At 56.7% G+C, this 57,671-nt stretch carries 50 protein-coding genes, 2 tRNA genes and 1 other RNA gene (2 of these 53 only partly in view); 29 read left to right on the top strand and 24 right to left on the bottom strand.

The window, feature by feature from the left end; genetic code table 11:
- The 3 genes in view from phoU to AB1724_04645 are tightly spaced (at most 24 nt apart) and all read left to right on the top strand, a layout consistent with a single transcriptional unit that may run on beyond the window.
- Nucleotides 1–139 carry the end of a phosphate signaling complex protein PhoU gene (gene phoU, locus AB1724_04635; protein ID MEW6077075.1) on the top strand. Its footprint begins 545 nt before the window's first position, so the window shows 139 of its 684 coding nt (coding positions 546–684); its start codon lies beyond the left edge, outside the window; its stop codon occupies nucleotides 137–139.
- A gap of 24 nt (nucleotides 140–163) precedes the next feature.
- Nucleotides 164–859, top strand: a complete 696-nt coding sequence (locus AB1724_04640; GenBank protein ID MEW6077076.1) for a response regulator — start codon at nucleotides 164–166, stop codon at nucleotides 857–859.
- 19 nt (nucleotides 860–878) lie between these two features.
- On the top strand, nucleotides 879–2,669 hold the full coding sequence (locus AB1724_04645) for an ATP-binding protein (protein ID MEW6077077.1): 1,791 nt from the start codon (nucleotides 879–881) through the stop codon (nucleotides 2,667–2,669).
- A gap of 100 nt (nucleotides 2,670–2,769) precedes the next feature.
- Here AB1724_04645 and AB1724_04650 read toward each other — a convergent pair whose 3' ends face one another.
- Nucleotides 2,770–3,867, bottom strand: coding sequence for a GGDEF domain-containing protein (locus AB1724_04650; GenBank protein ID MEW6077078.1), 1,098 nt, complete (start codon nucleotides 3,865–3,867; stop codon nucleotides 2,770–2,772).
- A 500-nt stretch (nucleotides 3,868–4,367) separates the two neighbouring features.
- Between AB1724_04650 and AB1724_04655 the strand changes: the two genes are divergently transcribed.
- The 4 genes from AB1724_04655 to dnaG all read left to right on the top strand — a co-directional run bounded on the left by AB1724_04655 (nucleotide 4,368) and on the right by dnaG (nucleotide 7,658).
- Nucleotides 4,368–4,443 (top strand) — tRNA-Ala (locus AB1724_04655).
- A 22-nt stretch (nucleotides 4,444–4,465) separates the two neighbouring features.
- A complete protein-coding gene (hisB, locus tag AB1724_04660; protein ID MEW6077079.1) occupies nucleotides 4,466–5,053 on the top strand; it encodes an imidazoleglycerol-phosphate dehydratase HisB in 588 nt (195 codons plus the stop codon).
- A gap of 20 nt (nucleotides 5,054–5,073) precedes the next feature.
- Complete coding sequence (gene hisA, locus AB1724_04665) at nucleotides 5,074–5,808, top strand: 1-(5-phosphoribosyl)-5-[(5-phosphoribosylamino)methylideneamino]imidazole-4-carboxamide isomerase (GenBank protein MEW6077080.1); 735 nt, start codon at nucleotides 5,074–5,076, stop codon at nucleotides 5,806–5,808.
- Between the two features lie 17 nt (nucleotides 5,809–5,825).
- Nucleotides 5,826–7,658: a DNA primase gene (gene dnaG, locus AB1724_04670; GenBank protein ID MEW6077081.1), complete on the top strand. Its 1,833-nt coding sequence runs from the start codon at nucleotides 5,826–5,828 to the stop codon at nucleotides 7,656–7,658.
- Here the strand turns inward: dnaG and AB1724_04675 are convergent.
- Nucleotides 7,584–8,006 carry a hypothetical protein gene (locus AB1724_04675; GenBank protein MEW6077082.1) on the bottom strand — a complete coding sequence of 141 codons (423 nt, stop codon included), beginning with the start codon at nucleotides 8,004–8,006 and terminating at the stop codon, nucleotides 7,584–7,586. The two genes, dnaG and AB1724_04675, sit on opposite strands and share 75 nt — an antisense overlap.
- Here AB1724_04675 and rpoD point away from each other — a divergent pair.
- The 10 genes from rpoD to lnt all read left to right on the top strand — a co-directional run bounded on the left by rpoD (nucleotide 7,993) and on the right by lnt (nucleotide 20,418).
- Nucleotides 7,993–9,777 carry an RNA polymerase sigma factor RpoD gene (rpoD, locus tag AB1724_04680; protein ID MEW6077083.1) on the top strand — a complete coding sequence of 595 codons (1,785 nt, stop codon included), beginning with the start codon at nucleotides 7,993–7,995 and terminating at the stop codon, nucleotides 9,775–9,777. The genes AB1724_04675 and rpoD overlap by 14 nt on opposite strands.
- 100 nt (nucleotides 9,778–9,877) lie before the next feature.
- Nucleotides 9,878–9,950, top strand: a tRNA-Ile gene (locus AB1724_04685).
- A gap of 159 nt (nucleotides 9,951–10,109) precedes the next feature.
- Entirely contained in the window at nucleotides 10,110–11,231 is a 1,122-nt protein-coding gene (locus AB1724_04690; GenBank protein ID MEW6077084.1) for a Nif3-like dinuclear metal center hexameric protein, read from the top strand.
- A 25-nt stretch (nucleotides 11,232–11,256) separates the two neighbouring features.
- Nucleotides 11,257–11,988 carry a C4-type zinc ribbon domain-containing protein gene (locus AB1724_04695; GenBank protein MEW6077085.1) on the top strand — a complete coding sequence of 244 codons (732 nt, stop codon included), beginning with the start codon at nucleotides 11,257–11,259 and terminating at the stop codon, nucleotides 11,986–11,988.
- Nucleotides 11,989–11,995: 7 nt separating this feature from the next.
- Nucleotides 11,996–12,392, top strand: an RNA gene (gene rnpB / locus AB1724_04700) — RNase P RNA component class A.
- 31 nt (nucleotides 12,393–12,423) lie between these two features.
- Nucleotides 12,424–13,740 (top strand): HPr family phosphocarrier protein, encoded by a 1,317-nt coding sequence (locus AB1724_04705; GenBank protein ID MEW6077086.1) that lies wholly within the window; start codon nucleotides 12,424–12,426, stop codon nucleotides 13,738–13,740.
- Nucleotides 13,741–13,763: 23 nt separating this feature from the next.
- Nucleotides 13,764–14,462, top strand: coding sequence for a 2-C-methyl-D-erythritol 4-phosphate cytidylyltransferase (gene ispD / locus AB1724_04710; protein MEW6077087.1), 699 nt, complete (start codon nucleotides 13,764–13,766; stop codon nucleotides 14,460–14,462).
- Nucleotides 14,459–17,077, top strand: coding sequence for a PEP/pyruvate-binding domain-containing protein (locus AB1724_04715; GenBank protein MEW6077088.1), 2,619 nt, complete (start codon nucleotides 14,459–14,461; stop codon nucleotides 17,075–17,077). The genes ispD and AB1724_04715 overlap by 4 nt, the downstream gene beginning before the upstream one ends.
- Nucleotides 17,078–17,225: 148 nt before the next feature.
- Nucleotides 17,226–18,884 carry an AMP-binding protein gene (locus AB1724_04720; GenBank protein MEW6077089.1) on the top strand — a complete coding sequence of 553 codons (1,659 nt, stop codon included), beginning with the start codon at nucleotides 17,226–17,228 and terminating at the stop codon, nucleotides 18,882–18,884.
- Nucleotides 18,885–18,915: 31 nt separating this feature from the next.
- Nucleotides 18,916–20,418 (top strand): apolipoprotein N-acyltransferase, encoded by a 1,503-nt coding sequence (gene lnt / locus AB1724_04725; protein MEW6077090.1) that lies wholly within the window; start codon nucleotides 18,916–18,918, stop codon nucleotides 20,416–20,418.
- Here the strand turns inward: lnt and AB1724_04730 are convergent.
- Together AB1724_04730 and AB1724_04735 are read right to left on the bottom strand one after the other, a co-directional pair.
- The gene (locus tag AB1724_04730) at nucleotides 20,395–21,510 is read right to left on the bottom strand and encodes a lipase secretion chaperone (protein ID MEW6077091.1); all 1,116 of its coding nucleotides are present in this window, start codon (nucleotides 21,508–21,510) and stop codon (nucleotides 20,395–20,397) included. The two genes, lnt and AB1724_04730, sit on opposite strands and share 24 nt — an antisense overlap.
- Before the next feature lie 72 nt (nucleotides 21,511–21,582).
- Nucleotides 21,583–22,482 carry an alpha/beta fold hydrolase gene (locus AB1724_04735; protein MEW6077092.1) on the bottom strand — a complete coding sequence of 300 codons (900 nt, stop codon included), beginning with the start codon at nucleotides 22,480–22,482 and terminating at the stop codon, nucleotides 21,583–21,585.
- A gap of 213 nt (nucleotides 22,483–22,695) precedes the next feature.
- Here AB1724_04735 and AB1724_04740 point away from each other — a divergent pair, with 213 nt between their 5' ends.
- Entirely contained in the window at nucleotides 22,696–24,741 is a 2,046-nt protein-coding gene (locus AB1724_04740; protein MEW6077093.1) for a sigma-54 dependent transcriptional regulator, read from the top strand.
- A 72-nt stretch (nucleotides 24,742–24,813) separates the two neighbouring features.
- Here the strand turns inward: AB1724_04740 and AB1724_04745 are convergent, their stop codons facing one another.
- From AB1724_04745 to AB1724_04775, 7 genes are all read right to left on the bottom strand, one after another.
- Nucleotides 24,814–25,815 (bottom strand): energy-coupling factor ABC transporter ATP-binding protein, encoded by a 1,002-nt coding sequence (locus tag AB1724_04745; protein MEW6077094.1) that lies wholly within the window; start codon nucleotides 25,813–25,815, stop codon nucleotides 24,814–24,816.
- A gap of 10 nt (nucleotides 25,816–25,825) precedes the next feature.
- Nucleotides 25,826–26,512, bottom strand: a complete 687-nt coding sequence (locus tag AB1724_04750; GenBank protein ID MEW6077095.1) for an ABC transporter permease — start codon at nucleotides 26,510–26,512, stop codon at nucleotides 25,826–25,828.
- A 29-nt stretch (nucleotides 26,513–26,541) separates the two neighbouring features.
- Nucleotides 26,542–27,375, bottom strand: a complete 834-nt coding sequence (locus tag AB1724_04755) for a substrate-binding domain-containing protein (GenBank protein MEW6077096.1) — start codon at nucleotides 27,373–27,375, stop codon at nucleotides 26,542–26,544.
- Nucleotides 27,376–27,599: 224 nt separating this feature from the next.
- On the bottom strand, nucleotides 27,600–29,327 hold the full coding sequence (locus AB1724_04760; protein MEW6077097.1) for a GEGP motif-containing diheme protein: 1,728 nt from the start codon (nucleotides 29,325–29,327) through the stop codon (nucleotides 27,600–27,602).
- A gap of 21 nt (nucleotides 29,328–29,348) precedes the next feature.
- Nucleotides 29,349–30,653 carry a porin gene (locus tag AB1724_04765; GenBank protein MEW6077098.1) on the bottom strand — a complete coding sequence of 435 codons (1,305 nt, stop codon included), beginning with the start codon at nucleotides 30,651–30,653 and terminating at the stop codon, nucleotides 29,349–29,351.
- Between the two features lie 390 nt (nucleotides 30,654–31,043).
- Nucleotides 31,044–31,952: a helix-turn-helix transcriptional regulator gene (locus AB1724_04770; GenBank protein MEW6077099.1), complete on the bottom strand. Its 909-nt coding sequence runs from the start codon at nucleotides 31,950–31,952 to the stop codon at nucleotides 31,044–31,046.
- A 30-nt stretch (nucleotides 31,953–31,982) separates the two neighbouring features.
- Nucleotides 31,983–32,744: a lysophospholipid acyltransferase family protein gene (locus AB1724_04775; GenBank protein ID MEW6077100.1), complete on the bottom strand. Its 762-nt coding sequence runs from the start codon at nucleotides 32,742–32,744 to the stop codon at nucleotides 31,983–31,985.
- Nucleotides 32,745–32,960: 216 nt separating this feature from the next.
- Here AB1724_04775 and coaBC point away from each other — a divergent pair, with 216 nt between their 5' ends.
- From coaBC to AB1724_04790, 3 genes are all read left to right on the top strand, one after another.
- Complete coding sequence (gene coaBC, locus AB1724_04780; GenBank protein ID MEW6077101.1) at nucleotides 32,961–34,184, top strand: bifunctional phosphopantothenoylcysteine decarboxylase/phosphopantothenate--cysteine ligase CoaBC; 1,224 nt, start codon at nucleotides 32,961–32,963, stop codon at nucleotides 34,182–34,184.
- A 62-nt stretch (nucleotides 34,185–34,246) separates the two neighbouring features.
- Complete coding sequence (locus AB1724_04785) at nucleotides 34,247–35,044, top strand: undecaprenyl-diphosphate phosphatase (protein ID MEW6077102.1); 798 nt, start codon at nucleotides 34,247–34,249, stop codon at nucleotides 35,042–35,044.
- A gap of 186 nt (nucleotides 35,045–35,230) precedes the next feature.
- Nucleotides 35,231–35,581, top strand: coding sequence for a hypothetical protein (locus AB1724_04790; GenBank protein ID MEW6077103.1), 351 nt, complete (start codon nucleotides 35,231–35,233; stop codon nucleotides 35,579–35,581).
- Between the two features lie 6 nt (nucleotides 35,582–35,587).
- Here the strand turns inward: AB1724_04790 and AB1724_04795 are convergent, their stop codons facing one another.
- The 3 genes from AB1724_04795 to larE are packed head-to-tail and all read right to left on the bottom strand — an operon-like array spanning nucleotide 35,588 to nucleotide 38,635.
- On the bottom strand, nucleotides 35,588–36,058 hold the full coding sequence (locus AB1724_04795; protein MEW6077104.1) for a nucleoside deaminase: 471 nt from the start codon (nucleotides 36,056–36,058) through the stop codon (nucleotides 35,588–35,590).
- Between the two features lie 15 nt (nucleotides 36,059–36,073).
- Complete coding sequence (locus AB1724_04800) at nucleotides 36,074–37,774, bottom strand: glutamine--tRNA ligase/YqeY domain fusion protein (GenBank protein ID MEW6077105.1); 1,701 nt, start codon at nucleotides 37,772–37,774, stop codon at nucleotides 36,074–36,076.
- 12 nt (nucleotides 37,775–37,786) lie between these two features.
- Complete coding sequence (gene larE / locus AB1724_04805; GenBank protein ID MEW6077106.1) at nucleotides 37,787–38,635, bottom strand: ATP-dependent sacrificial sulfur transferase LarE; 849 nt, start codon at nucleotides 38,633–38,635, stop codon at nucleotides 37,787–37,789.
- A gap of 97 nt (nucleotides 38,636–38,732) precedes the next feature.
- Between larE and AB1724_04810 the strand changes: the two genes are divergently transcribed.
- Complete coding sequence (locus tag AB1724_04810) at nucleotides 38,733–40,217, top strand: hypothetical protein (GenBank protein MEW6077107.1); 1,485 nt, start codon at nucleotides 38,733–38,735, stop codon at nucleotides 40,215–40,217.
- Nucleotides 40,218–40,327: 110 nt separating this feature from the next.
- Nucleotides 40,328–40,936: a GTPase domain-containing protein gene (locus tag AB1724_04815; protein ID MEW6077108.1), complete on the top strand. Its 609-nt coding sequence runs from the start codon at nucleotides 40,328–40,330 to the stop codon at nucleotides 40,934–40,936.
- A 179-nt stretch (nucleotides 40,937–41,115) separates the two neighbouring features.
- Here AB1724_04815 and AB1724_04820 read toward each other — a convergent pair whose 3' ends face one another.
- Nucleotides 41,116–42,486, bottom strand: coding sequence for a sigma 54-interacting transcriptional regulator (locus AB1724_04820; protein ID MEW6077109.1), 1,371 nt, complete (start codon nucleotides 42,484–42,486; stop codon nucleotides 41,116–41,118).
- Nucleotides 42,487–42,685: 199 nt separating this feature from the next.
- On the opposite strand from AB1724_04820, the gene AB1724_04825 reads away from it, so the two are divergent.
- The 5 genes from AB1724_04825 to AB1724_04845 all read left to right on the top strand — a co-directional run bounded on the left by AB1724_04825 (nucleotide 42,686) and on the right by AB1724_04845 (nucleotide 47,484).
- The gene (locus tag AB1724_04825; GenBank protein ID MEW6077110.1) at nucleotides 42,686–44,491 is read left to right on the top strand and encodes a DUF3373 family protein; all 1,806 of its coding nucleotides are present in this window, start codon (nucleotides 42,686–42,688) and stop codon (nucleotides 44,489–44,491) included.
- 7 nt (nucleotides 44,492–44,498) lie between these two features.
- Entirely contained in the window at nucleotides 44,499–44,750 is a 252-nt protein-coding gene (locus tag AB1724_04830) for a sulfurtransferase TusA family protein (protein ID MEW6077111.1), read from the top strand.
- Nucleotides 44,751–44,783: 33 nt separating this feature from the next.
- Nucleotides 44,784–45,128, top strand: coding sequence for a cytochrome c (locus AB1724_04835; GenBank protein MEW6077112.1), 345 nt, complete (start codon nucleotides 44,784–44,786; stop codon nucleotides 45,126–45,128).
- Between the two features lie 71 nt (nucleotides 45,129–45,199).
- Nucleotides 45,200–46,840: a tetrathionate reductase family octaheme c-type cytochrome gene (locus AB1724_04840; protein MEW6077113.1), complete on the top strand. Its 1,641-nt coding sequence runs from the start codon at nucleotides 45,200–45,202 to the stop codon at nucleotides 46,838–46,840.
- Nucleotides 46,837–47,484: a cytochrome b/b6 domain-containing protein gene (locus AB1724_04845; GenBank protein ID MEW6077114.1), complete on the top strand. Its 648-nt coding sequence runs from the start codon at nucleotides 46,837–46,839 to the stop codon at nucleotides 47,482–47,484. The genes AB1724_04840 and AB1724_04845 overlap by 4 nt, the downstream gene beginning before the upstream one ends.
- Before the next feature lie 71 nt (nucleotides 47,485–47,555).
- Here AB1724_04845 and AB1724_04850 read toward each other — a convergent pair whose 3' ends face one another.
- From AB1724_04850 to AB1724_04885, 8 genes are all read right to left on the bottom strand, one after another.
- Nucleotides 47,556–48,083 carry a hypothetical protein gene (locus tag AB1724_04850; GenBank protein ID MEW6077115.1) on the bottom strand — a complete coding sequence of 176 codons (528 nt, stop codon included), beginning with the start codon at nucleotides 48,081–48,083 and terminating at the stop codon, nucleotides 47,556–47,558.
- 26 nt (nucleotides 48,084–48,109) lie between these two features.
- Complete coding sequence (gene rdgC, locus AB1724_04855) at nucleotides 48,110–48,721, bottom strand: recombination-associated protein RdgC (protein ID MEW6077116.1); 612 nt, start codon at nucleotides 48,719–48,721, stop codon at nucleotides 48,110–48,112.
- A gap of 21 nt (nucleotides 48,722–48,742) precedes the next feature.
- Complete coding sequence (locus AB1724_04860) at nucleotides 48,743–49,375, bottom strand: MBL fold metallo-hydrolase (protein ID MEW6077117.1); 633 nt, start codon at nucleotides 49,373–49,375, stop codon at nucleotides 48,743–48,745.
- 71 nt (nucleotides 49,376–49,446) lie between these two features.
- Complete coding sequence (locus AB1724_04865) at nucleotides 49,447–50,217, bottom strand: ABC transporter ATP-binding protein (protein ID MEW6077118.1); 771 nt, start codon at nucleotides 50,215–50,217, stop codon at nucleotides 49,447–49,449.
- A 268-nt stretch (nucleotides 50,218–50,485) separates the two neighbouring features.
- A complete protein-coding gene (locus AB1724_04870) occupies nucleotides 50,486–51,841 on the bottom strand; it encodes a replication-associated recombination protein A (protein ID MEW6077119.1) in 1,356 nt (451 codons plus the stop codon).
- 155 nt (nucleotides 51,842–51,996) lie between these two features.
- Nucleotides 51,997–53,373, bottom strand: a complete 1,377-nt coding sequence (gene der / locus AB1724_04875; GenBank protein MEW6077120.1) for a ribosome biogenesis GTPase Der — start codon at nucleotides 53,371–53,373, stop codon at nucleotides 51,997–51,999.
- 254 nt (nucleotides 53,374–53,627) lie between these two features.
- On the bottom strand, nucleotides 53,628–54,884 hold the full coding sequence (locus AB1724_04880) for a diaminopimelate decarboxylase (protein ID MEW6077121.1): 1,257 nt from the start codon (nucleotides 54,882–54,884) through the stop codon (nucleotides 53,628–53,630).
- Nucleotides 54,885–54,960: 76 nt separating this feature from the next.
- On the bottom strand, nucleotides 54,961–55,650 hold the full coding sequence (locus AB1724_04885) for a lysophospholipid acyltransferase family protein (protein ID MEW6077122.1): 690 nt from the start codon (nucleotides 55,648–55,650) through the stop codon (nucleotides 54,961–54,963).
- Between the two features lie 252 nt (nucleotides 55,651–55,902).
- Between AB1724_04885 and AB1724_04890 the strand changes: the two genes are divergently transcribed.
- On the top strand, nucleotides 55,903–57,372 hold the full coding sequence (locus AB1724_04890; protein MEW6077123.1) for a CoA-binding protein: 1,470 nt from the start codon (nucleotides 55,903–55,905) through the stop codon (nucleotides 57,370–57,372).
- 99 nt (nucleotides 57,373–57,471) lie between these two features.
- Here the strand turns inward: AB1724_04890 and AB1724_04895 are convergent, their stop codons facing one another.
- A protein-coding gene (locus AB1724_04895; GenBank protein MEW6077124.1) for an aspartate kinase crosses the window boundary here: on the bottom strand, nucleotides 57,472–57,671 show its end. 1,024 nt of this gene lie beyond the right edge of the window; only the last 200 of its 1,224 coding nucleotides appear in the window; its start codon lies off the right edge, out of view; the stop codon is at nucleotides 57,472–57,474.

The raw sequence follows: 57,671 nt of genomic DNA on the forward strand, positions 1-57,671 counted from the left end.
TTTTTTTCTCATTTCCCGGCACCTGGAACGCGTGGCCGATCATGCCACCAATATCGCCGAGGAAGTCATTTACATGGTGGAAGGGGAAAACGTCCGGCATGTGTATAAGAGAAAGTTCGACCGTACCATAACGGAATAAACCGTTCGGAAAAGAGAGTTGCCTATGGCCAGAGAACGCATTCTGATCGTGGATGATGAGGAGGATATCCTCGAGCTGGTTCGGGTCAGTCTGGAGAAGGAAGGGTACCCGACCATCTGCGCCGAGTCCGGCGAAAAGGCCCTGTCAATGGCCCGGGCCGAACTGCCGGACATTATCGTGCTGGATCTGATGATGCCGGGGATCGACGGTCTGGAGGTAACCCGGCGGATCAAGGCGGACCCGGCCACGAAGAGCATTTTTATCGTCATGCTGTCGGCCAAGGGTGAAGAGGCGGACATTATTACCGGCCTGGAACTGGGAGCGGATGATTATGTGACCAAGCCGTTCAGTCCTAAAATCCTGATCGCCCGCATCCGGTCCGTGCTGCGGCGGAAAATCCGGGAGACGACCCTGGCCGATGAGACCGGCGCGGTGCATGTTCATGGGATCACCATTATTCCGCACAAGCATATGGTGGAAACAACCCGCGGAAAAATAATGCTGACGCCGACGGAATTCAACGTGCTTCATCTTCTTGCCCGGCATCCCGGTTGGGTGTTTACCCGCTGGCAGATCGTGGATAAGGTGCGGGGTGAGGATTACGCGGTGACGGACAGAAGCGTTGACGTTCAGATCGCCGGGTTGCGGAAGAAACTGGGCGTTTTCGGGGAGTGCATTGAAACGGTTCGTGGTGTCGGTTATCGGTTCAAGGAAGAATGAGGATGCCTCCGGGCAGATCATGAGAAAACGGAAGAAACTGTTTACCCAGATATTTCCCGCCCATTTCCTGATCGCGGTGATTTCCCTGCTGGCGGCCGTATGGTTCGTATTCAGTTCTCTGAATGCGTTCATTGTGCGGCAGACAAAAGATCATCTGATCGCCCAGGCGCGTCTGTTCAGTCAGCAGATCGCGACCGGCGAAGACTTTGAGGATCCGATAAAAAACCGGGATCTTGATTGGTTCTGCAAGAAGGCCGGAAGGGCGTCTCACGCCCGATTTACGGTAATACTGCCGGGCGGGCGGGTGATCGGCGATTCCGAAGAGGATCCGCTGCTCATGGAAAATCACAGAGACCGGCCTGAAATCGCGACCGCCGTCAAGGCCGGGCAGGGAAGCGCCATCCGTTACAGCCGTACCCTGAAGAAAAACATGATGTATGTGGCGATCGCTGTTCCCGAGAAAGAGACGGTGCTGGTGACCGTGCGTGCGGCCGTTCCCCTGACCTCGGTGTTTCAGGCCCTGGCTGAAGTCAAGGGCAATATCGTTCACTTCTGCCTGTTGATTATCCTGCTGGTCGCCCTGATCAGTCTGATCATGTCGAAAAAAATTACCCGGCCGGTTCAGGAAATGAAGGAAGGCGCCCGGCGTTTTGCCGCCGGCCATCTGGACCGGAAGTTGATTCTGCCCGACTCGGAAGAACTGGCCGGGCTGGCGGAAGACATGAACCGGATGTCCGAACAGCTGGATGAACGAATCAAGACCATTAAGCGGCAGAAGAACGAGCTGGAGGCCGTCTTCGCCAGCATGATGGAGGCGGTGATCGCGGTTGACGCAAATGACCGGATCCTGCGGACAAACCAGGCGGCAGAGGTGCTTCTGGGAACGGCGGGTGCCCTGTTGCAGGGGAAATACCTGCATGAAGTCATCCGGAACCATGATTTCATCCGGTTCGCGGGTAAGGCGGCCGCCGTTGAAAAGGCTGAAGCCGACCTTGCCTTTGAAATGAAGGCGGAAGACGCCCGGGTCGTGAACGTCAGGAGCGCGGCCCTGATTGATGAAACCGGCAGGAGAATCGGCACCCTTCTGGTGTTAAACGATGTCACCCGGGTACGCTATCTGGAAGATATAAGAAAAGAGTTCGCGGCCAATGTTTCACATGAAATCCGGACGCCCCTGACTTCCATCCAGGGGTTTGCCGAGTCCCTGCTGGCCGATCCGGCCATGGCCGGACATCAGGACAGAAAACGGCACCTGGAAATCATCGTCAGGAACGCGCGCCGGCTGGCGGCCATCATTGAAGATGTGTTGCGGTTGTCCCATATTGAAAACGGCGACAGGCAGAAGGATTTCAATTTTGAGCCGGCCAGGATCTCAAGGGTCATTGATTCGGCGGTAAATGTCTGCCGGCCGGAAGCCGAGCAAAAACAAATCCGGATCGTTTCGGATTGCGACCCCGCGCTGACCGCGGTAATGGATTTTTCACTGGTGGAGCAGGCGTTCATCAACCTGCTGGAGAATGCCGTGAAATACAGTCCGGAAAAGAGCGAGGTCAGGGTGGAGGCCGTTGACAAAGACAATACCATCGTCATTCGGTTTGTTGATAATGGCATCGGCATACCGGCCGTTCATATCCCCCGCTTGTTTGAAAGGTTTTACCGGGTGGACAAAACCAGAAGCAGAAAGCTGGGAGGAACCGGACTGGGACTGGCCATCGTCAAGCATATCCTTCAGATTCACGGCTGGAAAATGGATGTCAAGAGTGCGCCCGGGAAAGGGAGCGAGTTTTCCGTGATCATTCCCGAAGCCTGACGAAAGGGCACGTCCGCCCCCTAAAACGTTAACGCCTTTTTCCCTGTAAAGCCTTCGGCTACTTGATCACGATAAAACTTTAACACCTTAAACCCTGGCCTTACAAATATTCGACCCTGTCCTTACCCGATTTTTTGGCCTGATACATGGCGGTGTCCGCCCGGGTCAGCAGGTCGTCGATGGACTCGTTCAGACGGTAAATGGTCATGCCGATGGATACCGTCAGGCGGATGGCGGGGTTGATATCGGCGAAGGTCAGCCGCCGGGTGATGGACTGCATCCGCAGGGCGCAGTCTGTGCCGTTGTCCACGCAGCGGGTACCGGTAAACAAAACGATAAATTCTTCTCCGCCGTAGCGGGCGACATAGTCTTCCTTGCGGATATCTTTTCTGATAGCCTGGGCGAATTCCTTCAGCACAATGTCGCCGGCCAGATGGCCATAGGTGTCGTTGATCTGCTTAAAGTCATCCAGGTCCAGCAGGCAGACGGCGAAATTGACCCCGGTGCGGTCGGCCAGGGCTTTTTCCCGCTCCAGAATGGACACCAGATGGCGCCGGTTGTAGACGCCGGTTAATTCATCGTGAATGGCCAGGTGCTCGATTTTTTTCAGGGCGTTCTGCAGCTCCGTGTTTGTCCGCACCACTTTTCTTCTTAATCGCTGAATATAATGGCCGATCAGGGAGAACCACAGCAGCGCCACCAGCAGCAGGGAGGTGCGGATAACTTCCAGAAAAGGATCGATTTCGCCGGGATGGTGATGATGGAGAAGACAAACAGCTGAAGCATATGTGGCACCGGCCACTGCCACCAGAATGAAGAACTGGGGCAGGGAGAGGCGGAAGATGCCGAAGACAAAAATGACCACATAGAGGGCGATAATGCTGCCCCTGATGGGGCCTTCGGAAAAGTAGACGGTTACGCCTACCCAGAAACAGGCGATGACCATCTGCGCAATGGTCATGCTGGGATCTTTGAATCGCTTGTTGAATCCCGTCCGCAGAAAGACATAAAAAATAAACAGGCTCAAAAACATCAACCCGCAGGACAAAGCCAGCCCCGCAGGACTTGTCCGGGACAGCCCCAGTGCTGAACTGGCCGCGATAATGATCATCCAGACCACGTAGCCGGTCGCCGCCAGGAAGAACCGGCGGATTCTTAACGCCTGTTTGGGATCGTTTGTCGGAATCAGTTTCAACATATACGTAAAAGCTGGTTTTTCCAATGATCGGGAGCAAATATGCCTGAAGCGATAAATGCTATCCTCCCCTCCTAAAAAGAAGAATATTATCAATTTTTTTTCAGTATTCAAGTCTCAAATGCCCTTTCCAGCCCTTCCCGTAACTTTTTTGAGATCCAACCGGGAAGAAATCCATTGGGCGCAATTTTACCCGAACCGTCGCCTCTGGCGCTGTTTTACATAAAAAGGTTTACTCGAAGGGGCAACTACATATTGTGGCTGAAACTTATTGATATACAATATAAAGAAAATTATATATTTTTTTTAAAAATCTTGGCCTGTATTCCGGGGAGGGTTTTCCCTTTTAACTTTTTGATTTGGTGCTGTTTTGTGATCACCGGTAAACCTGGCCGGATTTTGTTTTGCAATCGTTTGTATTTATTAAAAAAAATTTTTAATTTGAATATATTTGACACTTGACATCCGGAGAGGATGCTGGTACAAAAGCAAAATTTTACACTGGGGATGTAGCTCAGCTGGGAGAGCGCGGCGTTCGCAACGCCGAGGTCAGGGGTTCGATCCCCCTCATCTCCACCAAATTTATTCCGGGGTGATGACCATGGAACGATCTGGCGCCGCGTCACGAAATACGCAAGAAACGCAGGTGGATATCAGGATTGTTCTGGACGGCACCGGTCAACGGGACATTTCCACCGGAATTCCTTTTTTCGATCATATGCTGACGCTGTTCGCGGCTCACGGGTTTTTCGATTTGGTCATAAAAGCCAGGGGCGATATCGAGGTCGATTTTCATCATACCGTGGAGGATGTCGGACTGGTTCTGGGTGAAGCCGTGAAGAAAGCGCTGGGCGACAGGAGCGGTATCCGGCGTTACGGTTATGCGGTTACGCCCATGGACGAGAGCCTTTCGTCGGTCGCCGTTGACCTTTCCAATCGCCCCTATCTGGTATTTAACGCCCCTTCGCCGGCCTTTGCGGAGACCGGTTTTGGCCTTTCTCTGACCAAGGAGTTTTTCCGGGCCCTGGCCACCAATGGCGGCATGACGCTTCACATCAATGTGCTGTATGGCGATAACGAGCATCATGTCATTGAATCCATATTCAAAGCCGTGGCCAGAGCGCTGGATGCCGCGGCCGGACGGGATGATAGAATTTCAGGGCCGCTGTCCACCAAAGGCTGTATTTGAGAAAGGCGTTTTCGCGCTTCATGATTGTCATACCGGCAGTTGATATAAAAGACGGCAGGTGCGTTCGGTTGCTGCAGGGCCGGATGGACGCCGAGACCGTATTTTCCGACGATCCCTCGGAAATGGCCCGGAAATGGGCGGACCAGGGCGCTGAGTTGATCCACGTGGTGGATCTGGACGGGGCGGTAAAAAAAGGGCCCCGGAATGTCGCCGCCATTGAAAGAATCGTCACCAGCGTGGCGGTTCCGATTCAGGTGGGCGGCGGTATTCGCGACCTTGACACCGTCAGAATGTATCTGGATTCGGGGGCGGCTAAAGTCGTCATCGGCTCCGGCGCCGTCAATCATCCGGAGATGGTGCGGGCCGCCTGCCGGGAGTTTCCGGAACGGATCGTGCTGGGGATTGACGCCAGGAACGGCCTGGTGGCCATCGAAGGCTGGACGGAAACAACCGGTGTGTCCGCCATAGACCTGGCCAGGCAGTTTGAAGGCGCAGGGCTGTCGGCCATCAATTTCACGGACATCGCCCGGGACGGTATGAGGACGGGCCCAAATATTCCGGCCATCAGCAGTTTTGCCCGGGCGGTGGCTGTGCCCGTGGTCGCATCGGGGGGCGTTTCCGCCCTTGACGATATCAAGGCGCTGGCGGATATTCCTCATCCCGGCGTCATGGGCGTGATCATCGGCAGGGCCTTGTATGAGGGTGATGTGAGTCTTCCCGGGGCCATTGCCGTTGCCGCGAAAAAGAGGCCGTAACGGCAAGGGAGAAGGCGTTGTCCGGTTATATCCCTGAAGACAAAATCGCGGAAATCCGCAATACCGCGGATATTGTCGATGTCGTGTCCGAAGCGGTCATCCTGAAGAAAGCCGGTAAAAACTACCTGGGCCTCTGTCCGTTTCATCAGGAAAAAACCCCCTCTTTCACGGTCAGCCCCGACAAGCAGATGTTTCACTGTTTCGGATGTCATGAAGGCGGAAACGTTTTTACCTTTCTGATGAAGCATCAGGGCGTCTCGTTTCCCGAAGCCGTCCGGATGCTTGCCCGACGTTACGGAATCGCCCTTCCCCGGGAAGAGATGTCGCCTCAGCAGGAGAGGGCCGACTCGGAAAGGCAGCGAATGCTGTCCGTTAACGCCCTGGCGGCTGAGTTTTTTCAGGCATGCCTGGCCGGGGAAGAGAAGGGCAAATCCGCCCGGGCGTATTTGGCCAAACGCGGCCTGACCCGGGAAGCAGTGGAGATGTTCAGGCTGGGGTATGCGCCGGCCGGATGGGACAACCTGATGAATCATCTGGAGAGAAAGCACATATCCCCTCGGGTCGCGGAGCAGGCCGGACTGGTCGTTAAAAAACAGTCGGGCGGATACTACGACCGTTTTCGTGACCGGATCATGTTCCCGATTACCGATGTGGCCGGTAGAATTATCGCCTTCGGCGGCCGGGTCATGGATGATTCTCTGCCCAAATACCTGAATTCTCCTGAAACGGCCCTTTACAACAAACGGCGTGTGTTGTATGGCCTGGAGTCGGCCAGGCGAAAGTGCCGGGAGACGGGCGTCGTCTATATCACCGAAGGATACATGGATTTTCTGGCGGTCTACCGGCACGGGATTGAAAATGTCGTGGCCACGCTGGGAACCGCGATGACGGTTGAACATGTGCGTCTTTTGAAAGGGTACGTGACCAAAGCCGTCATGGTTTTTGACTCGGATGAGGCCGGCATCAAGGCTGCACGGCGGGGCATTGATCTGTTTACCGAGGAAAAATCGATCAAGCCGTTTATCCTTTCCCTTCCGGAAGGACACGACCCGGATTCCTATCTGATGAAACACGGCGCCGACTCTTTTCTGCGTCTTGCCGCCGATGCACAGGAGGCCATGTTGTACGTAATCAACGAGGCCGTTCGGAAACACGGGCTGTCCGTGGATGGCAAGCTCCGGGTTATATCGGAAATGGAACCGGTCCTGGCCGGTATCGATGATGATCTGGCCAGGTCCCTCTATGTCAAGGAGCTGGCGGAGCGAATCGGCATTGAGGAACGGGCGCTGCTGGACAGAATCAACAAAGCCGCGGTCGCGTTAAAGGCCGCTCCCGCCGGTGGTGATGCCGGGCAGCCGGTCGGCGATGACGGACCGCCGCCACCGAATACCCGTCAGGATTTCGGCTCAAGAAGATATCGACTGGAACGGCAGGTGGTGGGGATGATGTTGCATGCGCCTTTTCTGCTGCCGGAAATCGAACAGATGGATATATTGAATTTTTTCGAAAATGTTACGCTGGCGGCGCTGGGCAAAATCATCCTGCGTCAGCGTCACGATATTGAACAGGGCGGGGTCGACATTACGGCCCTGGTCGAAAACGAGGAACAGCGGCGGGAGGTGACTTCCCTGCTGGTGGGGGATGAATTGGGGTTCGGCGAGTGGAAAGAGGATGACTGTCGTAAATTGCTGCAGCAGTTCATGTCGATATGTCGCCGCCAGGATGGGGGACTGAACGCGCGCATTAAATCCGTCGCCGATAATCAGGATGATCAGCTACTGGAGAAATTGTTGCAGGTAAAACGCAAACAGCTGCAACTGATAAAGGACAGGATCCAAATTATTGAATGAGGGGAGAAGCTTTATGGCGCGAATATCTTCTGGGAAAAAGGTGGCATCTTCATCGAAAAAGCAGAGACCGGCCGCAAAGGATAAAACCCTGAAAAAATCCGTTTCGGGGCGAAAAGCCGCACCCGACAGGAGAACGGCGCCAGCCAGAAAAACCGCACCGCCGAAACCAGCCGCGCGTAAATCCGCGTCGGTACAGAAATCTGCGCCAGCCCGGAAGCTTGAGCCAGTTCGGAGGTCCGCGTCGACACGAACGCCTGCGCCAGCTCGGAAACCCGTGCCACAAAAGACTGACGCCCGAAAACCCATTGCTGTGAAGGCTCCGGTTAAGAAAAAGATGGTCGCGACCAAGGCGGGCAGCCCGAAGCTCTCCAGCGAAGACGTTGTGGTGGAAAAACCGTCGGTAAAACAGAAGTTGAGCAGGATTATTGCCAAAGGGAAAAAGCAGGGAGTATTGACTTACGAGGAGGTTGAGAGGGAGATGGCGGACAAGGAGATCGCTGAGGATCAAATCGAAGAAGGAATGGCTTGCCTGGAAGAGGAAGAGATCCTTGTCGTTAAAGACGTTGATCAGGAAAATCATAAGAAGGCGTCTCTGAAAAGCGGCGCCGAGAAGCGGGCGGTCGCGGCCTATGGAGGGGTCGGCGATACGGTGAAAATGTATCTCCGGGAAATGGGGATGGTGACGCTTTTAAGCCGGGAAGGCGAGGTGGAAATCGCCAAAAAAATCGAAGCCGGCGAGCAGGAAGCGTTAAAAGGCATGCTGGAGACCGCCATTGGGGTCGAAAGCATCATTGCCCTGGGTGATAACATCGAGTCCGGCAATTTACGGCCGAAGTTTGTTTTAAAAGACGTGGATGAAGGAGACGTCAGCGAAGACGAGGAGCGGCGTGTCGAGGGATTTCTTGAGGCTATCCGTGTGATCAAACAGTTGGATGCGGAGAATTACACCCAGCGAGAGGAACTGCTGGCGCCGAATTTATCGGAGGCGGAGCGAAAGCGGGTCCGGGAAAACGTGGCGCGCCGGAGCGCCAGAATATTTGAGCTTCTCATGGGTTGGCGGATTGAAAATGAGGTGATGGTAAATATCGAAAAGCGAATCATGGCTGAACTGGACTGGTTTGACCAGCAGAACAAAGCAATTGAATCCTGTGCCGGAGAGGCCGGGATGAATGCCGCGGCCGTCACCGTACGATCCAACCTGAAGAGCCGGAGCGGTTTTGTCAATTGGGTCGGAGTCCGTTCCAAACTGACCAGAAAGGATATGGGAGAGGTTTACAACCGGCTTAAGGAGCTTGACGAGCAGATCGATATTCGCGAAAGAGCCCTGATGGCCGACAGTCGTTCGTTAAAGCGGGTGATGGTCAAAGTGGCGGAAGGGTATTCCCGCGCCAAGGACGCCAAAGGGGAACTGGTCCAGGCCAACCTGCGCCTGGTGGTCAGCATCGCCAAGAAGTATACCAACCGTGGACTGCAGTTCCTGGACCTGATCCAGGAGGGGAATATCGGCCTGATGAAGGCGGTGGATAAGTTTGAATACCGGCGGGGATATAAATTCAGTACCTATGCCACCTGGTGGATCCGACAGGCGATAACCCGGGCCATTGCGGACCAGGCCCGGACCATCCGGATACCGGTGCACATGATCGAAACGATCAATAAGTTGATCCGGACTTCCCGCTATCTGGTGCAGGAGCGGGGGTATGAGCCGTCACCCGAGGAGATCGCGGAAAAGATGGAGGTCTCTCTGGAAAAGGTCCGGCGGGTGTTGAAGATTGCCCGGGAGCCGATTTCTCTGGAGACGCCCATCGGCGAGGAGGAGGATAGCCACCTGGGCGACTTCATCGAAGACAAGAAATTCATGATTCCGTCGGAAGCGGCCGTCAACCTGAACCTGTCCCAGCAGACCCGTAAAGTCCTGGCGACATTGACGCCGCGGGAAGAAAAGGTGCTGCGGATGCGCTTTGGTATTGGCGAAAAGGCGGACCACACCCTGGAGGAGGTCGGCAAGGATTTCGCGGTAACCCGCGAAAGGATCCGGCAGATAGAGGCGAAAGCCTTGAGAAAATTGCGGCATCCCACCCGCAGCAAAAAGCTGAAGCATTTTATGGAAGAGGGCTAACCCGTAAATTCCATGATTTTTTCGGCAACATATTATTGACAAATATGGCCCGATCAACCACAATCCTGATTTGTGAATTGATCGGAAAATCGCAGCCTTCGGGCCCATAGCTCAGCTGGAAGAGCCACCGGCTCATAACCGGTCGGTCCCTGGTTCGAACCCAGGTGGGCCCACTTTTTAAGGGCAGAGAGCCGGATATGGCGATCAGGAACAGGCAAGACCGTTATGAGTCGAAGGAGTAAAAAACCCGCCCGGTCAACGGGTGGAATATCGTTTCCCAGGGGCGTGGTGTCTTTGACATCATGCCCTTTTTATTTGTGGAGAGATTTGCCATGACTGTGACCGTCGCTGACATGGCCGGGCTCATGAACCGGCTGGCTCCGCCGGAACTGGCGGAGTCATGGGATAACTGCGGCCTTCAGGCGGGCAGTTACGGCTGGAGCGCTGATCTTGTCTGGGTTTCCCTGGACCCCTCCTACGAGGTTATTGCCGCCGCCTGCGCCGCCGGGGTCAACCTGCTGATTACCCATCATCCACTGCTGCTGTCGGGAATCAAAAATATTGACTTTGAGAGCATGCCCGGCCGCGCCATCCGCTTGGCCGCTGAACACCGGTTGTCCATATTCAGCGCCCATACCAGCCTGGACAGCGCCGACGGCGGCCTGAACGACGTCTGCGCCGAAAGGCTGGAGTTGACCGAAACCCGGGTGCTGGCCTCGCCTCGTCAACCGGACTACCGGAAACTGGCGGTGTTTGTTCCGGAAACCCATGAGACTGTCGTTCTGCGGGCGCTTGAGGACACCCCGGCCGGCGTTTATGGAGCGTACTCCTGTTGCTCCTTCACGGTTCGGGGCACGGGCCGGTTCAAGCCCTCCGCCGGCGCCTCTCCTTTTATCGGAACCGCCGGCGAAGTGGCCACGGCCGATGAGGTCAGGATTGAAACCATCGTGGCCGCGGACGATCTGCAAGGCGTCATCGAACGGATTCGATCCGTTCATCCTTACGAGACCATGGCCTATGATGTCTTCCCCCTGGCCGGATCAGTGGGAAAGGCCCGGGGAATGGGTCGGGTCGGCCGGATGAAAACCCCCATGCCGCTGGCCGCCTTTGCCGATTTTGTCAAAGAGCGGTTTGGCGCCGATCATGTGAGGATGGCGGGTGATCCTGATCTGACCGTCGCCAGTGTGGCGGTCTGTTCCGGCAGCGGGTCAAGCCTCATGGGTGATTTTTTCGCTTCCGGGGCCGATGCCTTTGTGAGCGGAGAGTTTAAACATCATAACGGGCTGGCGGCACGGGAGGCGGGCCGGGGCCTGGTGGACGCCGGACATTTTGAAACTGAACGGCTGGTGGTGGGCCTGCTGGTCCGCCGACTTCGGGAACTGGCGGCCGAGGCAGGTCTGACGCCAGCTATTCAGGGGGTTGAGCAGGAAAAGAGCCCGTTTTTACGGGTATAATTAATATGGACGGGAGACCAGGTTTATGCGGGAAGTTACCAGGGAAGAGATGGACGTGCTGATCCGTTTGCAGGCCAATGAAGATGACAAGACGAAAGTCCAGGCGGTGTTAAACAGGCTACCGGAGCAGATCGCGCTGCTGGACCAGCAGATGGCGGAAGAGGAAAAGCGGATAAAAGATCGCGAACTATCATGGAACGAACAGAAAAAGCGATACCGGGACAGCGAGGCCGAAGTCAAGACCCGGCAGGAGAGCATCCGCAAAAGCGACCAGAAACTGATGTCGATCAAAAGCAACAAGGAATATCAGGCGGTGTTGACGGAAATTGAGGATCTCAAACGCCAGATTGCCAAACTGGAAGACGGCATGCTGAAGATTCTGTTTGATCTGGAGGAAGAGGAAAAAACCCTGGCCCGGGACCGCAAGGACTGGGAGGCTGAAAAATCACGGTTTGCGGAAGAGCGGCGGGATCTGGAATCACAGCAGCAGGAAGAGGAAAATCGGCTGGCCGCTCTGGCCGATGAATGGCGCCGGATAGCCGAAAGCGCTCCCCGGCCCCTGCTTAACCATTACCTGGAGGTGCGCGGCCGGATTCCCGGCGGCAAGGCGGTGGCCGTGGTCAGGGAGTATGTCTGTCAGGGGTGTTTCATGAATATTCCCGCCCAGATGTATAATGAACTGCATACCACAAATATATTGAGATTTTGTCCGTTTTGTAACAGGATCATTTACGTCAACAACAGGAAAGAAGAGTAAATACGGTCGGAGCGGCCCAGGCGGTCGCTGCAACTAAAAACGGTTGTGGAGGAAAGTCCGAACACCGCAGGGCAGGATGCTTCATAACGTGAAGTCACGGCGACGTGAAGGAAAGTGCCACAGAAAATATACCGCCCGGCGATCGCGGCCTTCATGGTCGCGGATGCCGGGTAAGGGTGAAAAGGTGCGGTAAGAGCGCACCAGATCTCCGGGTGACCGGGGATGCTTGGTAAACCCCATCCGGTGCAAGGCCAAATAGGGAAGCGTTTGAGGGCGGCCCGTCCAAGCTTCCGGGTAGGTCGCATGAGGCGCCGGGTGACCGGTGTCCCCAGATGAATGACCGCCGCCCCGCCCGGGGAAACCCGGTCGGGGAACAGAATTCGGCTTACGGGCCGCTCCGGCCTTATTTTCCAGGAAAAATAAAGGTAGAGAACAGTGAGCGCAACCTATTGCGAAATCGGTTTTTCCCAAAAGCTGCGGCAATACTCGGATGACTACCTTCAGTGCTGCCAATTTCTGGCCAGATGTGAGTCGCCGGAGTCGCTCTTCACCAAGAAACTGTATTCCAAGCTGATGGCATCGTCTCACCTGGTCGAAGATTTTCTTGATTTTCACGGCGCCAAAAACAACCGCAACTGGTATCTGTTCCGGGAGCTGTCCGCGGCCGTGCGGCACTTGAGCATGGCCGGCTATATCCAGGAGCATATTTCAAACCGCCTTATCTTTTATGATCTTAACCACAAAGCCGTTTTCGAAAAAGAGGGTGAGGATACCCGTCATTTCCTGAGCCGCACCCTGATCTCCCTGGCCCCGGCTATTCTGGCCGAAGCGGCGCGATTGAACCTGCCCCTGCCGGAAAAGGAATTCTCCAGCGAGGATTTTCCCAGCGCGGTCACCTGTGAAATGCTTGAATTCGATATCGACGATGAACGGCCCCGGCAGGAACAGCAGAAGAAGAATATCGTCAAGGTGACCAGCGATTTTCTCAACATCGCCAAACAGTTTGAAGAGTACGGCATCTACGAGAAGTGCGACCCGGATGAGATCCGGACACTGGTTCCGGAGAAGGTCAACGAGGTGCTGATCCGGCGGTTTGAAATGCTGGTCCACAACCTGCAGTCTTCCTTTGACACCTATATCATCTACGGCGGTCTGCGCTACGGCGATCGCAAGCTGAAGGAACTGCGCAGTTACTTTTCGGTCGTCTATCATCTCTTCGATTTTATCGGCAAGCTGCTTCATTTTTATGAGCGTCATTTTTTTGTTCCCCGGGAAGGAGAGAAAAGCGTTTATAAAAATGTTCAAAATGCCCTGTTTTCGCTGATCGACGCCGAGGCGCTGCTGGATAAAATCGTTAATTATGGCCTTTTTTATTCCTACCAGTTTCTGTCCGACGGCAAACGCCTGGCATTGAAAATCCTCAATGAGAACATTGAGCGGGGCCATATCGAGGTGGGGATTCCGGTAGAGCTGGGCTTTCACAGCCGCCCCAGCCTGCTGGTGGCAAAAATTGTCCAGTATTACGGCGGCGAGGTCAACCTGAAGGTCGGCAACGACACTTTTGACGCCAGCAGCGTGCTGGACATCCAGTGGGCCGGCGGGAAGATCAGCCGGGAGAAAGCCAAAGCCGTCGTTTTTGAAGGGGATGTCCGGGCCTTAAAAGACATTCAGATTCTGGCCGACGTCAACTACGGCGAGGATTCCATGGGCAAGGGCATCCCTTTGCCCCGGGAGCTGGATTATCTCAAATAGTCGCGCGCGCGTAAGGAGACCGAATGGTATCGGCCCTGATTGTCGCCGCCGGAAAAGGCGAACGCCTGCCCGGTGCGCTGGCCAAACAATATCTCCCCCTGTCCGGCCGGCCGGTGCTGTGCCGCACCTTGGAAGTGTTTGCCGCGTGCGCCATCATCGACGATATTTTCCTGGTTGTGCCTCAAAAGGATTTCGTTTACTGCCGGGAGACTATTCTGCCGCAGGTGGCCAGGGACGTTACGCTGGTGGCCGGAGGCGATCGGCGTCAGGACTCGGTTTTTAACGGTTTGCGGGCCATGAGTCCGGACCGGGAGCGAGTGGTGGTGATCCACGACGGGGTTCGCCCTTTTGTCACCTGCCGGCTGATTCAATCCTGCCTCGACGGTATCCGGGATGCGGACGGTTGTATCGCCGCCGTCCCGGCCAGCGACACCCTTAAGGCGGTGGACAAAGACGGCCGGATTACCGGCACCATCGACCGCGCCGCCGTGTGGCTGGCCCAGACCCCCCAGGCCTTTCGTTATGGCGTGCTGCTTGAGGCCCATCAGCAGGCGGCGGCCGGAGGCTGGCGGGTAACCGATGACGCCGCCCTGCTGGAACGACTGGGCCGAATCGTGCGGGTCGTTTCAGGATCGGCCGCCAATATCAAAATCACCACTCCCGCTGACCTTCGCCTGGCCGGGGCCATGACCGGGCGAATGGGTATGGAGCCGACGGCATGATCCATTATACCCGCGTCAGCACCGGCTGGGAGAGCCTGGACGCCATTATCGACCATCTGCGGACGGGCGATAACGTGGTCTGGCAGGTGGACAGCCTGGACGACTATCAGCGGGTGGTCACCCCCTTTGTCAACGAAGCCCTGGCCCGCGGGGATCGGCTTGTCTATCTGCGGTTCGGCCGGCACACGGCGCTGCTGGAAGACCGATCCGGCCTGACGATTTACCGTCTGCAGACGGAAAACAGTTTTGAATCTTTTTCCGCCCAGGTGCATACCATCATCACCCGGGAAGGCCGGGATGTCTGTTATGTCTTCGACTCCCTGTCCGATCTGCTGCACATGTGGGCCACGGACCGGATGATCAGCGACTTCTTTTTCATTACCTGCCCGTACCTGTTTCAACTCAACACCATCGCCTATTTCGCCCTGCTGCGTAACAGCCACTCCTACAAGGCCATCGCCCGTATCCGGGAAACCACCCAGGTACTGATCGACATTTATAATTACAAGGGCCGCATCTGCGTCCATCCCATCAAAGTGCAGCATCGCTATTCGCCGACCATGTTTTTCCCCCACATCAAGGAAAAAGAGACGCTGGTGCCGGTCATCAACAGCGTCGAAGCCACCCAGCTTTTTTCTCATCTGTCCCAGTCCAGCATGACCGGCGCCCACCGCCACCTGGATTACTGGGACCGTCTCTTCATGGAGGCCCGTGCCCTGCTGACGTCCGAAGCCGGATCCGAAGAGCGACAGGATATGGTGCAGCAATTGAGCCGCCTGATGATGACCCGAAACAAGCGGCTGCTGGCCATGATCCGGCAATATTTTTCCCTGGAGGATCTGCTGCAGATCAAGGAGCGCCTCATCGGCACCGGTTTTATCGGCGGCAAGTCGGTGGGCATGCTGCTGGCCCGCAGGATCCTGTCCCGGGACGACGCTTTCGATTGGCAGCACACTTTGGAACAGCATGATTCCTTTTATATCGGTTCGGATGTATTTTACTCCTTTATCGTTCAGAACGGCTGGTGGCAGACCTTCATGGCCCACAAGACCCGGGAGGGATATTTTGTCAGGGGCCGGGAGTTGAAGGAAAAGATTCCAGCAGGGACGTTTCCCGAGGAAGTCGTGGAACGGTTGACCCTGATGCTGGAATATTTCGGTCAGTCTCCCATTATTGTGCGCTCCAGCAGCCTTCTGGAGGACGCTTTCGGCAGCGCCTTTGCCGGCAAGTACGACAGTTTTTTCTGCGTCAACCAGGGATCGCCGGAAAGACGGTATGAAGAGTTTGAACGGGCCGTGCTGCGCATCTTCGCCAGCACCATGAGTGAAGACGCCCTGACGTATCGTCGTCAGCGGGGTCTGGACCAGGCCGACGAGCAAATGGCGCTGCTGGTGCAGCGGGTGTCGGGGGCCTATCACAAATCCTATTTTTTCCCCGAACTGGCCGGGGTGGGCCTGTCACACAATCCTTTTGTCTGGAAGAAGGGAATGGATCCCGAAGCGGGTATGGCGCGGCTGGTGTTTGGTCTGGGCACCCGGGCCGTGAACCGGGTGGAAAACGACTATCCCCGAATCGTGGCCATGGATGATCCGCTGGTCAAGCCCCTGACCGGCATGGAGGACATCCGCCGCTTTTCCCAGCATTTTGTCGACCTGTTGAATCTGGAGGCCAACCAGATCGAAACAATGCCCCTGGCCGAACTGCTGAAAAGGGAAGTGCCGCAACGCATAGACCTGATCGCCATCCGGGACACCGAAGCGGCCCGGCTGATGCGGGAACTGGGACGGCCGGAAGAAGACCAGCTGGTGCTGACCTTTGATCCGTTTCTGTCCCGGACCGCCTTTGTCGACATGATGAAACGGCTGCTTTCCCGGCTGGAAACGGTTTACGACAATCCCGTGGATGTGGAGTTTACCGTTAACTTCGATCAGAACGAAGTCATGCAGATCAATCTGCTTCAATGCCGGCCATTCCAGACCCTGGGCGATCATCCCGGCAATCCGGCGCCGCCGGCCGCGGACGTCGACAACACCATCATCCGCGTGGCCGGCAATTTCATGGGCGGCACTATCCGGCGGCCTGTCTCCCGGATTATCCTGGTAGATCCCCAGCCGTACGCCGAGCTTTCCATGTCGGAAAAATACAGCGTCGCGCGGCTGATCGGCAAACTCAACAGACTGATTGAAGGCCGGGACCGGCAACCCACCCTGCTGATGGGACCCGGACGCTGGGGGACCCATTCCCCGGCCATGGGCGTACCGGTCAGCTTTTCCGAAATAAACCAGGTGACGGCCATCGCCGAGATCAGCTACCAGAGCGGCAGCCTGATCCCGGATCTTTCCTTCGGCACCCATTTCTTTCATGATCTCATCGAAACCGGTATTTTTTATCTGGCCATTTATCCCGAAGACCCGGATGTGATTTTCAATCTGGAGTGGATATACGCTTTGCCCAACCGGCTTCCGGCCCTGGTGCCGGACAGCATACGACTGGCTCATGTGGTCAGCGTGGTCGACACGGCCCTGGCCGGACTGACCCTTCAGTCCGATATGGCCACCCGCACGGTTTCCTGTTATCTGGCGCCGCCGTCCGGGCGCCCACCCCGGCAACCGTGAAAAATCCGGGGGATCACCGTAACCGGGGCCCCTGCAAAAACGATTGACAGGCGACGGCAAGAAACCATAAACAATACTAACAGTAACAATTTGTTATATTTCCGGATCCGGGGTGTCTTGTCATCCTAATTGACGGAGGAGACCTGAAATGGAAAAAATATGGTTGTCCAGTTACGCGCCAGGAGTGCCTGCCGAGATCGATCTTTCCGAGTACGCATCCATTCCCCACATCATGGAAACCGCCTATGACCGTTTCGCGGACAAGCCGGCCTTCCACCAGATGGGCAAGACCATCACCTACCGGGAACTGCGGCAACTATCCCGGCAGTTTGGCAGCTACCTGCAGAACGAGCTCAACCTTCAGCCCGGGGCGCGGGTGGCCCTGATGATGCCCAACGTTCTCCAGTACCCGGTGTCGCTTTTCGGCATCCTGTCGGCGGGGATGGTGGTGGTCAACGTCAATCCCCTCTACACGGCCCGGGAGCTCCAGCACCAGCTTAACGACGCGAGTGCGGAGACCATCGTCATCTTCGCCAATTCCGCCCATGTCCTGGAAGAGGTCGTGGCCCGGACGCCCGTCAGAAACATTATCATCACGGGCATTGGCGACATGCTCGGCTTTCCCAAGTCGCTGCTGGTCAACACGGTTATCAAGCACGTCAAAAAGATGGTTCCCGCTTACGACCTGCCCCGGGCGGTGCCTTTTATGCAGGCCCTTTCCCGGGGGAATGCCGCGAACTTCCGGCCGGCCGACGTCAAACAGGAGGACATCGCCTTCCTGCAATACACCGGCGGCACCACCGGCGTTTCCAAGGGCGCCGTGCTGACGCATCGCAACATCGTGGCCAATGTCCTCCAGGCCCGGGCCTGGATCCGGAAGCAGATCACCGAAGGCAGCGAGATCATGATCACGCCGCTGCCGCTTTACCACATATTTTCGCTGACGGCCAATTGCCTGGTCTTCTCCTCCATCGGCGCCCTGAACGTGCTGATCACCAACCCTCGGGATTTTCCCCATTTCGTCAAGGAGCTGAAGAAGTGGAAGTTCACCGCCATGACCGGCGTCAACACACTTTTCAATGCCCTGCTGAACACCGAGGGGTTTAACACGGTGGACTTTTCCCACCTCAAAACCTCCCTGGGCGGCGGTATGGCGGTGCAGGAACCGGTGGCCCGGCGCTGGAAGGAGGTCACCGGCGTGACTCTGGTGGAAGCCTACGGCCTGACCGAAACCTCGCCGGCGGCCTGCATGAATCCGATCCATATCAAGGAATACAGCGGTTACATCGGCCTGCCCATCTCCTCCACCCTTGTTTCCATCCGCGATGACGAGGACAGGGAGGTGCCGTTAAATGAGGTTGGCGAAATCTGCATCCAGGGCCCTCAGGTTACAAAGGGCTATTATAACCGACCGGAGGAAACGGCCAGGGTCTTCACCGCCGACGGTTTTTTCAAGACCGGTGACATGGGGTATATGACCGAACAGGGTTACGTCAAGCTGGTGGACCGCAAGAAAGACATGGTCAACGTGTCGGGCTTCAACGTCTATCCCAACGAGATCGAGGAAGTCGTCATGACCCATCCCAAGGTGATGGAAGCCGCGGTCATCGGCGTGCCCGACGATAAGAGCGGTGAGGCGGTCAAGCTCTTTGTGGTCAAAAAAGATTCTTCCCTGACCGTGGACGAGATCAAGGATTTCTGCAAAAAGAACCTGACGGGCTACAAAGTGCCCAAGCATTACGAGTTCAGGGATATCCTGCCTAAAACCAACGTGGGCAAGATCCTGCGCAAGGACCTGCGGGGATAGCAGGCCAATTTCGAAGGAGATGTAGCCGCCGATGGCTCTGGCGCCTCTGTCCGCCATACTCTTTACGGTCGCTTTTTCCATCAATTCGTTGTGGTGGATTTCGTTTGTGGCCCTTTTCCCGTTGTTGTTGTCCCTTGAAAGGGCAACGACATGGAAAGCGCTTGTCGGACGGATAACCCTGTTCTCGATCGTTTTTTCTTCCGGCATGGGTTACTGGGTGTTCAACGCCCTGACGGGACATTATCGGCTGCCCGTGGCTACGGCGGCTCTGTTCTTCTGCCTGGCTCTGATGTTGCCGGTCTGGCTGATTCACCTGACATTTGCCCTCTTTTACCGGTTTTTACACAACCGGAGTCTGGTTTTTTATGCCCTGGTGGTGCCCGGTCTGTGGGTGCTGGGCGATTACGTCAAAAGCACGATTCCGCTGCTGGTCCCCTGGGGCGACCTGGGTTATGCCCTGGTGAACTGGCCGGCCTATTTCCAAATGGTCGATCTGGGCGGGGTTTACCTGGTTTCTTTTTTTGGGGTGATGTTCAACGCTCTGCTGATCCCCCTGGCCGCAACCGGCCGCTCTGGTCAACGGCAATCAGAGAGCAGGCCTAAAACAGCGTCATTGCTGCTGGCCCTGGTAATAGCTGTGCCCTGGGGCTACGGATCAGCCCGGCGTTATCTGATGACTGCCGCGCCTTCCGTCGGAAAGTCAACGCCTGTCGTCATTGTTCAGGGCAATTTTTCACCTGAAGACCGCTGGGGGGGCCTGGGGTTTTACCAGCAACTGAAAACCTATATCGAACTCAGCGGCGTGTCGGCGGACCCGGGAAGGGCTGGCGTCATTGTCTGGCCGGAAACCGTACTCAATCGTCCGGAAAGTCTGACCGAACCGTTCTTCGCGGATCTGGCCCGGATGCTGGGTGAAAATAATTTACTGATCGCCGGCGGGCTGAAACATGACCGGCAGCAACAGGGCGTTTTCAATTCCGTTTATGTGATCGACGGAGGCCGCCCCCTGCAACGATATGACAAGCATATTCTCCTGCCGTACTCGGAAAGGGCGCCGCTGATCGGCCCTTTTTTTCGTTTTTATAACGCTCCGGAGCGGTTTGTGCCGGGCACGACACCGGCCTGTCTGATGACGTCCCTCGGCCGGGTGGGGATATCCGTCTGTTTTGAGATCCTCTACCCGGGCTATGTCCGACGGTCCGTGAAGCAGGGTGCCGCGTTTCTGGTCAATGTATCCAACGACTCCTGGTTCGGCGATTCGGCCATGCCCCGCTGTCATCTGCGGGCGGCCCGGGCCCGGGCCGTGGAGACCGGCCGCTGGCTGCTGCGGGCTTCCAACAGCGGCATTTCCGCCGTGATCGCGCCGGATGGAAGCCTGATGGCCAGCAGTGATCTGTTTCGCGCCCAGCGGATTTCCGGATCATTTTCGCGTTTAACGGGGACAACGGTTTATACGCGGTGGGGGGACTGGCTTTTCTTTTTCCTGCTGGTGGTGCTGGCGGCCTCACTTTTACGGGCCGGAATCCGGCGTTAATCCGGCCTTTTTGAGCTGCTCCTGCCTGGCGGTTTCAATCGCTTCCCTTCTTTTCATGGCCTCGGCCTGATCGCCGAGCATCTGCTGCCGCAGTTGGTCGATCTGCTCCTCCCTGGCTTCTTCAGAAAGCGAGGTGTCCTCTGAAATTTTCTTTTCCGCCGAGAAATAGGCCTGCTCCTGCTGCTGCCGTTCCGCCGCCTGCCGTTCCACGTCTTTTATTCGCTCGACGGCATCCGGCTGCAGATACTGATTGCGGATGTCGTCAATGGCGGCCTGGCGCTCGGCTTCTCCGGTAATCTCAGCCAAGTCTTTCTGGTGCATGGCCAGGGCGGCCTGGTATTTTTCATAGGGGTCCGATCCCTGGGATACCGCCTCAGAATCCGCGGAGTCGCCCCACATATCCTGCGTCAGCCGGTCCAGCTGGGTCTGTTTGTCCGCGGCATACAGGGTGCCGTCGTTGACAATGGCGGCTCGCCGGATACTGTATTCCTTTTCCTTGACCTGCTCGCCGAACAGCTTGTCCGCCAGTTCCCGGCCCAGAGACCCCCGTCGAAACTCCTGAACCTTTCTTAACAGTTCCAGGCCGTTTTCGGCCGTGGTGACCGGCCCGAAGCGTGCCGTCAAATCGGCCACGGCTATTTCGCAATCCAGATACCGCTGATATGTGGCGTAGAGCCGGCCGGCCTCTTCAGGAGGAAACTGGGAGAAAATTTTCTCTTTGACCTGAGCCAGATGATCTTCGCGGGAAGTTGCCTGGCGAAACTCATGACCCAGCCAGGTAAAATAGTGCAGGGTGGTTCCCGAGCTGACAATAATTTGAGAAAAAAGGTCCTTAATGACGGACCCCTCTCCCGGTGGCCCTTCGTCCGGTATTCCCCCTTTGTCATCACCCGGCAGGGTCTGTTCATGGGTCTTTATGGCCGTGATCTGTTCTTTTGATGCCGCAATCTGCTCGATTGCCGGGCCGGTGGCGCGGTCAAAAATATAGGCTGTGTCTTCCGGCGCAGGCTGCCGCGTGTACAAGCCAATCAACAGGCCCAGTAACAGCAGGCCGACAAAAGCGAAAATGATTCTTCCATTAATGCCCTTCATCGTTTCTTCCCAAAAAAAACAGGGGCCGCCCTTCGGCTGCCCCTGTCTGTCTCCTGATTTATTCAAACCGGTTTAATAGCCGCGGGCTTTCAAGTCCTTTACAATATCCACGAAAAACTGCGGCGCGTCAAATCCCGGCGTTACCCCGAACAACTGACCGACAATGTTGAGGTGATCGCAGCCGGTGCTGTACCAGGCGGCCTCCTGCACTCCGCGGAAATTGCCCCATTTGGCGCTTTCCACGCTGACCAGCCCGTCATTGGCCCCTTCTTCGACCAGCATGACCAGCCAGGTCGGATTCAGAATGACGCTGGGACAGGCTGTTTTGGCCTTGGCGGCCCAGCTCTGGTAGTAAATGCCGGGCATGTTGGGCGTGTTGGGGTTAAAGGTGTTGATCATGTAATCCGGGCAGATATCAAGGGCGTTCTGCAGGGAATCGGGGCTGGTGTCCCCGAAAATAAAAGCGTAAACAAAATCGATGACATCACCGCCGGCGGCCAGCAGCCAGTCAGGCAATTCATACATGATCAGGGAAGCGATGGAACTGCCCCGGTGAGGGCCGGCCAGGCTGGTGTAGCTGGCCACATAGGGCGCCAGGCCGAGGTTGGAGATGGCATAGCGGGTATAGATGGTCCCGTGGGAATGGCCGATGATATTGACTTTTTTGGCGCCGGTCGCGGCCATGATTTGCATGACCTGCTGCTTGAAACTAGCGGCTTTGTTGGCGGTGCTGTCCATGGCGTTGACCGTGGTACAGTAAACGCTGGCGCCTTGCTTTTGCAGTGCCGGCACAATACCCCACCAGTAATCCACGATACCCAGAACCTTCGTCGAAGCGCCCATGCCGTGTGCCAGTATAACGGGATAGCGGGTGTTGCAGGTGTAGGTGTTGCTTCCCCCGGCCAGGGCCATGCTTGTCAGGCTGATGCTTACCATGAGTCCAACGGCTAAAATAACAGCTAATTTTTTCATTCCTTGCTCCCTCTTTTTTATTGGTTTCCCCTTTAGCGAGCGTCTTTCTTGGCTATTGATTGAGCAACAACCGTGCCGTTATTTTCATTAAACATATTCAGTATGTTGCAAAACACATGGTTTCCTGTTCGCCGGATATGACGTTTTCGGTTGTCATATATGACAAAATTAACTATTATTGTCATATACGGCAACTTTTCTGGGGGTACAGCCATGACTGTTGAACTGGATTCCTTGGTCCGTCGCGTACATCAGCAAATTCTTGAAGCAACACCCTACACGGCACTTGAAGATGCTTATCATTATATAAAGCATACTTTTCCGATAGACCGGATTTATGTGGTCCAGTTTGACCCGGACCGTCACCTGATGCGGGTTCTGGCCCAGGCTTCCGAAACCGGGGCTGAAAAAACCAATTTCGTGTTTGAAGCCATGCCCGATCTGGTTATGGATCCCTTTAAGCAGGGGGTTGTACCGGAAACATACATCATCAATGACCCCTCAACGGATGTGGTTGGTAACCATATCTATAAAAGAGGCAAAGCCGCCAACTGGTCATCCTTGAACCTGAATTTCGCGGGAAAGCCCCCTGATTGCGGCACCATTTTTTTCGCTGCCGATGGTACTAACAGAATTACCGAAGAACACACCCGTCTGATTACCGATCTGAAAGGATCGCTCCAGCTGATTTTTGAAAGCATTGTTAAAGACCACCAACAGACCGACATTCTGCCATCGTTAAAAGAGCCGATAGAAAACACCGATGAAATATTCCGTCAGGTTACCCGGCGGTTATGCGGCAATCTTGACCTGCAGGCCGGCGTATCCCATTGCCTGCAATACTTAAGCAGATTCATGCCGGGGCAGACAATGATTGTTTACCACTGGGAAGAGGGGCTTAAGTCCTTCCGGGTTCTGGCGGAAAGTTACGGATTTATCGCCGACAGAATTGAGTCGATCATGCCCTGGGGGCAGGAAAAATTACTGGCCGAGGATATTTTAAGATTAGGGAAAACCAGGCTCATCAATCAACCGGGACTCGATCCCACCATGGAGGCTTACGTTAATCACTTCGGAACCGACTGGTCGGTCCTGGTCATGCTCCTCCTTGATAAGGATATGCCGATCGGCGTGGCCAGCCTGGGTACGGAGGGGCGCAACGTGCTGACCGAGGATCACCTGCGGCTCTTTTCCCAGCTGCATGATCCCTTTTTTATCGCCTTTTCAAACCACATGAAGCACCGGGAAATCATCCGGCTCAACAAACTCCTGGAAGAAGAAAAACAGTTTCTTCAAAAGGAACTGCATCATCCCGTGACCGGCGATATTGTCGGCGGCAACTTCGGTTTAAAGGGGGTGATGGAAATGTCCCATCTGGTCGCCGGCCAGGACAGCCCGGTACTGCTTCTGGGGGAAACCGGCGTGGGCAAGGAGTTGATCGCCAATTTTATTCATCAGCACTCGGCCCGCAAGGACGGCCCGTTTATCCGGGTCAACAGCGGTGCCATTCCGGAAACACTTATTGACAGCGAGCTGTTTGGTCATGAGAAAGGGGCCTTTACCGGCGCCGTCAGCCAGAAGATCGGTCGTTTTGAACGCGCCCACGGTGGAACTATTTTTTTAGATGAAATCGCCGAGCTGCCCCTCCGGGACCAGGTGCGTCTGCTGCGGGTGCTGCAGAATAAAATCATCGAGCGCGTCGGCGGTACCGAATCGATCTCCGTTGATATCCGGGTCATCGCCGCCACCAACCGGAACCTGGAAGAGATGGTGGCCGAAGGCAAGTTCCGGGAGGATCTCTGGTTCCGTCTCAATGTCTTTCCCATCAAGATCCCTCCCCTGCGCGCCAGGAGAAGCGATATCCCCGCCCTGGTGGACCATTTTATTGAACAAAAGTCCCGGGAGCTCAAATACCGTAAGCGACCCACCCTGGCGCCGGACGCCATCGTCCGCCTGAAAAATTATTCCTGGCCGGGCAATGTCCGCGAACTGGAAAACGTGGTGGAGCGGGAACTTATTTTAAGTAAAGGCGGTCCGCTTCTATTTCAAACCATTACCCAGGAGCCAACCGAAGAGACCCTGCCGGACAGGCACCCGGCCGATCGGGAAGTGCTGTCACTGGACGAGGCCATGAGCCGCCACATCAAACACGTTCTGGATCTGACCAAAGGCCGCATCCACGGCCCGAATGGCGCCGCGGCCATGCTCCAAATCAATCCCAGTACCTTGCGAAACCGGATGAAGAAGCTGGGGATATAATCCTTTTTTTGCCGCGTCATGAAAAACAGGGATGCCGTTCCCTTATTGAAAATTATGTGAGGACGCGAATCATCAGATCCACATGATCGGTGTCATGTCGTAATAAACGGTCAGTTCCTTGCCCGGATAGAGGCCGTGGGCGGCGATCTCTTCAGACGTCAGCCGGATGTTCAGCACCAGGTTGCCGGCAGCCAGGGTCAGCAGGATTTTCCCGGAATTTTTTTCCATGATCAGGCGGGTGATGAGGGTTCTGATGGGGAAGGTGTCCGGCGGCGGCTCTCCGGATAGAAGCGCCCGACACTCGACCACCGCCGAGGAGCGATTCGAAGGCGGCCGGCTCACCCGCACCGTTTGACCGTCGGACAGGGCTTTTTCCCAAAAAACCCCGCCCGGGGAACGCCACGGACCGGGAATGACGTTCCGGTCTCCGGCGGGCCAGACCCGGCCCTGATGAATCTGAAAGACCTGATCGCAGATTTCATACAGCCAGTGCAGGTCATGGCCGGCCACCACCACCGTCGTGCCCCAGTCGTCTACCGCCCGCCGGGCCGCCTCGCTGATCAGGCGGGCGCTCTCGGCGTCGACATTGGCCGTGGGTTCGTCCAGGAGCAGGACCTGCGGCCTGACAGCCAGGCGCGCGGCCATGGCGACCCGCTGGCACTCCCCGCCGGAGAGCGCTTCCGGTCGCCGGCGGCGAAAGCCATCGGCAGGCAGCCCCACCAGGGCCAGCGCCTCCTCAACCCGCCTGTCCAACCCCTCCTTCAGGCCCCGCAGGCGCAAACCGTAAGCGACATTCTCGAAAACCGTGCGGTTGAGCAGAAACGGGGTCTGGGGCAGAAAAGTGGTGACCAGGCGCCGTCCGGCAGACGGGGAATCGCCCCGAAACCGGACTTGTCCGCCATCCGGTTGAATAATAAAAGCCAGAATTTTGAGCAGGGTTGTTTTGCCGCTGCCGTTGGGACCGATCAGGCCCGTGATCATGCCGCCGGGAATCCGCAGCTCCGTTATCTCCAGGACCGGCTTCCGGTCATAGCCGTAAACGACATCCGTCAGGCGATAAATTACGTCAGGCATTTTTTGATCTTTAGCGCCTCTTCAAAAACATCACGCCCAGGTTGACCGTCAGCGCGATCAGCAGCAGCACCAGCCCCAGGGCGATGCCCATGGCAAAAAGTCCCTTGTTGGTCTCCAGGGCGATGGCCGTGGTGATGGTGCGGGTATGCCACTTGATGTTGCCGCCGACCATCATGGAGATCCCTACCTCGGTCATGACCTTGCCGGCGGCCACCAGGGCCGCCGTGACCAGGCCATGGCGTGTTTCCCAGAGGCTGGTCAGCAATATCTGCCGGCGGTCGGCGCCCAGGGACGTCAGGGTCAGGCGCAGATTTCTGTCCGCCTCTTCCGTGGCGGTGGCGGTCAGGGCCATGACCACCGGCAGGGCCAGAAGGGTCTGACCGATGGCGATGCCCGGCAGGGTGAACAGCAGCCCCATTTCACCCAGAGGGCCCCGGGAGGAGATCAGGGCATAGACCAGCAGACCGATGAAGACCGTAGGTAAAAACAGCATCGTGTCCAGAAACAGTCGGACCTGCCGCTTGCCCGGGAAATCGGAATACCCCAGGAGAAATCCGGCCGGCAGGCCGATGACCAGGCTGGCCCCCATGGACATGGCCGATACCCGCAGGCTGGCGTAAACCGCCGAATAGGTTTCGGGATCGCCGGTGGCCAGCAGGCACACGGCTTCGATGATTCCGGCAACGATAAAATCCATAAGGCATCCTGGCGGCCTGAAGACCGCCGCTACAGTGCGTTGGCAAAAAACAATTGTTGCCCCATGAGGCGGAAATCATTGATCAGTTTCTGCCCCGTCGGGCCCGCCATCCAGGCGGCAAACACCCTGGCGCCGTCGATATCGACCCCGGGGCATTTTCCGGGATTGACGGCCATGACGCTGTACTGATTCTTCAACCGCGCGTCTCCTTCCACCAGGATAGCCAGGGCCGGGCTGCCGCCCGCGGCGGCGCCGTATTTGATGTAAGTGCCGCGATCGGTCAGGGTGTAGCCGTTTTTCTCGGCCGCGATATTAATCGTCGCCAGCATGCCCTGGCCGGTCTGAACATACCAGGATTCCCTGTCCGGAACTGTTGCTGCCGCGGCTTTCCATAACACCAGTTCCTGCTGGTGAGTCCCGGAATTGTCCCCCCGGCTGACGAAAGCCGCCTTTCTGTCCCGCAGGGTCGCCAGTGCTTCAGCCGCGGTTTTACCCTTGATCCCGGCCGGATCAGCCGCCGGCCCGATGATGATAAAATCGTTATACATCACCTCGCGCCTCTCCACGCCATACCCGTCGGACACGTATTTTTTTTCCGATTCCGGCGCGTGCACCAGCAGCACCGAGACATCACAGTTTTTTCCCAACTCCAGCGCCTTGCCGGTTCCCGTGGCCGTCCACTTCAGGTCGATACCTGTATCTTTGAGGAGAAACGGCGCCAGGTAATCGAGCAGGCCGGTGTCGTCAGTACTGGTGGTGGTGGCCATCATCAGCGTTTTTGCGGCCGACTCTTCGGCCCTGGATAAAACCGGCGGCAGCATCACCGCTAAAAGCATTGTCAGGATCACCACATATTTTCTCATATGTCACCTCTCCACTGGTTTCTTTCCATGAAAATGCGCTTATGCACTTTTGGGTCATTTGGTGAATACAGGCAATAATCAGGCAATATACTATCGGATACCGACGGAAACAAACTGAAAATAACACCATCATGATGGCAGGGGGTAGTCGCGGGCGAAGAATGCCGGAAGGGCGAATCGGATAAATATGTCCTGTCCGCCCTCCCGGCTCCTTGGAATAAAGGCTATTCGGCCGTAATCGTGTCAATAAAACAGGTGCCGCCGGAAGACCCGCCCGACGAACCGCCGGCTTTTTCACCCAGGGCAAAGGGGTCATGGATGGTTCCGTCGGCGGCTCCATCCGCGTCCGTGGCCGGATCGCCGTCGGTCAGCGTGACCGTGATGGTTTCGTCGCCGTCGTTGCTGCTAAAGGGCATCTGGACCCAGCCGCCGGCCGCCGTAATTTTGTAAATCCTGGCCGACTGCACAACCGCATCCGGGAAGACGATGGTAATGACCACCGATCCGCCCGGCGCCAGCCCCGTCACCTGAAAATCAAAAACCCCATAGGGGAATTCCTGGTTCGGTTTGCCCGTCTGGGTCAGATCGGCGTCGTCATCGTTCATGGCCGCTACAGCGGCAAAGGCGCCGGCGGAGGTGTGCAGGATGACCTGTCCCTGGCCCGTGGCGCTGTTTGGCTTGGCCGTGTCCGTATCCTGATAGTCGAGGATGCCGTCGCCGTCATAATCGTCGCTGCCGGTTCCTTCCTCGCTGTCCACCAGACCGTTGCCGTTGGAATCGCCGTCAATGGCGCCGTAGATCACGATCTTCTCCTGATCGACATAATTCCACCCGGCCTCGAGAATATCGATGTCGGTGGTCCCTTCCGGCAGGGGTTCGACCTTAATGATGGTGGCCGATCGGCTACAGGCGCCGGCATTATGGTCCCAGTCCTCGACGTAAGGCCAGACGACTTCCTGCTGATCGGACCGGCTGGACTGATCCGGAGCGCTGGGATACTTCTGCGGCACCACCACCCGGAAGGGGCCTTCTCCATCCAGTTTGTTTTCGTCATTAAGGACACCGGGGTCAAGGTTGGCGCCTTCCCGCTTGAGCGCCAGGATCGCCTTTAACCCGCCGGCAACGGTAATGTTGTCCCCATGGGCCCGGCCGACGCAGGACGGCGCGCTGTAATCGCACCAGCCATAGTCGGGGTTGGTGTCCGCGTCAGCTTCGATGTTGTAAAAGTAGGTGCTTGGCGGATACTGGTAGGCCTGGCCCGGCATGTTGCCGTAGACATGGTACATCTCCAGGGCCGCATCAAACTCAAGCGGATGAGACTGGGACCATCCATCCGGCGCGTAAACCCATATGCCCGTGGCGCTCGGAAGAATACCGGCGTCATCCAGCAGGTCTTTCATGGGAACACCGGTATACTGAACATAGTTGTCCTGGGAACGACTGGCGTTCATCAATAAAAACTGGGTGTGCTGGGAAAGCGCTTCGAGCTGGGCCCGGGTATAAACCCGGAAGGGAGCCGTAATTTTGCTCGGGTCATCGGTCGCGTCCCCGGGATAACGGTTGGCATTGATCTCGGCGATGTTGGTAAAGGTGTCGCCGTCGGAATCCAGCCCTTCAATGTTCGTCACGGCTTCGGCGTCCCGGCCGCCGGTAAAGTAGGCCATGCCGTAGGCGTTCAGCGTATCGGTGATATTCCCGCTGCCGTCATACCCATAGGAATAATGGCACCACTGACAGCTTCCCAGGGTTACCGTGCCCTTGGACCCTTCATAGGAACCACCCTTGTGGCAGAGCACGCACTGATCGAGCTTGGTGCCGGCTTTGCCGGGGTAAGCGCCCAGAAAGTTACTCGAATCGTTTTCTCCCTCGTGATGGTAAGCGGCCATCCCGTTTGTAGCCGCCAGCAGCGCAATCAGCGCCGTCATCAGCAAAAACGTCGTCCTCATCTTCATGATCCTTCCTCCTTAAATAAATTAAAAATCCAGGTAGTAGTTGAAAGTCACCACGTTTTCCTTATCAACGTAATCGATGCTGCCGTCGGGATTGACCCGCACTTTCAGGGGGTCGGAAAAATCGGTGCGGGTATAATCAATGACGATCCGGTGCATGGGGAACAGGATCCAGTTGAAGGCCAGGCTGACGGCATCGGCCTCGCCCACCGATACATTAGCGCCTTCCGTGATCCAGTCTTTGTCGCCGGAAAAATGGTCAAACCGCAGGGCCCACACGAAGGCGCCGTATGTTCCCTCATCGGGGTTGAAAAATGCGGCCGGATGAATCGGCTTGATCACCCCGTCGGCAAGAACGGGCTCCTCGCCCGTCTGGCACCAGATGAGGCTGGCGTACCAGGACGAGAAGTCCGCGTCCCGGTCCGGGCCCGAAACCGGCTGCAACCCGTTGTAGGTCAGGAACATATACTCCGCCTGGGCCGCCAGGGATTTCCAGGTCCAGGCTGTTTCCAGGGCCCGGCGGGCGCGGGCATCCACATCCTGCAGCACCCCGAACTTGGTGTCATGACTCAACACGTAGATGTTCCGGCTGGTGCCCGCCATGCCCGAACTTTTGACCTTGAGATCGATGTTGGCCAGATCGATTCTGGCGTAAGTGGCGGACCCGCCCACCTGCAGGTTTTTCAAGGGATCAAGAGTGGTCCTGCCCAAGGGCTTGAAAACCGCCCGCAAGGCGATTTCCGGATCGTCATGCTCGTTCCCCTTGGTGGAACCGTCATCGCCGTCGCCGTTGAAAAGCCCGATGCCGTAAGCCATGTCTTCCTGAAACAGATCACCGTGGAGCATGACCCCGATGTCCCGCTTCGGTCCCAGGTAGTAGCCCATGGAGCGCTCGGCAAAGGTGATGGCTTTGTCGGCTGTCTGCCATTCCAGGCTGAACGGCTCCTTGAACTGCCCCATCCGGATGGCGTGCGGCGGCAGAACCAGTTCTCCGTAGGCATCGAGCAGGTTGCTGGTTTCGTTCCCCTGGAACTCGTATTCCATGCCGAAACGGAACCAGCGGGTCAGCGCGCCGTTGAAAATCAGCCTGGCCCGGCGGATATCAAAACGGTTGTCGGCCCGCTCCGGTTCGCCATACCAGGAATAATTGCCCTGGAATGAACCGCCGAAGCGCAGCTCCATGCCGCCTTCTTCTTCGGATTTGAGGTAAAATCCGCCTTTATAGCCGGCCATAAATATTCTTTCCGCCAGGGCGGCAGAAGAGCAGATCAGCGATAAACCCAGAACGATTACTAAAACGGCAAAAGAAAATGAAGCCTTAAATGTCATCTTGAAGAATCCCCGAAAAATGGCGGGCCCGTCCGCGTCAGCTTTCAGGCCTGAAACATTTATAAAAATTTATCTGAACCCGTCGCTTTGGCCGTAAGGATAATGGATGAATTGGTTATATTGTGTCAAGCATTATCCGTTTTATTTAAAATTTGTAATTATAATTACAAAAACAAACTAATAATTACAATAATGATGGGATTAGACATGGGAAGATCAGCAACGACTTTACGAGAGCATCAGGCGAAAAAACCGGGTAGAATACGGTATAAGGATAACGGCGTAGCCGGGAGAAGATGACGCCGGCTTTAGCGGGACAACGTCATAGGGGAGTATTGATGAAGCCGTAACAATCTTGTTTTGTTCGTTTTGCGATCCTTCCGGGCGGTTTCAAAGGGGATAAACCATCTTTCCGGATTTGGAAAAATCATAACCGGGAATCTCGGCGGCCATGGCCTTGAATCGAGGTTCGGCCGGCAGTGACAGAAAGGCCTGAATGCTTTTGTGGAAGAACGTTTCCTTATTGATAAGGAAATCGAACCGCTCCCAGTGGGCCGGGATAAACCCCAGGCCGAGGATATCGGCCACGACTCGGATGCCCGGACCGGCATCGGCTTTACCGGACAGGACCGCCAGGCCCACGTCCATGTGGCGCTGCACTTCCCGGTCGTAGCCGGTGATGGCCTCGGGCTTGACGCCCAGTTCCCGGAGGCGGCGGTCAAACCAGAGCCGGGTGCCGGTGGCGGTCGAACGGTTGACAATAGTGATGCCCCTTCCGGCCAGATCGGCCAGGTGGGAAATATTCCTGGGGTTGTCTCTGGCGATGATCAGCCCCTGCTCCCGGAAACAGAAATTGACCACCGCCGGCATGCTGCTCATCTCCTGGGCGGCAAAGGAAAAATTATACTCTTTTTCATCCTCGTCAATCAGATGGGAAGTGGCGATATGACACAACCCCTGCTTTAGCGCCCGGATCCCGCCCAGACTGCCGAGGTTGCCGAAGACGGCGGTGTATTCCGGAAACAGATTCATGAACAACCCCATGGTGCGATCCAGCAGCACGTCATTGCTGCCGGCAATGACAAACAGGGAGGGATAGGCATCAAACAGGCCGGTTTTTGCTTCCGGATAGTTGATGGTGTTGGCCTCGATCCACTGCAACACCAGTCGCTCCGGGAAAAGCCATTTGCCGGTGACTTTGGTGGCCGGCATCTGTTTTTCGGCGACCAGCCGGTAGACCTGCTTTTCGTTGATATCCAGCAGCGAAGCGACTTCTTTGGTGGATAAAAGACGTGACATGGTTGCGCTCTCCGGCAGTTGATTATGATTTTATGGCGGCGTCAGTATAGGGTTGCCCGAGGATTTGGTGGACAACCCGGAGTCGATGGCGCTTTTGACCCGCTGCATCAGGTCATCCCGGTTTTCCGGGGAATAGCCGTCCAGCGGTACGGGGTTGTGTACCACCAGTTCGATGGTACCGGGCCTGATCCGGGCGGTTCCCTTGGGCAGAACCGTGCGGCTTCCCCGCACCGTGACCGGGAGGATGGGGACGCCGGCCGCGAAAGCAATGGCGAACCCCCCTTTCTTAAAGGGCAGCAGTTTGCCGTCCGGGCTGCGGGTGCCCTCCGGGAAGAAAACCACCGAGGCGCCATTGCGGATCTTCTCACCGGCCGCCTCCAGGCTTTTGTAGGCCTTTTCGGGGTTGCCGCGGTCGATGAAAATCTGGCCCATCCGTTCGCAGCCCAGTCCGAAGATGGGGATTTTCCGCAGTTCTTTTTTAATGACCCAGCGCAGTTGCAGCGGCATGAACCCGATCAGGGCCAGAACATCATAATGGCTCTGATGGTTGCTCATGAGGATGTATGACTGCCCGGGTTGAATAGCAGCGCGGTTGAGAAGCCGTACGTTTACGCCGGAGAACAGAAGATTGAGCCGGGCCCAGAACTTGCCGATATAATGGACATGGTTGCCCGTGGGATCCAAATAGGAGCCGAGGATGGTAAGCGTGCCCAGCACCACCGTATTAATAATGATGATCAGGTATAAAACCGGGCGGTAGAGGGCATAAGCGACAGCGGCGATGCGTTTCATGGTACACCTCTGGTTGGTTTCTGTTATCGCGTTTTTTTCTTGTATCAATTTTGGCGATTATTGACAAGTCGTGGAAGACGCCAACGGGGCGGTTAACTATCCCGCGCGTCTCAGGCAACGTGTTTTGCCGCGTCTTTTTATTTTGGATAGTGCCGGGAAATGATATATGATATCAACAATCTGATAATCAGAAACAGAAAATCGCGGGGGGCCGATATGCCGAAAAAAGACAAACCGGGCAGTGCTGTTACACTGGCGGGCAAGCATATTGTTCTGGGTGTTGCCGGCGGGATTGCCGCCTACAAAAGCGCTGAACTGGTCCGTGCCCTGGTCAAGAAGGGCGCTGTCGTCCGGGTGATGATGACAGCCAACGCCTGCCGTTTTGTAGGGCCGATGACCTTTGAAGCGCTTTCGGGAAATCCCGTCTGCCGGGACCTGTGGGCCGGCGGGGAAGAAACCGCCATCCCTCACATCGAATGGGCCGGCCAGGCCGATGCGGTGGTTATCGCGCCGGCTACGGCCAACATGATCGGCAAGCTGGCCAATGGCATCGCCGACGACGCCCTGTCTACTTTCATGATGGCCGTCACTTCGCCGGTGCTGGTCTGTCCGTCCATGAACACCAACATGTATCAGAACCGGGCGGTGCAGCGGAATCTGGCGATATTGAGAAAGGACGGTTACGAGGTGCTGGAACCCGGCACCGGAGAACTGGCCTGCGGTACCTCCGGAGCCGGCCGCATGCCCGAGCCGGATATCATCGTGGATCGCCTCTGCCGGTTGCTGACCCCCAAAGATATGGCCGGGAAAAAGGTGCTGGTGACAGCCGGACCCACCCGGGAATCCATCGACCCGGTCCGGTTTATCAGCAATCATTCCTCCGGCCGCATGGGCTATGCCCTGGCCCGGGCCGCTGAATACCGGGGGGCCGAGGTCACGCTGATCTCCGGGCCGGTCAACCTGGAGCCGCCGGTCAATGTCGCGGTCGTCCCGGTTCAGACTGCCGCGGAAATGGCCGGAGAGACCCTGGCGCGGGTGGCGGCCAGTCATATTATTGTCAAGGTGGCCGCCGTGGGTGATTACCGGGCCAGGGAAGTGGCGGCCCAGAAGATTAAAAAGGGCGGCCGGCCGGAACTGGTGCTTCACCTTGAAGAGAACCCGGACATATTAAAGGAGATCGGCCGCAAAAAGAAAAAACAGATCCTGGTGGGCTTTGCCGCCGAAACCCAGGCCCTGGTGAAAAACGCCAGGACCAAGCTGGCCGAGAAAAACGCCGACCTGATCGTGGCCAACATCGTATCCGGCAAGGACTCCGCCTTTGGCTCCGACACCAACGAAGTCTGTCTGCTGTTCAAGGACGGGCGGGAGGAGCGTCTGCCGCGCCAGGACAAGGAACGACTGGCCCATGTTCTGCTGGACCGGATTCTGGAATTATCCTGACATGACGTTCTGAACTGTTACCGCCGCCGGCCGGCCTGACCTTTTTTCTAAAAAGCATTTTTATGGATATCATCATCGCGCTGGTTCTCGGCCTGGTTGAAGGGCTGACGGAGTTTCTGCCGGTCTCTTCGACCGGGCACCTCATTCTGGCCGGTCATTTCTTCGGGTTTACCGGCCCCAAGGCCGCCACCTTTGAAATCGTTATTCAACTGGGAGCGATTCTTTCGGTTGTCGTCCTTTATCGGCAACGGTTTGCCGGGCTGATCCCGGCGCGGTCCGGACCCCGTCCCCCGTTTTCCGGGTGGCGGGGTCTGTGGCTCCTGTTTCTGACCAGTCTGCCCCCGGCCCTGCTCGGCCTGCTGATTCACGATGTCATCAAAGAACGGCTCTTCAACCCCATGACCGTGGCCTGGGCCCTGGCCGTGGGCGGCCTGGCCATGATCCTGGCGGAGGGCCGGAAATCAGCGGCCCGAATCACGGAGATGGATCGGATCACGCCGAAAATGGCCCTCGGCATCGGCCTGTTCCAGTGCCTGTCCCTGTGGCCCGGGTTTTCCCGTTCGGCCGCCACCATCATGGGGGGAATGATCCTGGGAACCGACCGCAAAGTCGCGGCCGAATATTCCTTTGTGGCGGCGGTACCCATCATGATCGCGGCTACGGGCTATGACTTTTACAAATGCCTGGACCTGCTGGACACGGCCGATCTGCCGTTTTTTGCCGCGGGGTTCGGGGTATCCTTTGTCTCCGCGCTTCTGGCCGTCGAAATCTTTATCCGTCTGGTCGGCCGGATGAGCCTGCGTCCCTTTGCTTACTACCGCCTGGTTCTCGCGCCCCTGGTGCTTCTGTTCTGGGCATAATAATTCGGCGGCTTCTGTCTATAAAAAGCGCCAGCGATGAGATTGGATCTGTCGATGACGGATAAGGAAAAAAGGTGCCAGGAAGAAAAACTGAAAAAATTAATCGCGGACTTGCGCAATCGTTTGCGAAAGGGCTCTTTTCCCCTGAACCATATTTTCAACATGTTGCCCGGAAACAGAGCTATCTTGAAAAAGATCCGGGCACTGGAATCCGCGACCCTTTCCGATAAGGCGCCGAAAGAAAAAACCCTGTCGGCCTTGTGGCAGATTTACGGCATGGCTCCCCCGGCCATCTACTACCTGGCTCCGGATGACTACGGGCTTGACCTGTTGAAAAAATGGATAGAAATCCTGTACGGCAGAAAGACCCTGGATGAACTTGATTTAGACCGGCGGATAGAACAGATCGCCGAAGGATACGCAAGGGCACATCGCAACAATGAGGGAATCCGTTTTGTTTTCGGGCCGCCGGTAGAGACCCTGATTAATCAGCTTTCAACGGAACTTCCGCCGTATGAGGAGGATGGGGCCGGGTAAACCGGGTTAATACCGGGCCCGGTCGGGCATACCGGCGAACTCGGCCATCAAAGCCTGTATTTCCTCAACCGGCATGGCAAGGCAGGGGACCTTCCGCTGATCCGGCGGCAGGCTGAACTCCCGGTAAAAGGCGGCGTCATCAAAACCGATGGCCGCGGCCTCGGTAATGGAGAACCCGTAATAGACCCGGTCGATGCGGGCCCAGTAGACCGCTCCCAGGCACATGGGGCAGGGTTGGCCGGTGGTATAAAGTTGGCATCCTTCCAGGCAATAGGTGCCAAGGCGCCGGGCCGCGTCGCGGATGGCCACGATTTCCCCGTGGGCCGTGGGGTCGCCGTCGGCAATCACGCGGTTCCAGCCTTCGCCCACGACGCGGCCGTCGCGCACCACCACCGCGCCAAAGGGCCCGCCCGCTCCGGCGGTCATTCCGTTCCGGGCCAGTTCAATGGCCCGCCGCATGAAGCCGTTGCCGTCCATGAATTCAGTCGTCCTTCACGATTGCGTTCCGCCTGCGGTCCCCTGAATTTTGGCCCAGGTGTCCCGCAGGGTGACCGTGCGGTTGAATACCGGCCGGTCCGGGGCAGTGTCTTTTGAGTCCAGGCAGAAATAGCCCATCCGTTCAAACTGGAAGTTTTCCCCGGCTTGCGCCTCCGCCAGGGCCGGCTCAAGATAGCAGGGGTAAAGGGCTTCCAGGCTGGCCGGGTTGAGATGATCGGTGAATGCCCTGCCGTCTGTTTCGGCGGCCGGGTTGTCGCAGGTAAACAGCCGGTCGTAAAGCCGCACTTCCGCTGAAACCGCCTGGTCGGCCGCGACCCAGTGCAAAGTGGCCTTGACCTTGCGGCCGTCAGGCGCGTCGCCGCCCCGGGTGGCCGGATCATAGGTGCAGCGCAGCTCCGTTATTTCGCCGCTGGCCGGATCTTTGACCACGGATTCGCATTTGATGAAATAGGCGTACCGCAGGCGGACCTCCTTGCCGGGCGAGAGCCGGTAAAATTTTTTTGGCGGGTTTTCCATGAAATCGTCCCGCTCGATGAAAAGCGTTTTCGAAAACCGTATCCGGCGGCTGCCGGCCCCCGGATCTTCCGGGTTGTTGACGGCCTCCATTTCCTCGCTTTGGTGGTCGGGGTAGTTCTCAATAACCACCTTGAGCGGGCGCAGGACAGCCATGCGGCGGGGCGCTTCCCGGTTGAGAATATCGCGGATGGTGAATTCCAGCAGGGCCAGGTCCACCAGGCTGTCTTTTTTGGCGATGCCGATTTTTTCGCAGAACTCCCTCAAGGCCAGAGCCGGAACCCCCCGGCGCCGCAGTCCCGCCAGGGTCGGCATGCGCGGATCATCCCAGCCGGATACCCGCTTTTCCGCCACCAGCAGGTTGAGCTTGCGCTTGCTTAAAACCGTGTAGCTTAAGTTCAGGCGGGCGAATTCAATCTGCCTGGGACGGGGCTCGTCCGTCAGCTGGTTGACGAACCAGTCGTATAGGGGCCGGTTGTTGGCGAATTCCAGGGTACACAGGGAGTGGGTGATATGCTCCAGGGCGTCGGACAGGGGATGGGCAAAATCGTACATGGGATAGATGCACCATTTGTCGCCGGTGCGGTGGTGATGGGCCTTCCGGATCCGGTAAATAGCCGGATCGCGCAGGCAGAGGTTGGGCGAGGCCATGTCGATTTTCGCCCGCAGGACGTACTGGCCTTCGGGAAATTCACCCGCCCGCATGCGCGCGAACAAATCCAGGCTTTCTGACGTCGGACGGTCGCGAAAAGGGCTTTCCCGTCCCGGTTCGGTCAGGGTCCCCCGGGTTTCGCGGATCTGCTCCGGGGAAAGCCCGCAGACATAGGCCTTGCCTTCGGTGATGAGGCGGACGGCGAATTGATAGAGTTGTTCAAAATAATCGGAGGCGTAGTAGATCCGCTCGCCGGGATCAAACCCCAGCCACTTGACGTCTTCGTGAATGGAATCGACATACTCAACCTCTTCCCTGCCGGGGTTGGTGTCGTCAAAGCGCAGGTTGCAGACGCTGTGGTCGTATTGCGCGGCAATGCCGAAATTCAGGCAGATGGATTTGGCATGACCGATATGAAGATAGCCGTTGGGTTCGGGAGGAAAGCGGGTGATCAAACCCCCGGGATATTTTCCTTCGGTCAGGTCGGCATTAATAATTTTTCTGATAAAGTCCGTCTGCTGCTGGTCCATTTTTCACTCCCGTCAAACAAGGTCCATGCCGCCGCTTATATAGCCGTAAAGGTCCGCGGTCACATGGGTGAAACCGATTTTTTTAAACTCGGTGGTTATGACTTGGCGAAACGCCCTGTCGGACAGGGCCGCTATTTTTTCCTCCGGCACTTCGATTCTGGCCATGCCGGCATGGACTCTGACCCGGCAGGGTGAAAACCCGAGCCCGATGAGGCAATCCTCGGCCTGTTCGATCATGATCAGCCGCTCCGGTGTCAGCCGGGTGCCGTAGGGAACCCGCGTGGCCAGACAGGGTTCTGCCGGCCTGTCCCAGTTGTCAAGCCCCGCCTCTTTAGCCAGTTCCCGGATGTCCTGCTTGGTCAGCCCGGCGTCCGCCAGGGGGGAGACTACGCCCATTTCCCGGCCGGCCGCCAGCCCCGGCCGGAATTCGTTAAGGTCATCGACGCAGACGCCGTCGGCCAGGCTGAAAAGATTCAACTCGGCGGCGGCTGCCGCGATTTCGGCCCACATGATTTTTTTGCATTGATAGCAGCGGTCTCTGGTGTTTTCGGCAAAGGCGTCCCGGTTTAGCCGGTCGGTGGGCACTTCCCGGTGAACAACGCCGATACTTTCCGCCAGACGGGCGGCTTCCCTCGCGCCGCGCCGGGGGTGGGGCAGACCAACGGATGTTAAGGCCGCGACCCGGTCACCCAGGATGGCATGGGCCGCTGCCAGCAGAAAGGCGCTGTCCACGCCGCCGGAAAAAGCCACGGCCAGGCGATCGTAAGCACTCAGGATGTCTGTAAGTTTGGCTTTTTTCTCTCTGGTTCTCATTTTTCGGGTATCGCGCCGCCTGATGCCGTCATTTTTTAATGCTGTCAAGAGGAAATTGCTTTACTTAAAAACCGGTTTATAATAGGTTTAAAATTTGGATATGCTACAGGAAAAATAGATTATTTTCAAAGGAGTTTAAGCGGGTATGGGTAAAAAAAGTCTGTTCCAGCCGACCGGTGGATCGGGGAAAGCGAAAAAAGAGGTCGGGGCCAAGAAAGCGGCCGGCAAGAAAAAAGCGGCCGCGGCCAAGAAAGCAGTCGAAGCGAAAAAAGCGCCGGCGCCGAAAAAGGCCGCTGGCAAAAAGACCGCCATTAAAGCGGCCCCGGCGTTACCGCCTGAAACTGTCGTCAGCCCGGCTGAAGAGAGCCGTCTGCCTGCGCCGGAGCCGGAAAAAGAGATGACCCCCCAGGCGCCGGAAACGACCCCTTCGGCTGTCGAGCCGTCACCGCAAAAGGATATTGTTGACGAGACCCCGGCGGTGCCGGCAGTTGTGCAGGAGTCTGCGGGGGATATTGTCGCCGAGGCGCCGGCGCCGGTTACGGAAGCCGAATCCGGCCTCACCGAAGCCAATCCGCCGGTTACGGAAACCAGCGTGAGTGAAGAAGCGACTGCGGCCGAGCCGGTTCCCGAAACCGCTGTTGCCCCGGCCGAAGACGCCGGCCCTCCTGAAACGGAACCGGATATGACCGCTCCGGTGCAAGCGGCGGTGGAAACGGTCGCTGATCCGGAACCGTTAAAGGAGACAACGGCCGAGGCGTCGGCTGAGGCGGTGCCCGTCGCTACGGCGGAGCCTGTCGTGGCCGAAGCCGGCCCTGCGGAGACGGAAGTCGGTGCCAGCGCGGACGCAGGCGGGGCGGAACCGGAATCCACGCCGGTGTCCGTATCAGCCCCCGCCCCGGAAAAAGAAACCCTTGTCGCAGCCGCTCCAGCGGCTGTTGATCCTGAGCCGGAAAAAGAAACGGTTGCCCCCGTGCGGGAACCCGAAGCGATTGAAATACCGGAAAGCGACAGGCGTTGTTTTGAAACGGCCGTACCGGCCCTGGAACCTGACGTGGCGCCTTTTGAAAACGATCCGTTGATCGGCGGGAAATCGATTGTTTCAGCCATTGCCGGCCTTTGTGTTCTGATTATGATTCTCTTTATTTCCAGCGCCTCCAATTCCGGCAGATATTACATTAAAGAAAGCAAGGGCGCCGTTAAAGTCTGGAAAGGGACTTTTTCCCCGGCCGGGAAGGAACGCATCATGATCCTGCCTGGGGCGCACTGGACCGGTCCTTTACGGGCCAGCTACTCCCAGGAGGAAGTGTTTTCTTTCGCGGCCCGGTATTATCTGGAAAAAGCCCTGTCCCTGACGGAAGATCCCGCCTCGAAAGATTTTGATCGAATGACATACTATCTCGGCCGGGCCGGGGAAATGGTGGCTGACGGCGAATCCCGCGAAGCCGCGGCCGTCATCAGTCAGGCAAAGGAGCGTATCGCCGAGGTCCAGACCCTGCAATCCAGCGGAGAACGAACGGCTGCCGCTCTGGCCCGGGAAAAGCTCAACGCCGTCGGACAGGCCTTGACGGCTCTGGTTACCGGCTTGACTGAAAATGGCGGAGAGCCGGTCGGGGGTGGCGCCGGCCATTAGGGAAATCGCGGGAACTGAATCCACAGGACCGGGACGGTCTATTTGTTATTATGGAACAATAGCGGTTCGTTCCCTGGTTACGGCGGTTTGCGAATGAAAAGAGGGGGGGCATGGCAAATTATAATCTTCAGACCAAAGAGATCGAATGCAAGATCGTTTACTACGGTCCCGGCCGCGGGGGCAAAACCACCAACCTGGAGCAGATATACAAGACACAGAAAAAGCATGTTACCGGTGAGATGACCTCCATCGATACTGAAGGAGACCGGACCCTGTTTTTTGATTTTCTCCCCATGGACCTGGGCCAGATAAAGGGCTGCAATGTCCGGGTGCAGCTGTTCACCGTGCCCGGCCAGGTGAAATACCACAAGACCCGGAAGATCGTTCTAAAAGGGGTGGACGGCATCGTGTTCGTGGCCGATTCCATGGAGATCCGGCGGGCCAAGAACATGGAGTCCCTTAAGGACCTCCAGGGTAATCTGAAGGATTATGGCTTGAGTATCTTCAAAATCCCCCTGGTGCTGCAGTTCAATAAGCGTGACCTTGAGGCCGAGGGGATTCCGATCATGTCGGTGGAGCAGATGGAGAAGGACTTGAACCGCCAGTTGAAGGCCCCGACCTTCACCGCCAGCGCCTTCAAGGGGATCGGCGTGACCAAGTCATTGCAGCAGTGCCTGGCGATGACGCTGGCTGCCCTCAAGCGCGCCAGCCAATGGTAAACCGATTCCAAATCAAAGCGCTCTCTTTGTTGGCTGCGTCGTCGGCTCCTCGACGTATTACAATACGCCTGCGTCGCCTCCTCCTGGCCGCCTTGAGATCATCTTTGATTTGAATCCGGTTCTGGGAAAAACAATTGGTGATCATTCCCTCGACCCCTTGAATCCCTGAACCCTTTCGTTTATTTCTTCCGAATCGCATCCGGATCAATCCCGTACTTTCGGATCCATTTCCAGATGGTGACCCGGCTTACTCCCATCAGCCGCGCGGCCTCGCTCTGGTTCCCGTTGCAGCGGGCCAGCGCCTGAATCAGGGCCGTCCGGTCGGGAGAGTGACTCTTCCATGTTCGCGACGCATGATCCTTTTCCCCGTTTTCACTGTCGATGATTTTCGATGGCAGGTGATCGATTCCGATGTCGCCTTCATGGCACAGCACCATGGCGTATTCGATGACGTTCCGGAGTTCCCGGACATTGCCCGGCCAGGGGTAATGCATCAGCCGGTCAAGGGCTTCGGATGAAATGCCGGTGATTTTTTTGCGGCTTTTGCGCAGGCCATGAGCAATGAAGTTTTCCACCAGCAGGGGGATGTCTTCCATTCGTTCGGAAAGTGACGGGCAATGGATCGGAAACACATTAATCCGGAAAAAGAGATCTTCCCTGAACCGGTCTGTGACGATGAGCGTGTCCAGGTCCTTGTTGGTGGCCGTGACGATGCGCACGTCCACCGGAATCGGCCGGTGGTCACCCACCCGTTCGATAATCCCGGATTCCAGTACCCGCAGCAGCTTGACCTGGGTCTGCGGGGGAATGTCGCCGATCTCATCCAGAAAAAGTGTACCTTCGTGGGCCGCTTCAAAACGACCGATGCGCATCCGCTCGGCGCCGGTAAAGGCGCCCTTTACGTGTCCGAACAGCTCGCTTTCCAGAAGGTTTTCGTTTAAGGCGGCGCAGTTGACCTTGATAAAGGATTTTTCCCGCCTGGGGCTGACTTCATGAATCGCCATGGCGACCAGCTCCTTGCCGGTCCCGCTCTGCCCCTGGATCATCACCGGCGCGTCCGACTGGGCCACGTTTTCGATAAGCGCGAACATCCGGCGCATGGCCTCGGATACCCCCAGCAGATCATGATAACCGTCCTCCAGGCCCATGGAATTGCGCATGACCTCTATCTTCTGCTGCTGCCGGACGGATTCGGTGATGTCCGTCAGAACCTCCACCGCGCCGATGACCTGACCGGACTTGTCTTTGAGAACGGTGGCGCTTTTGCGGATGTGGACGATCCGATTGTCTTTGTTGATGATGTTGCATTTTTTGTCTTTTGAGCTTCCCCGGTCAAACAGACGGCACCAGGTGTTCGGATTGTCATCCTGGATATGGCAGCCGGTGCAATTTAAGACCCGGCAGGATTTTCCCACCAGTTCATCGCCGGCATAACCGGTGATTTTTTCCGCGGCCGGGTTCACGGCGATGATCACGCCCTTGGCATCAACGACCATGAGACCGTCATTTAACGTATCGAAAACGGGTTTCCAGTATCTGGAGAGATCCATGTCACCTCCATTGCACCTGTATACATGTTAATATGTTAATTAACATTGTTAACATAACGTCAACACCGCTTCCTGTCAACCGGCAAGCCGGATTGTTTATAAATCAACTGTAATCAATATGTTATGTATATTATTTGACTCTGGCATCGCCCTTGCTATGGGGAGTTCAGACTTTCATTAACCCTTAAAGGAGGCAACCATGAGTCGCATCAACCGCACTAAAGCATCGTCCCTGGGGATGATCATTGTTTCATTGTTCCTTATTTTAATGGCATCGCCCGGGCTGGCCACCGGGGAGGCTGATGAAATCCAGTCTCTGAAGGAGAAAATAAAGGAGCTGGATGACCGCCTGAACAAAGCGGAGCTGCATACCGCCACCGACAAGATCTCCTTCGGCGTCGAACTCCGCTCAAAGGTGGACTCGCTGCATTACGACGACATCAGCGCCGCCCCTTCCTGGCTGACCGGCGCTTTCATGGGTCCATTCAACGAAGCCAATTATAACGTCATGATGGGTGCTTTCGGTACCGGCGATTTCACCTCTTTCCGGGATCTGATGGTATCCCAGGGCATGGTCCCCGACGGCACGCCGGTTGACATGTTCCAGTCCATGATTTCGGATATGATGGGTTCGCCGGAAGGCGTTCAAATGCTTCTCCCGGTTATCGGCGGCTTCAGCGGCGTCACCCAGGCCCAGGCCCAGGCCCTGATGGGCATGATGGCGGCGGCCCAAATCCCCGTGGAAAAATACGATGCCGACAACGATACGGTATATACCAACAAGTTTCGCCTGGAAATGGCGGCCAAGGTCAACCAGAAGCTGTCCTTCGGCGGCCGGATGGCCATGTACAAGGTATTCGGTGACAGCTCGGGATACCGGTTCATGACTGGCAGCCCCAGCGATGTCTACCTGGACGGAAACACCAGCAGCCTGCCCCACGGTGACGACATCCATCTGGAACGGGCTTTCTTTAACTATAAGTTCGATGCCGGCTCAATCCCGGCCAACGTTTCCCTGGGACGCCGGCCGGCCACGGACGGTTCCCCGCTGGAATACGGCAATTACGGCCTGGTCGGCGGATCGCCCATGGCGCCCATCATCAACTGGCAGTTTGACGGCGCGTCCATGAATTTCGGTCTGGAGGAGATCACCGGCATACCCGGATTTGATTTCAAACTCTGCTACGGCGTCGGATATGAAAGCGACTGGGGCAACAGCTATTCCCTGAACGGAACCTCCTACGTCGATGACGCGACGTTCGGCGGCTTTATCGCCACTCTCTATAACAACGATCTGACCAGCGTGGAAGTCAACTACGCCCATGCCTGGAATATAACCGATGGGTTCACCGGCCTGGTCATCATGCCTTTTATTCCCTCTAAAAACAGCGACGGGACTTACGCTTTCACGCCGAACACCGGCGGCTACGTCAGCCGCATGGAAGCCTCCACCAATATCGGCGATTTTGATCTGGCGACGGTGGTGTATAAGACAAACTTCTCGGAAAAGCTGGCTGATATCGATTTCTTCTTCGCTCCTTCCTGGAGCCGGACCAATCCGGACGGGATTTCCCGGAATCCCTTCTATGAACTCATGGGACAGGGCCTGGTCAGTACGGCCGACGCTAACGGAGACCTGGACGGAGAAGACGGATACAGCATCTATACCGGCGTGGTACTGCCCATGCCGCTGGCGGCCCGCCTGGGCCTGGAGTTCAACTATGGCTCCAAATACTGGCTCAACATGACCGGAGCGGAAGACTCGCTCGTCGCCAGCAAAATGGCGGCCCGGGGCAAAGTGTATGAGGCCTATTACATTCAGCCCATCGTCAAGAAGAACTTTTTTGTCAAGCTCGGCACCCAATACTATGACTACGACTACACGGGCAGCGGCAACCCTTTGGGTGAGCCGGTGAAGATCGATGACCTGACCGCTTTTGACGCCATGTTTCCGGTCATCGATAAGGTCTGGAACCTTTACGCGTCCACTACCCTGAGATTTTAGGCCTGTTATGAATTTTGATCTGGAACATATCATACCGGAAAAAGTGATGGATATACGGGGCCTGGAAAGCCCGCTGACGCGGTCAAAAGCCCGCAAGGCGCTGAACACCCTCGGTCCGGGCAAGATACTGGAGATATGGTGCACGGACCGGGATTTTGTGAAAGAAATGGAAAAATCGGAAGATCTGGAAGGAAATCAATACATCGGGTGCAGGCATGATCCGGAAGGATACGTCCGTCTGTATCTGGTCAGAAAATAAGTTGAATCAATCAAAAAAAAGGAGGAACATCAAATGTACGGAAAAATGATGGCCATCATGATCAGTGTTGTGATTTCGGGAGTATTTATCTCTTCGGCCTTCGCCGAACTCGCCGGGAACGAGCGCAAAGGGAAATACATTTACCGGAAAATCTATGAGACCTGCCATGCCCGGGGCGAAGTGAATGCGGACACGCCGCCAATCAGCCCGGATGCAAAAACCCAGGAGCAGTGGGAAAGAATTTATAGCCAGAAGGATTTCTCGGCGATGGGCTGCAAGGAGGAATGGTCCAAACTAAGCGAGGAAGACCTGTTGAATATCTTTACGTACCTGCAGGCCCATGCCGCGGATTCGCCTTCACCGGCCAAATGTCAATAAACAGTTTCCCATCCGGAAAGGTGAAAAAGATCATTTCCGGATGGAAAACGAAATAAGGATATGGCTGAAACATGAAAGCTCATAACGCGTACTTCGGGACATTCCGGCCGGGTCCGTCACTCCTGCTCCTCTTTTTCCTGCTCACGGTCCCGGCCTTCCAGGCGCCGGCGGCAACGGAAGGGGCGCCTCCCGGCAATCAACCGGCCCGCCAGAAAGTTGACCAGGCCGGGGCCTGGATTACCGCCGATCATTCCCGTTATGAAATTCTCCGCCAGACGTTTACAACCGGAGCGGATATTTCCAGGGCATGTCTTTCCTGCCACAACGAGGCGGATGCCCAGTTTAAGGAGACCATTCACTGGACCTGGAAAACGGATCCTGACGAAACGGGAAAGGTCATGGGCAAGGCCGGCGATTCGGTGAACAACTTTTGCATATCGGCCAACCGGATGCAGGACCGGCAGTGCCTCTCCTGTCATCCCGGATGGAACAAGGAAGCGACCGACATCAATTGTTTGGTTTGCCATAGCGGCAAGACAATCAAGTGGGAGGAGGCCTTCGAAGATTATAACGCGTTTGTGCGGGAGGGAGACGCGGAATCCCTGGATATGGCCGATGAGATTCAGTCCGATATCCGTTCCGCCGTCACCCGGATCGTCCTGCCCGGGCGAAGTAACTGCGGTTCCTGCCATTTCTTTGGCGGCGGCGGTGACGGCGTCAAGCATGGAGACCTGGATTCATCGCTGACGACACCGGACAAGGCCCTGGATGTTCACATGGCGGCGGACGGGCAGGATTTTACCTGCACCCGCTGCCATACCACCGTGCAGCATCATATCGCCGGCCGGGTATACACCCGGCCGGCGGCGGACAGCCGGCAGAGCCTGATTGAAAACGACCTGGTCTCCAAGATCACCTGTGAATCCTGCCACAGCAGTACGCCTCATGCCGCCGGATCGAAAATAAACGATCACACCGACAAGGTGGCCTGCCAGAGCTGCCACATCCCGGAATTCGCCCGGGTCAATCCCACCAAAATGTGGTGGGACTGGTCCAAGGCCGGAAGGAAAGAGGACGGCAAGGAATGCACGATCAAGGACGAGTTCGGGAAAGACTCGTATCTGACAAAAAAAGGCGAAATGCGCTGGGCCAAGAACGTGCGGCCGGAGTACTTCTGGTACAACGGCTCGATCCAGACGATGACGGTTCGTGACACCATCGATCCGGCAAGCATCGTGCCGGTGAGCCGTCAACTGGGTGACCGGAACGATCCCAGGGCCCGCATCTATCCTTTCAAGGTTCATCGGGGCAAACAGCCATATGACACGGCCGACAACCGGTTGCTGGCGCCGCTTCTTTCCGGCGAGGAAGGGTACTGGACGACCTATGACTGGGATGATGCCTTCAAAAAAGGGATGAATGCCTTCGATCTGCCTTACTCCGGGAAGTTCGATTTTGTCGAAACCACCTATGTTTTTCCCATCACCCACATGGTGGCGCCGGAGGAGAAGGCCGTCGCTTGCCGGGAGTGCCATGTGCATGAAAGCGGACGGCTGGCGGCGCTGACCGGTTTTTATATGCCGGGGCGGGATCAGGTACGTCTCGTCAACCTGTTCGGCTGGCTGGCGGTTGTCGGCTCTCTGGCCGGCGTTGGACTGCACGGCCTGGGACGGTTTGTCGCCTCCCGGCGCAAGGAGGGGAAAAAATCATGAAAGACGGCATGCGGAACGTATATCTGTACACGCGGTATGAACGGTCCTGGCACTGGGTTCAGACGGCCCTGATCATCTTCCTGCTGTTCACCGGGTTTGAAATCCAGGGCTTGTATAGTATTTTCGGCTTCCGCCGGGCGGTTGATCTCCATAATCTCTTCGGTCTGTCCTGGCTCATCGCATTTGCCTTTTTTGTCTTCTGGGCCTTTACCACCGGTGAGTGGAAGCAATACATTCCCACTACCAGAAAAATGTTCCAGGTCATCCGCTATTACTGCCTGGGCATTTTTCTGGGGGAGCCCCATCCGGTGCCCAAGCGTAAAGACGCCAAGCACAATCCGCTCCAGCGGCTGACCTATCTCGGCCTGGCCGCCTTGCTGCTGCCGGTTCAGATGGGCTCAGGATTCCTCTATTGGACCTATAACCAGTGGCCGAAAATGGGATTGGACTTTCTTTCCCTGGAAATGGTGGCGGTCGTCCATGTCGCCGGCGCTTTTGCCATTTTTGCGTTCATTATCGTTCATGTTTACATGACGACCACCGGCCACCGCGTTTTCTCCCATATCCGGGCCATGATCACCGGATGGGAGGAGGTGGAGGAGGATCAGGCGATAGCGGAATGGGAAAAAGCAACGCGGCGATAGAACGGTTCAGTTTTCAGGAGGTATGCCTGTCAGTTCTCTGATGGTTTACGATATGGGCCTGCCGGCCGGAATCACTGGGCGGCGGCCCATTTTTTGATTCCCGGAACGGTTTTTTTCGTCCACTGGTCCGAGAGGCGAAGCTTCAGAAACTGCCGGAAGGTGTGGTGGACAAAGGCGATGATGGTTTCAACGCTGGCCATCCGCAGGAGGAGCGTTCCTTCCAACGCATCGCCGTCTTCAGCCTTTTCGTCTTCGGGAATTTTCAGGCCGGACAGGTCCAGGCTTTCGCCTTTTAGGGTAAAGGACCAGAGCCGGTCGTTCATGCCGCAGAGCAGATTCATCTCCGTCACCATCGCCCCTTTGCTGAGGGCCAGCCGGCCTTCCTCCAGTTCGGATTCACTGCCTTTGATGGTAACGGTCTCGATGGCTTCCTGGCGGCTGTTCTCCAGTACGATCCGGCCGCCCATGTCCAGGGTGACGTCCTGCCCCTGTTCGTCCTTGAAACTCCGCGGCTCGTTTTCCATGATAAACCAGAGCCAGGTCAGAAATTCGTGGCCCAGGTATTTGTAGCGGTTATAAGCGATCGATATGTCGAGCATAATAATTCCCTTTAAAATTTTCTGTTCTAATTAAACTGGCTCGGCGGCATTTTGATCAGCCGTTCCTGGTCGCTGTCGGACAGGTCCGACTCCAGGGTGGCGATGGTGTAAGGGAAAAGCCGGATCAGTCGCAGGGAAAAGGTTTTGGTGAACAGGGTCTCCAGTTCCTCGTTGGCGCTCTTCAGATTGGAAAAGAACCAGAGCCGTCCCTGCTCATAGTGCCAGGCCAGGTCGTAAACTTTGGGGGTGGCCGGAACCCGCACGGCCAGATCCTGCAAAACTTTTTCCTTGATGGTTTTTTTCTCGTTTTTGGAAAGCGGCTTCCGGCCGGTGTTCGCGGCCTGTCGTTCCGCTTCCAGGTCGCAGTATTTTTTAATGACGCTGGCGGGAATCGTCTTTTTGTCGATCCGCAGCGAAAAAATCATGGCCGCCCCGAAGAGAAAAGACCCGGCAACGATTTTCGACGAATAGGGTTGTTCAAACGATGCCCAGCCCACGGCCTTGTCTCCGGGCTGACCGTCGATATGCGGGACGAGATTTTTCTTAAGACAATTGTGGACGGTTTCCGCCACCGGTTTGGCGATTTTTCCCTCAACCCGGTAGCAGGTGATCGATGTGGTGGAAGAAAGCAGACCCATAAGACGATATCCCTGTTCTTGTTATCCGTTGCCGCGCGGCAGGATGCGGACGTCGATTTTCCCCTGGAGAGCGGTTTTCAGTTTAACGGCGTCGTCATCCGATCCGACGATAGCGCCGAAGTGCATGGGAATGACAATTTTCGGTTTGATCATCAGGGCTGCTTCCACCGCCTGTTCGGCGGTCATGACATAGGTGCCGGATACCGGCAGCAGGGCGATGTCGGCCTTGATGTTCTTCATTTCGGGAATGGCATCCGTGTCGCCGGCATGGTAGACCCGGACGCCGTCGATCTCCACGATAAAGCCCAGCCAGCCGTTGGCCCTGGGATGAAACTGCTTGTCCGTGTTGTAGGCCGGGACTGCTTCCACGGAAATGCCGGCGACGGTGACGCGGTCGCCGGGAGCGACGATTTTAATGTTTCCGGAAAGCTTTTTGGCCGAATCTTTTTCCGTGACGATGACCGTATCCGGCCCCTGGACCCGGGCCGCGTCCTCCGGGCTGCAGTGATCGAAATGTTCGTGTGAAATTAGAATCAGATCCGCCGTTTTACCGGCCGCGATCTGATAGGGATCAAAATAAATCGTTTTGGATGCGTCCACGCGGAAGGCGTCATGCCCCAGCCAGGCGATTTGTTGAAGCAGGCGTTCTATCATAGCGACCTCCTCATTAAACAGGATTGTTGCGAACTCGTGCGCGGGCGGCCGGTGGAGGCCGCCCCTACATTTTATGCCTTGACCCCTTGTCCCCTTGAACCCTCACTAAAAGGTTCTTCCGACTCCTGGGTCAACCGGAGAAAGACTTCCTCCAGGTCCGAGCGGTCGGTCCCGGCCTGGAGATGCAGGTCTTCAATGGAGCCGGTGGCGATCAGCCGGCCTTCATGGATCACCCCCACCCGGTCACACACCTCCTCTGCCACGCTCAACGTGTGGGTGGACATGAATATGGTTACGCCGTTTTCGGCCAGGTTCCGGAACAAGCCTTTGACCATTTTCTGCCCCCGTGGATCGAGACCCACCATGGGCTCGTCCACCACCAGCACCTCGGGCTGGTGGAGCAGGGCGCCGACCATGATGAGGCGCTGTTTCATGCCGTGGGAAAAGGATTCGATCAGATGATCCCCCCAGGCTTCTAAGGAAAACAGCCCCAGCAGTTCCTCGGCTTTTTTGACGAAGATCGACTTGTCCATGTGGTAGAGGTCGGCCGTGAATTTCAAGAACTCCATGGCCGTCAGCTTTTCGTAAAGGTAGGGCCGGTCGGGGATGAACCCGATCCGCATCTTGGCTGCCTCCGGCTCTTCGGCCATGTCGATGCCGCAGATGCGTACCGTTCCGGAAGTGGGGGCCAGAATGCCGCCCATGATGCTGATGGTGGTGGTTTTTCCGGCGCCGTTAGGCCCGATGAATCCGTAGACTTCTCCTTTGACGATGGACAGGGAAATATCCCTGACCGCTTCAAACGAGCCGTATTTTTTAATTAGGTGGACGACCTCGATCAAGAGACAATCTTCCTTTTGCTTGGATCCCGGCTCACGTTCCGCTTCGCTCTACTGGCCGGGATGACAACCTGCCTATTAGTGCTGACGGATGCGTAAGAAGCTTTTGTGAGCGACCCCCGAGCATTTTGGGAAAATCGGGATCAACGGCCTTCGCGTCAGGAATTTCTCGTTGTTTGAGGGCGAAGCCCGAGTTCGAGAAATTCAGCGAAGGGCATTGATCCCGCCCAAAAGGGTCGAGGAGCGAACAAAAGACTTCTTACTTATTCCGTCATGCTTCCGTATCCGGCTTATTCTTCTCTTTCTTGTATTGTCGTCTCAACTCCCGCCACCTGTCAAGCCTCGATTTGATCGTCTTCTCATATCCTCGCTCCGTGGGATGATAATAGACGGCGTCGGCCAGCTTTTCCGGCAGATGATCCTGGGGGGCAAAGGCCTCTTTGAAGTTATGGGCGTACTTGTACCCCTGGCCGTAGCCGATCTCCTTCATCAGCCGGGTGGGCGCGTTGCGGATGTGCTTGGGAACCGGCAGGTAGCCGGTCTCCCGGATGACCGCCTTGACGGTGTTGCTGGTGACATAAGCGCTGTTGCTTTTGGGGGCGGTGGCCAGATAAATCGTGGCCTGGATGATGGCCAGATCCCCTTCGGGGGAACCGAGGAAACGGTAGGCCTCCATGGCGTCCAGAGTCAAGCCCAGGGCGGCCGGATCGGCGTTACCGATATCCTCGGAGGCGAACCGCACCATCCGCCGCAGGATATAAAACGGATCCTCTCCGGCCCCGAGCATGCGCTCCACCCAGTACACGGCCGCGTCCGGGTCACTGCCCCGCAAACTTTTGTGCATGGCCGAAATCAGGTTGTAGTGCTCTTCGCCGGTCTTGTCGTAGAGCATGGCCTTTTTGTCCAGGGCCGCCTCCACCAGTTCCAGGGTGATTTCTCCCGGTCCGTCTCCGGCCGGCCGCAGCAGGGCCGATGCCTCCAGGCTGTTCAAGGCCGTGCGCACGTCGCCGTCGGAAAGATCGACGATGTGCTCCATGGCCTCGTCGGACAGGGTCAGGCCCTTGGCGCCCAGACCGTTTTGAGTATCGCTCAGGGCCCGCCGCAGGACCCCTTTCATGGCTTCTTTCCCGACCGGCTCCATAATGATCAGCCGGCACCGGGACATAAGGGCCGGGATGACTTCAAAGGAGGGGTTTTCGGTGGTGGCGCCGATGAGGGTGACCAGGCCGCTTTCCACATGGGGCAGAAAAGCGTCCTGCTGAGCCTTGTTGAAGCGGTGTACTTCATCCACGAACAGGACGGTTCTCGCGCCGGACCGGTCCCGCCGTTCCCGGGCCTCGTCGATCACGGCCCGGATCTCCTTGACCCCCGAAAGCACCGCCGAAATCTGGACGAAATCCGCGCCGGTCATGTTGGCGATGACGTTGGCCAGGGTCGTCTTGCCGCAGCCGGGCGGACCCCACAGGATCATGGAAAAGAGGCTGTCCTTTTCCAGGGCCGCGCGGAACAGGGAACCGGGCCGGGTGATCTGCTCCTGCCCGGCCAGTTCCTCCAGGGTGTTCGGCCGCATGCGGTCGGCCAGGGGCCGGGCGGCGGAGGCGAACTGGGGTTGGCGGGGGGTGTTCATCTTTGATATCTAATAGAGTTTTAAGTTTTAAGGAATTGTTATGTGTTAGTTTTGTATTCTTGTAATCGGATACCGCTCATCTTCTTAACCACTTAATCACTTAAATACATAACCACTTAATCACTTAACACTTAACCACGCTACCCCCCCTAAACTCATTTAGCTCGTTTCGGCGTATTTCGTTTCGGCGTTTTCCCCTTTTTGGCGGCATAATCAATTCGTCCCGTTTTTTCCCGGAAGAAGAGCCGCAGGGGTATTTTGTCCAGGCCGGTGGCTTTCCGCAGGGCGTTGATCAGATAACGCTGGTAGGAGAAGTGAACGGCATCGGGAAAATTGACGAAGCAGACAAACGCCGGCGGCCGGGTGGAGATCTGGGTGGCGTAATTGAACTTCAGGCGATGGCCTTTGTGCAGGGACGGCTGGGTCCGCTCCACCGCATTTTTGATGATCGTGTTCAGGGCGCCGGTGGTGATCTGACAGGTGTACTGATCATAGACCGCGTTGATCTGCGTGAACAGGTCGTCCAGGTGCCAGCCGGTTTTGGCCGAAATCGTAACAATGGGGGCGAAGCTCAGGAATTTGGCCTGGTCCCGGATGTCCTCGAAATAGGATTTGATCTTTTTGCCTTCTTTCCTGGCCATATCCCATTTGTTGAGGACAAAGATGCAGCTGCAGCGGTTTTCATAGGCGTATCCGGCCACGGTGATGTCCTGCTGGGTGACGCCTTCGGCGGCATCGATCAGAATCAGGGCCACGTCACAGCGGTCGATGCTTCGTAAGGTTTTCAGGGCGGAGAACTTTTCCAGCTTTTCCTCCACCCGGCTTTTCCGGCGCAAACCCGCCGTGTCGATCAGCAGATAGGAACGGCCGTTTCTTTCGCAGAGGGTATCCAGGCTGTCCCTGGTGGTGCCGGGAATGTCGCTGACGATCAACCGCTCCTCTCCGAGGATGCGGTTGATCAGGGTGGACTTGCCGACATTGGGCTTGCCGATCACCGCCACCTTGATTCTGTCGTCTTCCTCGGGCTCCGGTTCAACTTTGGGCAGGGCCGCCGTCAGCTCGTCCAGAAAGGTGTTGATCCCGTAACCATGGGTGGCGGACACCGGATAAATTTTTTCTATGCCGAGGCTGTGGAATTCATAACTGTTCGGTTCGCTTCCCTCACCGTCGATCTTGTTGACCAGAGGGAAAACCGGGCAGACGCAATCCCGGAGAAGGGTCATCATCTCCCGGTCGTATGGGGAGAGGCCATGCTTGCCGTCGAGCACCATGATGATGGCATCGGCATCTTCAACGGCCTGGCGGATCTGAAAATTGACCTGGGTGACGATCTCGTCCGGATCGCCGGTCATGAAACCGCCGGTGTCCACAATGGTAAAGGGCACGTCGTTCCACTGGGCGTTCCCGTAATGACGGTCCCGGGTCACGCCCGGCAGGTCGTCGACGAGGGCGTCCATGGACCGGGTCAGACGGTTGAACAGGGTCGATTTGCCGACATTGGGCCGACCGATGATGACGACGACGGGTTTCATTAGAAGTACGGTAGACTTTTATAGTGTTTTAAATTGCCGGAACGTCGATAAAAAAGTGGTTAAGTGTTAAGTGTTAAGTTTTAAGTGATTAAGTTTTAAGTGATTAAAGCCTCAATATTCTGTAAGGTCAACAACTGATCTGAAAAAATAAAACAACTACAATCGATCGCTTCAACATCCCCAACCGCCAACACCTTAACCACATATGTCTCAACCACTTAAAACTTAACACTTAACACTTAACCACTTAAAACTTAATCACTTAAAACTTTTTTCTCAAACTTCAGCGTAGCGAAATAATCGTCCATGGTTTCCTGGCGGCGGATGAGCTCCACGGCCCCGTCTTCGCGCAGCAGCAGCTCCTTGGGCCGCAGCCGGCCGTTGTAGTTGAACCCCATGGCAATGCCGTGGGCGCCGGTATCATGGATCACCATCAGGTCTCCCTCCCGGGTTTCCGGGATCAGGCGCTGGACGGCGAACTTGTCGATGTTCTCGCACAGGGCACCGACCACGTCCACCCGCTCCAGGTTGCCACCCTCCCGGCCGGGCACGCTGATCTCATGGTGGGCGCCGTAGATGCCGGGCCTCATCAGGGCCGACATACTGGCGTCCACGCCCACATATTTTCTGTAAATGTCCTTGTGGTTGATAACCCGGGTGACCAGGGCACCGTGGGGGCCGGTCATGTAGCGGCCGCTTTCGATGAACAGGTTCGGCGCATAGCCGTTGTTCTGGGAAAAACGGAAAAAGGCGGCGGCGATGTTTTCCCCCATGGCCTTGATGTCCAGGGGTTTGTCTTCTGGACGGTAGGGGATGCCAAGTCCCCCGCCGATATTGATGAACTCGAACCGGACGGGCACGGCCCGGGAAATCTCCCCGGCCAGGTCAAGGAGCATTTCGGCGGTAGTGACCATGTAGGTGTAGTTGCGTTCGTTGGAGGCGATCATGGCGTGCAGGCCGAACCGCCGGACGCCCCTGTCATACACGGCCTGATAGGCGGCAACCATCTGGTCGTGGGTCAGGCCGTACTTGGCTTCCACCGGGTTGCCGATGATGGCGTTGCCGGTGCGCCTTTCACCGGGGTTGTAGCGGAAACAGATCAGGTCGGGAATTTTGGGCACCTTGTCGATAAGCGAGATGTCGTCTAAGTTGAGGATGCAGCCGCCTTCGGCCAGGGCCGCGGCGAACTCCTCGGCCGAGGTGTTGTTGGAGGTGAACATGATGTCGTCCGGCCCGGCGCCGAGTTTCCTCGACAGGACCAGCTCCGGGATGGAGCTGCAGTCGAACCCGAATCCCATGGACTTCATGATTTCCATGATTTTCGGGTTGGGCAGGGCCTTGACCGCGAAGAACTCCCTGAAACCTGGCGCCCCGGCCAGGGCGGACACCAGTGCCCGGCCGGTTTCGCGGATGCCGGCCTCGTCATAAATATGGAAGGGGGTGCCGAAGTGGTCGGCTATTTTTTCCACCTTCGGGAAAAGGCGCTTCTTAAAGGTGTCTGACATGGGCATGGGGCTGAATCTCCTTTACCTTGCTCGAAAAAGAAATGTGCCGGATTATAACTTATCGGCCGGATGGAAACAATGATCAGGCATATCCGGATATGTCATCCGCCCGGTCGGTGATCCGGTTCAGCTCGGTTTCTTTTTCCTCTCTAATCTTTTCCAGCGCTTCCTTGGAAGTGCCCTTCGGGATTTTGATCGGCGTGCCGAAGGTCATATATATGGTGCTGAAAGGCTTGGGGATGATGGTCTTATCCCAGGCCTTGTGGAAGGTGATGACACGGGTTCCGGAGCAGGCCATGGGAATAAACCAGGAGTCGGTTTCCATGGCCAGAACCAGCATCCCTTTTTTCATGACCCGCGCCGGCCCCCGTGGGCCATCCATGGGCGTGCCGCAGATCTTGGCCGGTTCCCGGTTCATGTAATCCACCATCTCCATCAGGGCCTCGTGGCCGCCTTTGGATGAAGACCCCCGGATGACGTCATAACCGAACAGTTCCGCCACCCTGGCCGTGAAGTCGCCGTCTTTGCTGCGGCTGACCAGGGTGCAGGCGTTGTTCAATTTCCGGAAATGATAAAAGAAAAAAATGGCGTTGCGATGCCAGGCCCCGGCCACGACATTGCCGGTGGTGCGGTGGTTGGTAAAATACTGATCATAAATGTCCTGATCAATTACCTTGACCCGGACCGTTCCGAACCAGAGCTTTACGATCCATGTCACCAGTCGGGCCAGGGCAGCCATGGTCCATTTGATTTTATGTATATCGGTTCCCATGTCGATTCCTTAAATAAAAAATGATAGTCATGGTAAAAATGGACATATCAGAAAAAACTATAGAAGCGATTGTAAAATATTTCAATAACAAACCCTCGGCCCCTTGATCCCTTGACCCCTCCGCGGAGCGGGCCATGTCGTCTCCCGGGTTGACAGGAATGACCGCTGTTGCTATTCATACCGGCCATAACAAAAAACTTTGCCCCCGGCACAGGCCGGGGTAATCAGCAAGACAGATCAAAGGCAGCGATAATGAACGAACGCATTCAGAAGATGGAAAAGATATTTTCTCCCCGGTCCGTGGCCCTCATCGGCGCTTCCAACAGTTTCGCCAAATGGGGCGGGATCGTTTCGATCAATGTTCTCCTGGGCGGTTTTGCCGGCAAAATATATCCGGTCAATCCTAAAGAAAAAGCGGTTCACGGGTTGACGGCCTATCCCTCGGTAAAAGATATTCCCGGCCCGATCGACCTGGCCGTGATTATCGTGCCGGCCGACGGCGTTCCGGAAGTCATCTCCGATTGCGTCGCCAAAGCCATTCCGGCGGCCATTGTCATTACCTCCGGTTTCGCGGAGCTGGGCGACAGGGGCAGGGTCCTTCAGAATGAAATGCTCAAGCGTGCCAGGGCCGGCGGAATGGTGCTGGTCGGTCCCAACGGCCAGGGCATCGCCGCTCCGGACGCGAAATTTTATCCCTGGTTCCCGACTTTTCGGCCGGACCCGGGCGTCATCGGCATTGCCAGCCAGAGCGGCGGGATTTCCACCGAGCTGTCGGAACAGCTCGCGGAGTTCGGATTCGGCTGTTCCAAGGTGGTCTCGACCGGCAACTGCGCCGACCTTACCTGGCCCGATTACCTGGCCTATTTCCGGGAAGACCCGGCCACCCGGGTTGTGCTGCTTTACATGGAAGGGGCCGGCGAGGGTCGGGCCTTTTTCCGGGAAGCCCGGGACACGGCCCTGAAAAAACCGGTCATCATCATCAAGAGCGGCCGGACCCGGGAGGGCGGCCGAGCCGCCTCCTCCCACACCGGGTCTCTGGCCGGCTCGGATGACGTGTTCGACGGGGCCTGCCGTCAGGCCGGGCTGATCCGCGCCCGGACCCTGGAAGAAGCCGCCGTGCTGGCCGCGGCCTTTGTCACCACCCCCCTGCCAAAGGGCCGCCGGGTCTGTGTACTGACCGGCGGCGGCGGCCAGGGCGTACTGACCGCCGATGCCCTTGCGGACAGGGGCCTGGATCTGGCGCCGCTTCCCCCGGCCACCATTGCCGAACTCAAGAAGCATCTTCCGGCCTGGTGGAGTCCGAACAACCCGGTGGACATGGTGGCCGGCCTGGGCTACGGCGGCCCCAGGGAAATTATCCCCATTCTCATGGAAAGCGGCGCCTTTGACGGCGTCATCTTCAACGGCATCGGCTGGATTTATTCCATGGTCGATCCGGTCAATTTTCCCCAGGAACACAATCCGGTCAAAAAAGGCGCCCGGCGGGTGATTGATGAAGAGGTGGCTTTAAGCCAGGTGCTCATCGAGTATTCCGGCAAGTGGGGCCTGCCCCTGCTGGTCACTTCCAAGGTTCTGCGCCTGGCCATCCGCCGCAATTACGAGGCCATTCTCAACCTGCTCAACAAGGGCATCATGGTCTATCCCACCGCCCATGACGTGGTCAACGTCTTTGCGGCCCTGGCGGACCGGTATGAATTTTTAAAGAAGAATGGAGCGGTTTAACCCGGGCTTCGCCGGCGGGCTAATGCAGCCAGGCCGACAGCATCAGGATGGAAAGTCCGGCAGCCATGACGAACATGAGCTGCCGGACGGTGAAGTGCTTCACGATTCGCTGTCCAGGCCAAAGGCGGTATGCAGGACCTGCACGGCCAGTTCGGCGTATTTTTCCTCGATCACGCAGGAGATGCGGATCTCCGAGGTGCTGATCATCATAATGTTGATGTTTTCCTTGGCCAGGGCCGCGAACATGGTGGCGGCCACGCCCGAATGGCTCTTCATGCCCACGCCGATGACCGAGACCT

It is taken from the genome of Thermodesulfobacteriota bacterium (genome assembly GCA_040753795.1).
In the GTDB taxonomy this organism is placed as follows: Bacteria; Desulfobacterota; Desulfobacteria; order Desulfobacterales; family Desulfosudaceae; genus JBFMDX01.

Coding starts and splice junctions, on each gene's coding strand:
- AB1724_04640 (MEW6077076.1), top strand. CDS start 164: ATGGCCAGAGAACGCATTCTGATCGTGGATGATGAGGAGGATATCCTC.
- AB1724_04645 (MEW6077077.1), top strand. CDS start 879: ATGAGAAAACGGAAGAAACTGTTTACCCAGATATTTCCCGCCCATTTC.
- AB1724_04650 (MEW6077078.1), bottom strand. CDS start 3,867: ATGTTGAAACTGATTCCGACAAACGATCCCAAACAGGCGTTAAGAATC.
- hisB (MEW6077079.1), top strand. CDS start 4,466: ATGGAACGATCTGGCGCCGCGTCACGAAATACGCAAGAAACGCAGGTG.
- hisA (MEW6077080.1), top strand. CDS start 5,074: ATGATTGTCATACCGGCAGTTGATATAAAAGACGGCAGGTGCGTTCGG.
- rpoD (MEW6077083.1), top strand. CDS start 7,993: ATGGTCGCGACCAAGGCGGGCAGCCCGAAGCTCTCCAGCGAAGACGTT.
- AB1724_04690 (MEW6077084.1), top strand. CDS start 10,110: ATGACTGTGACCGTCGCTGACATGGCCGGGCTCATGAACCGGCTGGCT.
- AB1724_04695 (MEW6077085.1), top strand. CDS start 11,257: ATGCGGGAAGTTACCAGGGAAGAGATGGACGTGCTGATCCGTTTGCAG.
- ispD (MEW6077087.1), top strand. CDS start 13,764: ATGGTATCGGCCCTGATTGTCGCCGCCGGAAAAGGCGAACGCCTGCCC.
- AB1724_04715 (MEW6077088.1), top strand. CDS start 14,459: ATGATCCATTATACCCGCGTCAGCACCGGCTGGGAGAGCCTGGACGCC.
- AB1724_04720 (MEW6077089.1), top strand. CDS start 17,226: ATGGAAAAAATATGGTTGTCCAGTTACGCGCCAGGAGTGCCTGCCGAG.
- lnt (MEW6077090.1), top strand. CDS start 18,916: ATGGCTCTGGCGCCTCTGTCCGCCATACTCTTTACGGTCGCTTTTTCC.
- AB1724_04730 (MEW6077091.1), bottom strand. CDS start 21,510: ATGAAGGGCATTAATGGAAGAATCATTTTCGCTTTTGTCGGCCTGCTG.
- AB1724_04735 (MEW6077092.1), bottom strand. CDS start 22,482: ATGAAAAAATTAGCTGTTATTTTAGCCGTTGGACTCATGGTAAGCATC.
- AB1724_04740 (MEW6077093.1), top strand. CDS start 22,696: ATGACTGTTGAACTGGATTCCTTGGTCCGTCGCGTACATCAGCAAATT.
- AB1724_04745 (MEW6077094.1), bottom strand. CDS start 25,815: ATGCCTGACGTAATTTATCGCCTGACGGATGTCGTTTACGGCTATGAC.
- AB1724_04750 (MEW6077095.1), bottom strand. CDS start 26,512: ATGGATTTTATCGTTGCCGGAATCATCGAAGCCGTGTGCCTGCTGGCC.
- AB1724_04755 (MEW6077096.1), bottom strand. CDS start 27,375: ATGAGAAAATATGTGGTGATCCTGACAATGCTTTTAGCGGTGATGCTG.
- AB1724_04760 (MEW6077097.1), bottom strand. CDS start 29,327: ATGAAGATGAGGACGACGTTTTTGCTGATGACGGCGCTGATTGCGCTG.
- AB1724_04765 (MEW6077098.1), bottom strand. CDS start 30,653: ATGACATTTAAGGCTTCATTTTCTTTTGCCGTTTTAGTAATCGTTCTG.
- AB1724_04770 (MEW6077099.1), bottom strand. CDS start 31,952: ATGTCACGTCTTTTATCCACCAAAGAAGTCGCTTCGCTGCTGGATATC.
- AB1724_04775 (MEW6077100.1), bottom strand. CDS start 32,744: ATGAAACGCATCGCCGCTGTCGCTTATGCCCTCTACCGCCCGGTTTTA.
- coaBC (MEW6077101.1), top strand. CDS start 32,961: ATGCCGAAAAAAGACAAACCGGGCAGTGCTGTTACACTGGCGGGCAAG.
- AB1724_04785 (MEW6077102.1), top strand. CDS start 34,247: ATGGATATCATCATCGCGCTGGTTCTCGGCCTGGTTGAAGGGCTGACG.
- AB1724_04795 (MEW6077104.1), bottom strand. CDS start 36,058: ATGGACGGCAACGGCTTCATGCGGCGGGCCATTGAACTGGCCCGGAAC.
- AB1724_04800 (MEW6077105.1), bottom strand. CDS start 37,774: ATGGACCAGCAGCAGACGGACTTTATCAGAAAAATTATTAATGCCGAC.
- AB1724_04810 (MEW6077107.1), top strand. CDS start 38,733: ATGGGTAAAAAAAGTCTGTTCCAGCCGACCGGTGGATCGGGGAAAGCG.
- AB1724_04815 (MEW6077108.1), top strand. CDS start 40,328: ATGGCAAATTATAATCTTCAGACCAAAGAGATCGAATGCAAGATCGTT.
- AB1724_04820 (MEW6077109.1), bottom strand. CDS start 42,486: ATGGATCTCTCCAGATACTGGAAACCCGTTTTCGATACGTTAAATGAC.
- AB1724_04825 (MEW6077110.1), top strand. CDS start 42,686: ATGAGTCGCATCAACCGCACTAAAGCATCGTCCCTGGGGATGATCATT.
- AB1724_04830 (MEW6077111.1), top strand. CDS start 44,499: ATGAATTTTGATCTGGAACATATCATACCGGAAAAAGTGATGGATATA.
- AB1724_04835 (MEW6077112.1), top strand. CDS start 44,784: ATGTACGGAAAAATGATGGCCATCATGATCAGTGTTGTGATTTCGGGA.
- AB1724_04840 (MEW6077113.1), top strand. CDS start 45,200: ATGAAAGCTCATAACGCGTACTTCGGGACATTCCGGCCGGGTCCGTCA.
- AB1724_04845 (MEW6077114.1), top strand. CDS start 46,837: ATGAAAGACGGCATGCGGAACGTATATCTGTACACGCGGTATGAACGG.
- AB1724_04850 (MEW6077115.1), bottom strand. CDS start 48,083: ATGCTCGACATATCGATCGCTTATAACCGCTACAAATACCTGGGCCAC.
- rdgC (MEW6077116.1), bottom strand. CDS start 48,721: ATGGGTCTGCTTTCTTCCACCACATCGATCACCTGCTACCGGGTTGAG.
- AB1724_04860 (MEW6077117.1), bottom strand. CDS start 49,375: ATGATAGAACGCCTGCTTCAACAAATCGCCTGGCTGGGGCATGACGCC.
- AB1724_04870 (MEW6077119.1), bottom strand. CDS start 51,841: ATGAACACCCCCCGCCAACCCCAGTTCGCCTCCGCCGCCCGGCCCCTG.
- der (MEW6077120.1), bottom strand. CDS start 53,373: ATGAAACCCGTCGTCGTCATCATCGGTCGGCCCAATGTCGGCAAATCG.
- AB1724_04880 (MEW6077121.1), bottom strand. CDS start 54,884: ATGCCCATGTCAGACACCTTTAAGAAGCGCCTTTTCCCGAAGGTGGAA.
- AB1724_04885 (MEW6077122.1), bottom strand. CDS start 55,650: ATGGGAACCGATATACATAAAATCAAATGGACCATGGCTGCCCTGGCC.
- AB1724_04890 (MEW6077123.1), top strand. CDS start 55,903: ATGAACGAACGCATTCAGAAGATGGAAAAGATATTTTCTCCCCGGTCC.